General features: G+C 32.3%; 61 protein-coding genes (1 of these 61 running past the window's edge). 30 read left to right on the forward strand and 31 right to left on the reverse strand.

Going from position 1 to position 57671, the window contains the following annotated elements:
* Positions 1–246 precede the first annotated feature (246 nt).
* The 13 genes from NQQ59_RS04835 to NQQ59_RS04895 all read left to right on the forward strand — a co-directional run bounded on the left by NQQ59_RS04835 (position 247) and on the right by NQQ59_RS04895 (position 8895).
* Positions 247–960: a YebC/PmpR family DNA-binding transcriptional regulator gene (locus NQQ59_RS04835; protein ID WP_144214413.1), complete on the forward strand. Its 714-nt coding sequence runs from the start codon at positions 247–249 to the stop codon at positions 958–960.
* 76 nt (positions 961–1036) lie between these two features.
* Positions 1037–1432 (forward strand): hypothetical protein, encoded by a 396-nt coding sequence (locus tag NQQ59_RS04840; RefSeq protein WP_144214415.1) that lies wholly within the window; start codon positions 1037–1039, stop codon positions 1430–1432.
* A 330-nt stretch (positions 1433–1762) separates the two neighbouring features.
* On the forward strand, positions 1763–2260 hold the full coding sequence (locus tag NQQ59_RS04845) for a hypothetical protein (protein WP_144214417.1): 498 nt from the start codon (positions 1763–1765) through the stop codon (positions 2258–2260).
* A 17-nt stretch (positions 2261–2277) separates the two neighbouring features.
* Positions 2278–2652 (forward strand): hypothetical protein, encoded by a 375-nt coding sequence (locus NQQ59_RS04850; protein ID WP_144214419.1) that lies wholly within the window; start codon positions 2278–2280, stop codon positions 2650–2652.
* A gap of 12 nt (positions 2653–2664) precedes the next feature.
* On the forward strand, positions 2665–3051 hold the full coding sequence (locus NQQ59_RS04855) for an SUKH-3 domain-containing protein (protein WP_144214421.1): 387 nt from the start codon (positions 2665–2667) through the stop codon (positions 3049–3051).
* A gap of 62 nt (positions 3052–3113) precedes the next feature.
* On the forward strand, positions 3114–3236 hold the full coding sequence (locus NQQ59_RS04860; protein ID WP_257698148.1) for a hypothetical protein: 123 nt from the start codon (positions 3114–3116) through the stop codon (positions 3234–3236).
* Positions 3237–3357: 121 nt separating this feature from the next.
* Complete coding sequence (locus NQQ59_RS04865) at positions 3358–4104, forward strand: hypothetical protein (protein WP_144214423.1); 747 nt, start codon at positions 3358–3360, stop codon at positions 4102–4104.
* Positions 4105–4155: 51 nt separating this feature from the next.
* Entirely contained in the window at positions 4156–4521 is a 366-nt protein-coding gene (locus NQQ59_RS04870) for a hypothetical protein (RefSeq protein WP_144214425.1), read from the forward strand.
* Between the two features lie 12 nt (positions 4522–4533).
* Entirely contained in the window at positions 4534–5079 is a 546-nt protein-coding gene (locus tag NQQ59_RS04875) for a hypothetical protein (RefSeq protein ID WP_144214427.1), read from the forward strand.
* 172 nt (positions 5080–5251) lie between these two features.
* Positions 5252–6004: a hypothetical protein gene (locus NQQ59_RS04880; protein WP_144214429.1), complete on the forward strand. Its 753-nt coding sequence runs from the start codon at positions 5252–5254 to the stop codon at positions 6002–6004.
* A 134-nt stretch (positions 6005–6138) separates the two neighbouring features.
* Positions 6139–6795, forward strand: a complete 657-nt coding sequence (locus tag NQQ59_RS04885) for a hypothetical protein (RefSeq protein ID WP_257698149.1) — start codon at positions 6139–6141, stop codon at positions 6793–6795.
* Between the two features lie 67 nt (positions 6796–6862).
* Positions 6863–7648 carry an immunity 49 family protein gene (locus NQQ59_RS04890; protein ID WP_144214432.1) on the forward strand — a complete coding sequence of 262 codons (786 nt, stop codon included), beginning with the start codon at positions 6863–6865 and terminating at the stop codon, positions 7646–7648.
* Between the two features lie 224 nt (positions 7649–7872).
* Complete coding sequence (locus NQQ59_RS04895; RefSeq protein WP_144214434.1) at positions 7873–8895, forward strand: hypothetical protein; 1023 nt, start codon at positions 7873–7875, stop codon at positions 8893–8895.
* Between the two features lie 128 nt (positions 8896–9023).
* Here NQQ59_RS04895 and NQQ59_RS04900 read toward each other — a convergent pair whose 3' ends face one another.
* The 4 genes from NQQ59_RS04900 to NQQ59_RS04915 form a co-directional block, all read right to left on the reverse strand.
* On the reverse strand, positions 9024–9920 hold the full coding sequence (locus NQQ59_RS04900; RefSeq protein WP_186296567.1) for a LamG domain-containing protein: 897 nt from the start codon (positions 9918–9920) through the stop codon (positions 9024–9026).
* 349 nt (positions 9921–10269) lie between these two features.
* Positions 10270–11190: a LamG-like jellyroll fold domain-containing protein gene (locus NQQ59_RS04905; RefSeq protein WP_144214436.1), complete on the reverse strand. Its 921-nt coding sequence runs from the start codon at positions 11188–11190 to the stop codon at positions 10270–10272.
* A 327-nt stretch (positions 11191–11517) separates the two neighbouring features.
* Positions 11518–12558 carry a PLP-dependent cysteine synthase family protein gene (locus NQQ59_RS04910; RefSeq protein ID WP_091491556.1) on the reverse strand — a complete coding sequence of 347 codons (1041 nt, stop codon included), beginning with the start codon at positions 12556–12558 and terminating at the stop codon, positions 11518–11520.
* Positions 12559–12629: 71 nt separating this feature from the next.
* A complete protein-coding gene (locus tag NQQ59_RS04915; RefSeq protein ID WP_144214438.1) occupies positions 12630–14690 on the reverse strand; it encodes a S9 family peptidase in 2061 nt (686 codons plus the stop codon).
* A 144-nt stretch (positions 14691–14834) separates the two neighbouring features.
* Here NQQ59_RS04915 and NQQ59_RS04920 point away from each other — a divergent pair, with 144 nt between their 5' ends.
* Positions 14835–15155: a YbaB/EbfC family nucleoid-associated protein gene (locus tag NQQ59_RS04920; protein WP_144214440.1), complete on the forward strand. Its 321-nt coding sequence runs from the start codon at positions 14835–14837 to the stop codon at positions 15153–15155.
* A gap of 143 nt (positions 15156–15298) precedes the next feature.
* Here NQQ59_RS04920 and NQQ59_RS04925 read toward each other — a convergent pair whose 3' ends face one another.
* Positions 15299–16318, reverse strand: coding sequence for a threonine aldolase family protein (locus NQQ59_RS04925; protein WP_144214442.1), 1020 nt, complete (start codon positions 16316–16318; stop codon positions 15299–15301).
* Positions 16319–16470: 152 nt separating this feature from the next.
* Here NQQ59_RS04925 and prfB point away from each other — a divergent pair.
* Together prfB and msrB are read left to right on the forward strand one after the other, a co-directional pair.
* Positions 16471–17569, forward strand: a protein-coding gene (gene prfB, locus NQQ59_RS04930; protein ID WP_144214444.1) for a peptide chain release factor 2 whose coding sequence is annotated in 2 segments (ribosomal slippage) — positions 16471–16533 and positions 16535–17569 — 1098 coding nt in all. Because the reading frame shifts where the segments join, the coding sequence is not laid out codon by codon here.
* A 72-nt stretch (positions 17570–17641) separates the two neighbouring features.
* Complete coding sequence (gene msrB / locus NQQ59_RS04935; protein WP_144214446.1) at positions 17642–18088, forward strand: peptide-methionine (R)-S-oxide reductase MsrB; 447 nt, start codon at positions 17642–17644, stop codon at positions 18086–18088.
* A 54-nt stretch (positions 18089–18142) separates the two neighbouring features.
* Here the strand turns inward: msrB and NQQ59_RS04940 are convergent, their stop codons facing one another.
* From NQQ59_RS04940 to NQQ59_RS04955, 4 genes are all read right to left on the reverse strand, one after another.
* Entirely contained in the window at positions 18143–18349 is a 207-nt protein-coding gene (locus NQQ59_RS04940) for a hypothetical protein (RefSeq protein WP_144214448.1), read from the reverse strand.
* Positions 18350–18354: 5 nt separating this feature from the next.
* The gene (locus NQQ59_RS04945) at positions 18355–18666 is read right to left on the reverse strand and encodes a DUF3817 domain-containing protein (protein WP_307777128.1); all 312 of its coding nucleotides are present in this window, start codon (positions 18664–18666) and stop codon (positions 18355–18357) included.
* Positions 18666–19124 (reverse strand): hypothetical protein, encoded by a 459-nt coding sequence (locus NQQ59_RS04950; protein WP_144214452.1) that lies wholly within the window; start codon positions 19122–19124, stop codon positions 18666–18668. Before NQQ59_RS04950 ends, NQQ59_RS04945 begins: the two co-directional genes overlap by 1 nt.
* A gap of 69 nt (positions 19125–19193) precedes the next feature.
* Positions 19194–19784, reverse strand: a complete 591-nt coding sequence (locus NQQ59_RS04955; protein ID WP_144214454.1) for a TetR/AcrR family transcriptional regulator — start codon at positions 19782–19784, stop codon at positions 19194–19196.
* 163 nt (positions 19785–19947) lie between these two features.
* Here NQQ59_RS04955 and NQQ59_RS04960 point away from each other — a divergent pair, with 163 nt between their 5' ends.
* From NQQ59_RS04960 to NQQ59_RS04975, 4 genes are all read left to right on the forward strand, one after another.
* Positions 19948–21576 carry an acyl-CoA carboxylase subunit beta gene (locus tag NQQ59_RS04960; RefSeq protein ID WP_144214456.1) on the forward strand — a complete coding sequence of 543 codons (1629 nt, stop codon included), beginning with the start codon at positions 19948–19950 and terminating at the stop codon, positions 21574–21576.
* A gap of 122 nt (positions 21577–21698) precedes the next feature.
* Complete coding sequence (locus tag NQQ59_RS04965) at positions 21699–22121, forward strand: DoxX family protein (RefSeq protein WP_144214458.1); 423 nt, start codon at positions 21699–21701, stop codon at positions 22119–22121.
* Positions 22122–22230: 109 nt separating this feature from the next.
* Positions 22231–22578, forward strand: a complete 348-nt coding sequence (locus tag NQQ59_RS04970) for a hypothetical protein (RefSeq protein WP_144214461.1) — start codon at positions 22231–22233, stop codon at positions 22576–22578.
* A 104-nt stretch (positions 22579–22682) separates the two neighbouring features.
* Complete coding sequence (locus tag NQQ59_RS04975) at positions 22683–23159, forward strand: hypothetical protein (protein WP_144214463.1); 477 nt, start codon at positions 22683–22685, stop codon at positions 23157–23159.
* A gap of 267 nt (positions 23160–23426) precedes the next feature.
* Here the strand turns inward: NQQ59_RS04975 and NQQ59_RS04980 are convergent, their stop codons facing one another.
* The 5 genes from NQQ59_RS04980 to NQQ59_RS05000 form a co-directional block, all read right to left on the reverse strand.
* Positions 23427–24803 carry a T6SS phospholipase effector Tle1-like catalytic domain-containing protein gene (locus NQQ59_RS04980; protein WP_144214465.1) on the reverse strand — a complete coding sequence of 459 codons (1377 nt, stop codon included), beginning with the start codon at positions 24801–24803 and terminating at the stop codon, positions 23427–23429.
* A gap of 2 nt (positions 24804–24805) precedes the next feature.
* Positions 24806–25840, reverse strand: coding sequence for a DUF2931 family protein (locus tag NQQ59_RS04985; protein ID WP_186296568.1), 1035 nt, complete (start codon positions 25838–25840; stop codon positions 24806–24808).
* A 207-nt stretch (positions 25841–26047) separates the two neighbouring features.
* The gene (locus NQQ59_RS04990; protein ID WP_186296569.1) at positions 26048–27082 is read right to left on the reverse strand and encodes a DUF2931 family protein; all 1035 of its coding nucleotides are present in this window, start codon (positions 27080–27082) and stop codon (positions 26048–26050) included.
* A gap of 109 nt (positions 27083–27191) precedes the next feature.
* Positions 27192–27368 carry a hypothetical protein gene (locus NQQ59_RS04995; protein ID WP_186296570.1) on the reverse strand — a complete coding sequence of 59 codons (177 nt, stop codon included), beginning with the start codon at positions 27366–27368 and terminating at the stop codon, positions 27192–27194.
* 11 nt (positions 27369–27379) lie between these two features.
* Entirely contained in the window at positions 27380–29227 is a 1848-nt protein-coding gene (locus NQQ59_RS05000) for a phage baseplate assembly protein V (protein WP_144214471.1), read from the reverse strand.
* A gap of 225 nt (positions 29228–29452) precedes the next feature.
* On the opposite strand from NQQ59_RS05000, the gene hemN reads away from it, so the two are divergent.
* Entirely contained in the window at positions 29453–30817 is a 1365-nt protein-coding gene (hemN, locus tag NQQ59_RS05005; RefSeq protein ID WP_144214473.1) for an oxygen-independent coproporphyrinogen III oxidase, read from the forward strand.
* A gap of 25 nt (positions 30818–30842) precedes the next feature.
* Here the strand turns inward: hemN and NQQ59_RS05010 are convergent, their stop codons facing one another.
* The 8 genes from NQQ59_RS05010 to NQQ59_RS05045 form a co-directional block, all read right to left on the reverse strand.
* Positions 30843–31544: a sulfite exporter TauE/SafE family protein gene (locus NQQ59_RS05010; RefSeq protein ID WP_144214475.1), complete on the reverse strand. Its 702-nt coding sequence runs from the start codon at positions 31542–31544 to the stop codon at positions 30843–30845.
* 5 nt (positions 31545–31549) lie between these two features.
* The gene (locus tag NQQ59_RS05015) at positions 31550–31999 is read right to left on the reverse strand and encodes a FixH family protein (RefSeq protein WP_144214477.1); all 450 of its coding nucleotides are present in this window, start codon (positions 31997–31999) and stop codon (positions 31550–31552) included.
* A 12-nt stretch (positions 32000–32011) separates the two neighbouring features.
* Positions 32012–33430 (reverse strand): cytochrome c oxidase accessory protein CcoG, encoded by a 1419-nt coding sequence (gene ccoG / locus NQQ59_RS05020; RefSeq protein ID WP_144214479.1) that lies wholly within the window; start codon positions 33428–33430, stop codon positions 32012–32014.
* Positions 33431–33464: 34 nt separating this feature from the next.
* Positions 33465–34376 carry a cbb3-type cytochrome c oxidase N-terminal domain-containing protein gene (locus NQQ59_RS05025; protein ID WP_144214481.1) on the reverse strand — a complete coding sequence of 304 codons (912 nt, stop codon included), beginning with the start codon at positions 34374–34376 and terminating at the stop codon, positions 33465–33467.
* Between the two features lie 2 nt (positions 34377–34378).
* Entirely contained in the window at positions 34379–34573 is a 195-nt protein-coding gene (locus tag NQQ59_RS05030) for a CcoQ/FixQ family Cbb3-type cytochrome c oxidase assembly chaperone (RefSeq protein WP_144214483.1), read from the reverse strand.
* Between the two features lie 7 nt (positions 34574–34580).
* Complete coding sequence (gene ccoN / locus NQQ59_RS05035) at positions 34581–36764, reverse strand: cytochrome-c oxidase, cbb3-type subunit I (protein ID WP_144214485.1); 2184 nt, start codon at positions 36762–36764, stop codon at positions 34581–34583.
* Between the two features lie 2 nt (positions 36765–36766).
* Positions 36767–36958: a cbb3-type cytochrome oxidase assembly protein CcoS gene (gene ccoS, locus NQQ59_RS05040; RefSeq protein ID WP_091491194.1), complete on the reverse strand. Its 192-nt coding sequence runs from the start codon at positions 36956–36958 to the stop codon at positions 36767–36769.
* A 114-nt stretch (positions 36959–37072) separates the two neighbouring features.
* Entirely contained in the window at positions 37073–39460 is a 2388-nt protein-coding gene (locus NQQ59_RS05045; protein ID WP_144214487.1) for a heavy metal translocating P-type ATPase, read from the reverse strand.
* Positions 39461–39663: 203 nt separating this feature from the next.
* On the opposite strand from NQQ59_RS05045, the gene NQQ59_RS05050 reads away from it, so the two are divergent.
* Positions 39664–40347, forward strand: coding sequence for a Crp/Fnr family transcriptional regulator (locus tag NQQ59_RS05050; protein WP_144214489.1), 684 nt, complete (start codon positions 39664–39666; stop codon positions 40345–40347).
* Here the strand turns inward: NQQ59_RS05050 and mazG are convergent.
* The 3 genes from mazG to def all read right to left on the reverse strand — a co-directional run bounded on the left by mazG (position 40344) and on the right by def (position 42352).
* Positions 40344–41114: a nucleoside triphosphate pyrophosphohydrolase gene (gene mazG / locus NQQ59_RS05055; protein WP_144214491.1), complete on the reverse strand. Its 771-nt coding sequence runs from the start codon at positions 41112–41114 to the stop codon at positions 40344–40346. The genes NQQ59_RS05050 and mazG overlap by 4 nt on opposite strands.
* 98 nt (positions 41115–41212) lie before the next feature.
* The gene (locus NQQ59_RS05060; RefSeq protein WP_144214493.1) at positions 41213–41701 is read right to left on the reverse strand and encodes a DUF5606 family protein; all 489 of its coding nucleotides are present in this window, start codon (positions 41699–41701) and stop codon (positions 41213–41215) included.
* A gap of 60 nt (positions 41702–41761) precedes the next feature.
* A complete protein-coding gene (def, locus tag NQQ59_RS05065) occupies positions 41762–42352 on the reverse strand; it encodes a peptide deformylase (protein WP_144214495.1) in 591 nt (196 codons plus the stop codon).
* Between the two features lie 191 nt (positions 42353–42543).
* Between def and NQQ59_RS05070 the strand changes: the two genes are divergently transcribed.
* Positions 42544–44766: an FUSC family protein gene (locus NQQ59_RS05070; protein WP_144214497.1), complete on the forward strand. Its 2223-nt coding sequence runs from the start codon at positions 42544–42546 to the stop codon at positions 44764–44766.
* A 36-nt stretch (positions 44767–44802) separates the two neighbouring features.
* On the opposite strand, the gene NQQ59_RS05075 is transcribed toward NQQ59_RS05070, so the two are convergent.
* Both NQQ59_RS05075 and ruvX read right to left on the reverse strand, forming a co-directional pair.
* Complete coding sequence (locus NQQ59_RS05075) at positions 44803–46296, reverse strand: malate:quinone oxidoreductase (RefSeq protein WP_144214498.1); 1494 nt, start codon at positions 46294–46296, stop codon at positions 44803–44805.
* A gap of 126 nt (positions 46297–46422) precedes the next feature.
* On the reverse strand, positions 46423–46836 hold the full coding sequence (ruvX, locus tag NQQ59_RS05080; RefSeq protein WP_144214500.1) for a Holliday junction resolvase RuvX: 414 nt from the start codon (positions 46834–46836) through the stop codon (positions 46423–46425).
* A gap of 167 nt (positions 46837–47003) precedes the next feature.
* Between ruvX and NQQ59_RS05085 the strand changes: the two genes are divergently transcribed.
* Entirely contained in the window at positions 47004–48875 is a 1872-nt protein-coding gene (locus NQQ59_RS05085; RefSeq protein ID WP_144214502.1) for an LTA synthase family protein, read from the forward strand.
* 69 nt (positions 48876–48944) lie between these two features.
* Here NQQ59_RS05085 and NQQ59_RS05090 read toward each other — a convergent pair whose 3' ends face one another.
* Entirely contained in the window at positions 48945–49574 is a 630-nt protein-coding gene (locus tag NQQ59_RS05090) for a PAS domain-containing protein (protein ID WP_144214504.1), read from the reverse strand.
* Between the two features lie 264 nt (positions 49575–49838).
* On the opposite strand from NQQ59_RS05090, the gene NQQ59_RS05095 reads away from it, so the two are divergent.
* From NQQ59_RS05095 to NQQ59_RS05105, 3 genes are all read left to right on the forward strand, one after another.
* Positions 49839–50654, forward strand: a complete 816-nt coding sequence (locus NQQ59_RS05095; protein WP_091491210.1) for a 2,3,4,5-tetrahydropyridine-2,6-dicarboxylate N-succinyltransferase — start codon at positions 49839–49841, stop codon at positions 50652–50654.
* Between the two features lie 106 nt (positions 50655–50760).
* Positions 50761–51825, forward strand: coding sequence for a glycosyltransferase family 9 protein (locus NQQ59_RS05100; protein ID WP_144214506.1), 1065 nt, complete (start codon positions 50761–50763; stop codon positions 51823–51825).
* 10 nt (positions 51826–51835) lie between these two features.
* Positions 51836–52618: a glycosyltransferase family 2 protein gene (locus tag NQQ59_RS05105; RefSeq protein WP_144214508.1), complete on the forward strand. Its 783-nt coding sequence runs from the start codon at positions 51836–51838 to the stop codon at positions 52616–52618.
* Between the two features lie 9 nt (positions 52619–52627).
* Here the strand turns inward: NQQ59_RS05105 and NQQ59_RS05110 are convergent, their stop codons facing one another.
* Positions 52628–53398, reverse strand: a complete 771-nt coding sequence (locus tag NQQ59_RS05110; RefSeq protein ID WP_144214510.1) for a Kdo domain containing protein — start codon at positions 53396–53398, stop codon at positions 52628–52630.
* Positions 53399–53522: 124 nt separating this feature from the next.
* Here NQQ59_RS05110 and NQQ59_RS05115 point away from each other — a divergent pair, with 124 nt between their 5' ends.
* Entirely contained in the window at positions 53523–54623 is a 1101-nt protein-coding gene (locus tag NQQ59_RS05115) for a glycosyltransferase family 4 protein (RefSeq protein ID WP_144214512.1), read from the forward strand.
* Here the strand turns inward: NQQ59_RS05115 and NQQ59_RS05120 are convergent.
* Complete coding sequence (locus NQQ59_RS05120; protein WP_144214514.1) at positions 54620–55405, reverse strand: DUF5672 family protein; 786 nt, start codon at positions 55403–55405, stop codon at positions 54620–54622. The genes NQQ59_RS05115 and NQQ59_RS05120 overlap by 4 nt on opposite strands.
* Before the next feature lie 292 nt (positions 55406–55697).
* Here NQQ59_RS05120 and NQQ59_RS05125 point away from each other — a divergent pair, with 292 nt between their 5' ends.
* Positions 55698–56267, forward strand: a complete 570-nt coding sequence (locus tag NQQ59_RS05125; RefSeq protein ID WP_144214516.1) for an L-threonylcarbamoyladenylate synthase — start codon at positions 55698–55700, stop codon at positions 56265–56267.
* 81 nt (positions 56268–56348) lie between these two features.
* Here NQQ59_RS05125 and NQQ59_RS05130 read toward each other — a convergent pair whose 3' ends face one another.
* The gene (locus tag NQQ59_RS05130; RefSeq protein ID WP_144214518.1) at positions 56349–57473 is read right to left on the reverse strand and encodes a cysteine desulfurase family protein; all 1125 of its coding nucleotides are present in this window, start codon (positions 57471–57473) and stop codon (positions 56349–56351) included.
* Positions 57474–57561: 88 nt separating this feature from the next.
* Here NQQ59_RS05130 and NQQ59_RS05135 point away from each other — a divergent pair, with 88 nt between their 5' ends.
* Positions 57562–57671, forward strand: partial view of a hypothetical protein gene (locus NQQ59_RS05135; protein ID WP_144214520.1) — the start only. The gene runs 874 nt beyond the window's last position; only the first 110 of its 984 coding nucleotides appear in the window; the start codon lies at positions 57562–57564; the stop codon falls past the right edge of the window.

The raw sequence follows: 57671 nt of genomic DNA on the forward strand, positions 1-57671 counted from the left end.
AGATTTTAGATTTTAGATTTTAGATTTTAGATTTTAGATTTTAGATTTTAGATTTTAGATTTTAGATTTTAGATTTTCCAAAAATCGCTTCGCTCTTTTTGGAATTTGGGATTTAAAAAAAATTGGAATTTATCTAAGTTAGCTTTACGATCTTAGCGGTTAAATTTATCCTCAAAAAAAGAATAATTTTGTTTTTGTAAAATAAGGAATAACCGTATTTTTGCATCTCAAAACTTAAAATTAGAAATGGGAAGAGCATTCGAATTTAGAAAAGGAAGAAAAATGAAACGTTGGTCAGCAATGGCCAAAACATTTACCAGAATTGGTAAAGATATCGTAATGGCTGTTAAAGAAGGTGGACCAAACCCAGACGCTAATTCTAGATTAAGAGCTGTTATACAAAATGCGAAAGCGGCCAACATGCCAAAAGACAATGTGGAGCGCGCAATTAAAAATGCAAGTAATAAAGATACTGCCAACTATAAAGAAATTTTGTTTGAAGGATACGCTCCTCACGGAATTGCAATCTTAATCGAAACGGCTTCTGACAACAACAACAGAACGGTAGCAAACATTCGTAGTTATTTCAACAAATGTAACGGAACAATGGGAACTCAGGGTTCTGTAGAATTTATGTTTGATCATACTTGCAACTTTAGAATTGCAAACAACGGACTTGATGCTGAAGAATTAGAATTAGAATTAATTGATTTTGGTGCTGAAGAAGTTTTTGAAGATGAAGACGGAATCTTAATCTATGCTCCTTTTGGAAGCTTTGGTGCTTTACAAAAAGAATTAGAAAACAGAGGCCTTGAAATTTTATCTTCTGGTTTTGAGCGTATTCCGCAAATCACAAAAGAATTAACGGAAGCTCAAATCGCTGATGTTGAGAAATTGATCGAAAAAATCGAAGAAGATGATGATGTAATGAACGTTTATCATACTATGCAGGAATCATAGTTTTCTTCAAAATATATTTTAAAAGCTCTGGATTTTTCTGGAGCTTTTTTTTTACCCTAAACACAAATTCTTAAAAATGATAAATTCTTATTTTAGTAAATTTCAGAATGGAATATTTACTGTCCTCAAATTAGACGGCAAGCCATCTCTTTATTTTGGAGAAAACTCATGGTGGCTTTTAGACGATTGGGAAAATAATATTCTTAAAAACAATTATTTACAAGAAATAGAGCATTTAAAAATTGAATTTGAAAGTATACATAATGCATATAAAACGGAATATTCCGATTTAAAGAAAAGTAATTATCTTCCGAGTTTGTATATTGATTTTGATAATAAGGAACTTTATAGCAACTTTTTTGATCAGGCTCTAGAAAAAAGAACTATTGAGGGTTGGAAAGGAATTTTTATAGAAAATCAAAATCAGTTTTTAGAATTGATTCCTGAAAATTGCAGGTATTGGAAAATATAAAACTTATATAGCTCCAAAACTTTTCTTGTTTCAATTTATTTTAGTTTCAGTTTCAAATAAAAAATTATATTTGCTGATATAAGAAATAAACTAATTTAAAATCTTTTTATTTATGCAATCTTCCAAATTCATGAAATTTGCCGTAATAGCACTTGTAATTTTATTTATCGTTATTAGTGTTATTAGCTAAAACAAAGCCTTCTAAATTTTGGAAGGCTTTGTTTTATTGTGTATTTCTAAATGAAGAGGTTGATTTATTCCATAAAACATATTAAACAATTATAACTTCTAAATATATTCATACTTCTAAAATCGAAACAAAATCCCCAAATGAAATTAATAGAAAACTTCTACTGCATACAATCTGTAAATTTCGAGGATGATACAGAGGGAATAAATTCGATCAAAACAGAATTGATAAGACCTTCAATCAGAATATTAGATGTAGAATATTCTGAAAAAAAGACCTTTACAAAACAATTAGTAGCTAACTCATCTACAGTTTCTAATGGAGATTTTACACCAGAAGAATTATTGTTTTTATCCAAAACATACGGATTCGAAATTGAAGAGCATGCTATCCATAAAGGATATTATCTAAGCGTTTTAAAAATCCATAAACTGTATGATTGTCCTGGTTATATCACCTTAATGGAATTGGATGGAAAAGAATATTTAAGGATTGATTTTCTTCGTTGGCAATTTGATTGTCAGCCCAGAGGAGCTGGAGAAGATATGTTAGGAGAAGATGTTACTTATATTCTTGGCATTTGGGAATCTCCATTATTGACTGATGAAATTGTGGCTAAAATTAAGAGAAAAAGTTAAATCGAATTCGTTCCATAATGAGCAAAATCTCAATAATAAAAAAAATACAATTAGGAGTTCAGGCATTTCCTATTGAACATCCAGATGCTGAATTGTGTTTTAATTTTTATTGCGGAAATGGAGCGATAAAACATGAAGCAAGTATTTCACTAGAAAAATCTAATTTATTAGTTTCATTAATTGAAAGCGGTGCAATCTCAAATACTGATTTGATACAAAATACTGTCGATACATTACAAAATTTAGAAGATCCAAATAGAGCATTTACATACAGATATCAAATTTATAACGCTAAAGAATGCAATAACGATTATCTCATAATTTTTGACATTACTGAATATCGAGATTATTACAGCGGTTTTATATATGCAGTTTTACAAATAGAAAAGTAAGTATTGAAGTTTATGGACAAAAAAGAGTTATTTAGAACTACACTCATCAATGCAGGATGGTACGAAGGGAGAAGTATAAAAAGCGAAATTGAAAATACTCCTTTTTACAAAATACTTCCGCCAAAAATTCAAGATTTTTATTGCGAGTTTGGAGGTCTGACACTTCATGCTGAAAATATGCTGGAAACAATGATTATTTATATAGATCATTTTAATAACTCAAGAACTATAGAGTATTATAATTTAGAAACTTATAAAATAAATGATGAAATTGATTTCAAAAATGATGATCTTGAGTATTATTATTCAACATTGATTGGAACACAATTGTATTACGTTGCAACATTAATCGAAAATAATACAGTCCATATGGATGAAATGGTAATTTTTACATCATAGATTTCATACCGCAATTTACTTGGGTTTCAGATAACGCTTTTGAAGCTCTTGTCAAAATAGTAATGGGCTCTGGGGGTATGTACATTTTAAACGAACACACGATGAAATGGATGCCTCCTCTTGGAAAAGAGCTACCTCATCCCTTGCCTATTACTCCATTGTACAAAGATAATCCTTGGGGTTAATGGATAAATTACTTCAATGATTATTATTTAAATGAATTCAGAACCATGATCCAGTTAAAGGAAATACTTTGGTTGTATATCCCTAATTCAAACACAAAATAAGATTCTCTTTCACTAAAAAATGGAAATACTCAAAAAAATTGATGCTATAATTTCAGAAAACATTGTTCTTAAAGAATTAAAATTTTCCCATCTATCATACATGAAAGATTACAATATTGGTATCTTTTATAGAGAAACAAAAAATAAATTTGATATTATAAGTTATGGGTTTGGATATGATCATAGAGATTTCGATCCTATAACAATTTCTAAAGAAAGCTTAAGATCATGGACTAGTTTTAAAACAATAGAAAATATTTTATCTGCAATTTTTGCTAGTTCCGATAGTGATAATCATTTTAATAATGCGTACGAGTTTATCTTGTACAGAAAAGAAACTTTAACAAATAAAATGGGGCCAGTTATAAGTTCAGATAAAATTACAAAAGAATTATTGTACAAAAATGGCAAGCTATATCCTGAAAAAGTTGAAGAAGCTATAAATAATATTAATATTTCAATTAAAGAACATCATCTACCTTTTTTTAATGAATTTGTCTGTATAAAAGATTTAAATGATAAAATTATAGAGAAATATGACTGGTTAGATTGGAGCAATTTCCTTTTTAAAGATTCTTACCTCAAAGCCATTATTATTATGAAGCTAAGTGATAATGATAAACAATATAAAAGTTTTACAACTATGTATAAAGCAAGAATTTACAATTCGATTCAAGAAGGAAATACAGAGTTAATAAACTCTTACGAGAGATTCATAAAGGTAATGGAATTTTTAGATAGTGGTAAACACCTCAGTTCAACATAAGATCTAGGGCAAAACAAAAACCAGACTTCAAAATTCAACAAAACACTAAAAATGAGCGAAATAACAGCTGAAAAAATCAAGAATTTTATTTTCGATAAAGACAATGGCTTTTTAATAAAGTATCATAATAAAGAAGGTATCGATCTTGTTCTGTTAGACGAATTGTACGAGATTTTGGAAGAATTAAAAGAAGACTGGAAAAACAAAAAAGAAGTTCCAAAAGATATTTTATATTATTTGATAATGATAGTACCTGGTTTATATTGTGATTTAGAATTGTATAGAGGTGACGAAATACAACATTATACCTACGACGAAATGATTTACTATTTGAGCATTGCAATAGAAATGTGCTTAAATCCTAATCCCGATAACAATCCACACTTCAATACTCCTCTTAAAGAATTAGGAAATTAAAAAAATATACAGATGATAAAAGTAGCTGAAAAAGATTGGGAGATTTTTCATAAAAATTTTCGAATGAACAGAGAGGAATTATTACCTATATTTCCTTATCAAGCAAATTTTAAAGAGCTTAAACAATTGCTATTAGAGTCAAAAAGTAGTCCTGTCTTTAATAGAAGATTTAACGCAATATTGTGGAGATTTCCAATTTCTATGTCAGAAAGTGAGTTTATAGAATTATTACACTTTTTTTTATTAGAATATTGGCATCATGAGCATGAAGAAATTATTTCATCATTACAGAAATACTACAATAACGATAAAAATAGTATAAATTATTTAACCAAAATAATGAATGAATTACCCGATTTTTATAAGTATGATGAAGATCTTAAATATCCTTTTATTAGAAAAATCATTTATGCAATTGGAGCACAGCCTGAGCCTTATAATTTTGAAGCATTAGAAACTATTTCACAATCAGAAGATGAAGAAATAAAAGCTTTGGCGCTACATCAAATCGAAAAAAGAAAAAATCTTGGCAGATGGGAATCTGATAGTAAAAAGTGATTCTTTACTTCGATATAAAAAACTAGATTTAACAGCTAAATTAAAAATATGGATAAAGCATTTATAATTAACTAATTTGCCTGATAAAGTAAGTATTCAGAAGTATAAAAAAGATAAGTTTATTAAGATTTATAGTAATGTTGTTGGAGTTTATCAAGCAGTAGAATAAAAAATGGAAAATAGATATAAATACACAAGGTATAATGAAGAGGCTACGATTGAATACATTCGTAAATTCGTACTAGAATACAACCCGTTTTTAAAGGATTATTTATACGAAAACAGCTCTGAAAGTTTGTTTTTCTATCAAAACGACTCCAATAGTAATAATTTTCTAAGCATTGGATATGTTGTAAAATATACAGGAGAAGTTTACAGGGGCGGATTTAATTGCTATACTAGTATTAGAATAGTAGAAAATTTACTTAATAGTTTAATTGTTAAACATATAAATTCATTGGCAGATTTTTCAATAAAGTTTAGTGCGACAATTGATTTTAATAAATATACAGTATCTAATTTTGAGACAATATGGGATTCATTTAGACAATTCGATGGTTATGATTTATCTACAAACAAAGAAATGCTGGATAAATTATGCGAACATTATAAAGAAGTAATTGAGCGTTATTTTATTCCTTTTTGGGAAAAATATAGTAATATACAATATATTAACGATGAAATAATCAACAAAGTTCCCGAAGAAGATTTAAATAATTATATATCAGATATGGGGAATTTCAAAAAATTAATTATAATGAAACTATGCTCAAATCCTGAATATAATAATTATAAAGATTATCTTAAGACCGTTGTTGAAAATGCCCTTAAAGAAGATAAAAATAAATACAAGCCTTTTGCTGATTTATTTGAGGAATTGACTGAAATATTGGAAACTCAAAATAATTTTTCCAACCTACATTAAGTAGATTCCAGTATTGAAGAATAAAATTCTATAATCATAATATAACGAGCGTCACAAATACTGCAATTATGATATTATATCAATAAAATAATTCTATGCCAGAAAACAATCTAAATGAACATGTCAAACTCATATTGTCTATAATAGAGCCTTTCTTTAACGACAATCAATTTGAACATAGAAGCCAGCCAGATTCATCTTTATTTGTAAAACACATAGATAACACAGCCATTATTTGCGGTTTTAATTGGAAATCCGAAGGATATCATGAGTTCGGCTCCTATATGTGGCTACCAGACGTATCAAACAATATTTTAGACATCGGATTACCTAACATGGACTTGTCTTCATATCGAACGGGAGATTTTTTATTTTCCACTGTTAAATCACCAGGCAAAATTGATTACAACACGGAAAAGAATCCAATTCAAACTGACGAAGCATGTCATTTGTTTTGCAATAGTATTATTTCATTTTTGGAAAATATTGGATTTAACTATTATAAAGAATGCGCCTATATTCCCAATATTCTTAAAAGAATGGATAATCTACAAGAAGCTGGAAGATTGTGGTCAGATATTTTAGCAAGCAATGGACCAGAATATTTTTGGCAAGGATTGATTATTTCCAAATTATCTAATGATATTAATTTTTCAGAAAAAATGAAATACGTGGATAGTATCTATTATGATAAACAATACGGATTGGATGAATGGATACCTTACTACGAAAGACTAAAAGAAAGACTGAAAATAATTGACCCCAAATACAACAACAGATTGCTTAATTGAAATTAGCATACGAAAGAATCGTGCCGTGGTAGGGAATTAAACTTTTGAAGATTATCAAAATATCAATATGGGACTTTTAACAATAGATGAATTGGCACAAAAATCATTTCTAAAAGAAATTGATTATCCAGCAAAAATCGAAAAATACAAAACTACAGTTGACCTATATAGTGTTGCAGCAAGGTTATGGCATGACAATGAACAAATTGCAATTTACGAATTATCTAAAAACAATATTAATAATACTAAACTTCGCTTCTTTAATTGTGGATGGTTAGACGAATATATTATAAATGGAAACAATAATAGATTATTAGATTATGGATTAAGCCATGTTTGTTACACACTATTAAGTGATAATGAACCGTTAATAGAACGTTACTCAAAATTGACCTATACGAAAGAAAAAAATGCGGAATTAAGCATGAATGAAATGATTGAGCTAGGTGAATCGGCAATTTGGTGTAATACTTTACAATTATTTATGGCAAATGATCATAACGGAATTGAAAGAAATTTAAATATTATCGAAACAAAGGGTTTAAAGAAACTCTCTAAAAAAGATTCTGGTTTCACAGATGATTATGAGTTTTACAAAGCTTTATATGATGGAAATAAATCAAAAATGGAAGATATTCTAGAAAAACTGACAACTCCAAAAATTCATAAAAAAAGAAATGACAGTCCTGTTTTAAGTCAATATGTATCTCTACCTGCTTTAGGATATGCAAAATTAGCATGGAGAAAAGGCATAGAAGTAAATGTCGAAAGTAAACTATTACCTAAAGAGTTATTGCCTATCAAACCTTTAGAAAAATATAAAATCCCTTACACTTTTTTAATTAATGGATAAATTCTATTAAGATCTGACAAGATTTCTTGGTATAAAATCTATCCATAAGAGTTCCTTGGAACGTATTACGGAAAATTATTCGTACGGTATAAGGGAAGTATTAATGATCAGTCACAAATGATAGATAGTAAATTTGGATATGTAAATCCTAGTGCTGAATTTAATATGTTTTCAGGAAAAACAAATAGTAGTAATTTTTATAATTTTATTAAAATAAAATAATCATGTACAGTTTAATCAATAATATAAAAGATATCAAATCTATATCTATAAATGATATAAGAGAGTTATTTGTTTATAAAAACAATGAAATATATGATGGAACAAAACTTTTATATGTAGGAGGAAAATATTTGTTTGCAAACAATTTAAATGAAGAATATTTTAATTATGGAGATAAAGTAAAAAAATTTTTATTTAAAAATAAAGATCAATTATTTCTTGAAGATTACATTGCAAATTCTTTAAATAATGAAGGAGTGATTCTTTTTAAAAATAAAGAAATTAACGAGAATATAGTTCAAGATTATTATTACTTAAACTTCAAAACAAATGAAGAAATTTTACTTCTTAAAAAATATAACGGAAGTTTTATTCTAAATTATTCTGAGAATACAAAATCAATATTTACATCCAATAATAATCTTCTCTCTATATCTCTTTTATCTGGTGAATTGGATTGGGAATTAAATTTAGATGAAGAAATTTCAATTCTTCAGGCAAATGGTATACAAAAAATAGTTGGAATTTATAATAATGTACTTTGGGTAAGTTGTACAAAAGCTTTATGGGGAATAGATATAAATACAGGTATAAAATTGTACGCATATACTAAACCTACTGAAATAGTATATAACAGTGGTGGAACATTAGATTTTTTTAGGGGTTATGACGGTTATATTGATGAAGAAAACAAAAAGATAATAGGTTTTGAGCATGAGACTTTTTATGAGTTAGATTTAACTGATTTAAGTTTAAAATATTGGATATTAACTTCAGAGTGTAACAAAATTGCAGCCTATGCACCTCATATTGGAAAGAAACTGTATACCGAAACATATGTATACTTTATTGATAACATCAACGGTAAAATAATAATTTTTAATAGAATAACTAAAAATTTTGATTGGATATATACTTTCCCCTCCGAATCTTGCACAGGAATTTTAAATGATATTCAAATATCTAAAAACAAACTATATGTTTTAGATACTGGCGGGACCTTACATATTTTCAAAAAAAATTAAAAGAATAAACCAATCTATACAAGATCCCCCATAACACTACTATTACTTCTATTTATAGTAATCAATGCATTAAGCTAAAAACAAAAAACCTTCTGAAATTCAGAAGGTTTTTTACAATTTTAAAGTTGTTACTTTTTCTCAGCAGTATTGATTACCTTAATCAAATAAGTTCCTTCTGGTAAATCGGTTAAGTTAGAAGCATCTGTTCCTATCAGTTTTTTACCTTGAGAGAAAACCTCAATGCTTTTTCCTGTTTTATTAATATCATTTGAAGCAGCAACTATTGGAGCCACAGTTTTTACAGGTGGAGCCACAGTTTTCTTTACCGTATTTGTAACTGGAGCAGATTGCGCTGAAGCAACTACAGTCGGTTTCGAACTATTATAAGCCTCTTTTACCTGTTCATCTGTCATTGCAACACTGTACAATCTTAGATCATCAATATCAGCATTGATACTTGTTGAGGTGTTTAATTTTCCGATATTCAAAATGTAACCTTTTGCCGAGCGTTGAATTCCTTCGACAGTTTTTAAGAGCTCTCCATTACGATAAATTTTAGAAACATTTCCATCATAGGTAACACTATAAAAATACCAAGTTTCTTTCACAAGAGGTACAGAAACGACGATATTATTTGCATCTCCCCAACCTACTAAACTCAAGTCAGAACTACCAGAAACAGCTGGTTGCTGTATTAATCCGAAATACTGACCGTTTACAGCCGTTCCATAACCTAAAATATAATTGGCTGCCGTTACAGCATTAAACTTTACCCAAACAGAAAAAGTTTTTGGTTTATTATCTTGTGGAAGATCTCCTACTACAGCCTGATATGCTTTATTAGTCAACCTCAAAGCGCTTTTTGGTGCTCCCATCCTGTCATTCACAAAAACCGGAGTTCCTAAAAAAGAAAGGGTATTATCTGCACTGTTTAAGTTTCCATTAAAAGTAAATTCCTGAACAGGATTTTGTGCATTGGTATTTAAAAAACTTACAAACATTAAAGCGAGTAATATTTTTTTCATAATTGTATATTTATCAGAATGTTCTCTTGGATTTAAAAACAAATTTTACTGGAATCAAACTTCATCAAACAATTCTTCCAACTTTAATTTTGATTTACTTTTTTTATAAATTTTGTTAAAAATATAATTTTAATTCAGCACTAACAAGCAATTCCTACATACAAATAAAAGATTCTCACAAAATCAAAAACAAGGATATTACTTTCTTTCTGGCTAAATTCCTAAAACAAAATATACTTATAGTACAAAAAGCCTTCTGATACTCTCAAAAGGCTTTTTTTACTATTTCAAAAAATTCTATTGCTTACGCAACTTAAAAACTAATATTAAAAAAACTAAGTAAAAGCCATTATTTTGAAGTAATCTTTTGAGCTGGTGAACTTGTTACTTTTAATAAATAAGTTCCCTCTGGCAAATCATTAATATTCATTGCATTACTTCCTACTATTTTTTGTCCCTGAGAATACACTTCAATATTTTTAACAGAACCACTAACATCGCTAGAAGTGATGATTGTTCCGCTGCTAGCTTTAGCCGCTGTTTTTCCTTTTGGAGTGATACTTGTTTTAGACGTTTTTAATTCCATAACTGGTGCTGCCGCCACAGAAACAACTGGTTTTCCGCTTTCGTACAATTCATTAACCTGTTCTGGAGTTAAAGCAACATTATAGATTTTTAAGTCATCTATATCTGCATTAATACCAATTGTAGTATTAATTTCTCCTAATCTAAAAATAGTTCCATTTGTGGCTCTTGTCATTCCTTCAAGATATTTCAACAACTTTCCGTCGCGGTATATTCTTGAAGTTGTTCCCTCATAAGTAATTGTATAATTGTACCAAACATATTTTTCAAGAGGAGTAGATACAATTACATCGTTAGAAGCCCCCCAAGCCGCTAAACTCAAATCTGAATTAGAAGAAGATGTTCCTTGCTGCAATAAACCGCAATATTGAGCATTATACGCATTACCATAACCCCAAATATAATTGGCTTTAGATATATCATTGAATTTCACCCAAATACTAACCGTTCTGGCACTCTTACCTTGTGGCAGATTTTCGATAACAGCTTCTAAAGCTTTATTATTTAATCGCTGGGCTCCTCTAACATCTCCTGCCCTGTCGGCAACGAAATTATCAACTCCCATAAATGAAGTCGTATTGGCGGTATTATTTAAAGTACCATTAAAGTTAAATTCCTGAATCGGTGTTTGTGCAGTAACATTCAAATAACTTACAAACAAAACTGTGAGTAGTAATTTTTTCATAATAATAGATTTTAGGGATTAAACAACTAAGGTTATTTTAACACTGCTAAACTAGATTATTATGAATGCGAAGGGAAATATTTCCGACAACTTACAGAAATACTCGTTAAAATAAACTTTTTCTCTCATTTTAATCGTTAAAAGCACATTTCAACACTTTCAACACTATTACTAAAATACTACACAAATTTTAATCAACTTAATAATTTCTCACGTATAAATACGTGTTTTTAACAAAATACTCAATAACTTTATTTTGAATAAAGCGCATAAAAAAACTCCATTCGTAAATACGAATGGAGTTTGATATTTAAAAAAGTAACTTAATTACTTTACGAATTCAATTTTCTGAGCTTCTTCTTCGTTAACACTATCAAAGAAACCTTGTTCATTCATCCAGTCATCGCTAAATACTTTACTCATGTAACGAGATCCGTGATCTGGGAAAATTGCAATAATATTGCTGTCTTTTGTAAATTCTCCTTCTTCAGCATATTGTTTAATAGCCTGCATTACTGCTCCCGAAGTATATCCAACAAATAAACCTTCTTTACGAGTGATTTCTCTTGCAGAATGAGCACTTTCTTCGTCGGTTACTTTCATGAATTTATCAATAATATCAAAATCTGTAGCCGATGGAATCAAGTTTTTACCTAAACCTTCTATACGATAAGGGTAAATTTCTTTACTGTCGAATTCTTTTGTTTCGTGGTATTTTTTCAATACAGATCCAAAAGCATCCACTCCTAAGATTCTAATATTTGGATTTTTTTCTTTTAAGAATTTTGCAGTTCCTGAGATAGTTCCTCCTGTTCCGCTGCAAGCAACTAAGTGCGTAATTTGTCCTTTTGTTTGTTCCCAAATTTCTGGACCTGTAGTGTTGTAGTGAGCATCAATATTCAATTGGTTAAAATATTGATTGATGTAAACTGATCCTTTTGTTTCTTCGTGTAAACGTTTTGCTACATTATAGTATGATCTTTCATCATCTGCAGAAACGTGTGCCGGACAGACATATACTTTGGCTCCTAAACTTCGCAGCATGTCAATTTTATCTTTAGATGATTTTGAACTTACTGCTAAAATACAATTGTAACCTTTAATAATGCTTACCATTGCTAAACTAAAACCTGTATTACCAGATGTTGTCTCGATAATGGTATCTCCTGGTGATAGAATTCCCCTTTTTTCGGCTTCTTCAATAATATATAGTGCTATTCTATCTTTTGAGGAATGACCTGGGTTGAAAGCTTCTACCTTTGCGTAGAAATTCCCTTCTAACTCTTCGGTGATTTTATTTAGTTTAATAAGCGGGGTGTTACCTATTAACTCTAAAACATTATTATAAGCGGTTATTTCTTCTTTCATAAAAAAATAGTTAATCAAAGGCCTTTTTAAATTAACCTTGATAGGTTGCAAATTTAACAAAAAAAATCTAATTAGCTTTTAATTTTTTCTAAATCTAATAAAAAACTAAATTCTTTTGCTAAGTCTTTTAAAGCCTCAAAACGTCCCGAAGCCCCGCCATGCCCTGCATCCATGTTGGTATCTAAAAACAAAAGTTTATTATTTGTTTTTAAATCTCTCAATTTCGCAACCCATTTAGCTGGCTCCCAATACTGTACCTGCGAATCATGCAATCCAGTAGAAACATACATATTAGGATATTCCTGCGCTTTTACGTTATCATAAGGTGAGTACGACAACATATAATCGTAATATTTTTTATTGTTTGGGTTTCCCCACTCATCATACTCTCCTGTTGTAAGCGGAATACTGTCATCCAGCATCGTGGTAATTACGTCTACAAAAGGCACCTGAGCAATGACTCCGTTATACAATTCAGGAGCTTCATTTACAATAACTCCCATTAATAATCCACCAGCAGATCCTCCTTCTGCATATAAATGTTCAGGAGAAGTATACTTTTGGTCTATTACAAATTTAGAGCAATCAATGAAATCTGTAAAGGTATTTTTCTTTTTTAACAGTTTCCCGTCCTCATACCATTGTCTTCCTAAATCCTCTCCTCCTCTAATATGCGCGATTGCATAAACAAATCCGCGATCAAGAAGCGATAATCTTGTTGAAGAAAAGTACGTATCCATCGTGATTCCGTAAGAACCGTAAGCATATAACAATAATGGATTTTTACCATTTTTCTCCAATCCTTTTCTATAAACCATCGAAATTGGCACTTTCACACCATCTCTTGCTTCTGCCCAAATACGTTCTTCTACGTAATTATTTTTATCAAATTTCCCACCTAAAACCTGTTGTTCTTTTAAGATTTCTTTGGTTTTAGTCTTCATATTAAAATCAATCACAGAAGACGGTGTTGCCAATGATTGATAGCTGTAACGTAAAATATCAGTATCAAAATCGACATTAGTAGTTGTATAAGCATTGTACGTTTCGCTGCCAAAAGGAAGATAATAATCAGGCTCATCACCCCAAGGCATGATTCTGATATGATTCAGTCCGTTTGAACGCTCTTCTACAACTAAATAATTCTTAAATATTTCAATATCTTCCAACAAAACATCTTCTCTGTGTGGAATAAGATCAACCCAGTTTTTCTTTCCTGTTTTGTCTTCAGGCGTTTTCATTAATTTAAAATTCGTTGCTTTATCTTTATTGGTCAAAATATAAAACGAATCTTCATAATGAGAAATACTATATTCTAATCCGCGTACACGTGGTTGAAAAACTGCAAATTCTCCATCAGGATTATTTGAATTCAAAATTCTGTATTCTGTTGTCAAAGTACTTCCTGAACCAATTACGATGTACTTTCTCGATTTTTCTTTACTGATGGAAACATTAAAAGTATCATCTGTTTCATCAAAAACCAAAACATCTTTTTCAGATGCGGTATTTAATTTATGCTTAAAAACTTTATCTGCCCTTAAGGTAACTTGATCCTGTCTCACATAAAAAATAGTATTATTATCATTTGCCCAAACTGAAGCTCCTGTAACATTTTCTATTTTATCTGCTAAGATTTCACCTGTTTCTAAGTTTTTTACTTGAATGGTATAAATCCTTCTACCTACAATATCTACTCCAAAACTGGCAAATTTATTATCTGGACTAATGCTTAAACCTCCTAATTTGAAGTAAGCATGTCCTTTTGCCATTTCATTACAATTAAAAAGAATTTCTTCTTCTGCAGAAAGACTTCCTTTTTTTCGAGCAAAAATTGGATAATCCTGCCCTGTTTCGAAACGTGTAATGTAAAAATATCCGTTATAGAAATAAGGAACCGAAGAATCATCTTCTTTAATTCTTCCTTTCATTTCTTCAAACAAATTATCTTTTAAATTTTGAGTATGAGAAGTCATACTTTCATAGTAAGCGTTTTCCTGATTTAGGTAATCGATCACTTCTGAATTTTCGCGGTCATTCAGCCAAAAGTAGTTGTCAATCCTCGTTTCTTTATGTTTTTTTAATGTTTTTGGAATTATGTTAGCCTTTGGGGCCGATATATCATTTTGCATTTATTAAGCATTAATTTTTAAATATGAAGACGCAAAAATAGCACAAACCCAACAGAACAGAATTAATTTTTTCTTAAAATATTCTATTGAATTCACATAGCAATATAGTAATTTTGTCTGAAATAATTTAAAAAATCAAGAAAAATGGATTTAATGGGAATGATGGGTAAACTTAAAGAAACCCAACAAAAAATTGAAGATACAAAAAAGCGTTTAGATACTGTTTTGATTGATGAACAAAGCGCTGACGGATTATTAAAAATCACCATTACTGCAAGCAGAAAAATAAAAACAATTTCTATAGACGATTCTTTATTAGAAGACAAAGAACAATTAGAAGATTACTTAATTGTGACTTTAAATAAAGCAATTGAAAAAGCTACAAATGTTAATGAAAGAGAATTAGATGCTGTAGCCAGAATGGATATGCCTTCTATTCCTGGAATGGATAATCTTTTTAAATAAGGAACAAAGGTTCAGAGGAACAAAGGGACAAAGGGACAAAGGGACAAAGGGACAAAGGGACAAAGGCTTACTACATAATGGTAACCCTTTGTCCTTTTTTTAATCCTTTGTCCCTTTGTTCCTCTGCCCCTTTGAACCTCTGTCTAAAACTTCGAAAGTGTCTCTAGCACATAAGTATGCATCACTTCTTTGTAATCTAAATGTGTTACAATACGAAGTTTATTATGTCCTAAAGAACTTATTAGGATATTTTTTTGTTTTAATTTTTCGATTAATAATTGGTCGCTGTAACCTTCTGCCAGCGAAAAAATCAAAATATTAGTTTCTACAGGTTCTATAGATGCAATCCAAGGTTTTGTACTTAGGATTTTTGCAATTTCTTTTGCTCTGCGATGATCTTCTGCCAATCTTTCTATATTATGTGCTAAAGCATACAATCCAGCTGCCGCTAAATATCCAACTTGACGCATTCCTCCGCCCAATATCTTCCTGATTCTCAACGCCCTGTGAATATCAGCTTTACTTCCAAGCAATACAGAACCAATAGGAGCGCCTAATCCTTTAGACAAACAAACTGAAATAGTATCGAAAATAGCTCCAAATTCTCTAGGATTCTGTCTTTTAGCTACTAATGCATTCCATATTCTAGCGCCGTCCAAGTGAAACTTCAAATTATGAGCATCACAAACTTTTTTTATTTCTCTTAAATCTTCTAATTCATAACAAGCGCCACCACCTTTATTGGTTGTATTTTCCACACAAACCAAACTTGTTAGCGGACTATGGTAAAATTCTGGATCATTTATAGCCGCTTTTACTTGCGCAGCCGTTATCATTCCGCGGTTTCCATCTACTAAACAGCAAGAAACACCACTGTTAAAAGAAACTCCTCCTCCTTCATAATGATAAACGTGTGCATATTTATCAGCAATTAATTGTTCACCAGGCTGCGTATGCAGTTTAATTGCAGTCTGGTTTGCCATAGTTCCAGACGGAAAAAAAAGCCCAGCTTCCATACCAAAAAACTCTGCTGTTCTGTTTTCTAATTCAATCACCGTTGGGTCCTGTTTGTATACATCGTCGCCGACATGGGCGTTAAACATATACTGCAGCATTTCATAAGTAGGCTTTGTTATGGTATCGCTGATTAAATTTATTTCCATATTCTAAAAACTATATCTTATTTTTGTATGCAAAATTACGTATTACAAATAGTTATTCTGAGCAAGTTTTAGTAAAATTTAACTCGCTAGTTTCTATAGACCAAATTAACGTAATAATTCTAAAAAACATATAAAAACCTATTAATTAATTTATGACAACAGCCGAACAAGTAAAAGGTATTGTGGAGCGCCTTGGTGCGTTGAGGAGGTATCTTTGACGTTGATGCCAAGCTAATCGAAATTGCCAACGAAGAAGAAAAAACATTTGCTCCTGACTTTTGGAACAACCCAAAAGAAGCAGAAAACATTGTAAAAAATCTTCGAAACAAGAAAAAATGGATTGAAGATTATGACAAAGCCGTTTCTCTAACAGATGAATTACAGCTGGCGTATGATTTTTACAAAGAAGGAGAACTTTCAGTTGATGAATTAGATGAACAATACGATGCTGCACAATCGCACATCGAAAACATCGAATTCAAAAACATGCTTTCTGATGAAGGCGACAGTTTGAGTGCCGTAGTACAAATCACTGCTGGTGCCGGCGGAACTGAAAGTTGCGACTGGGCAGGAATGCTAATGCGTATGTACATGATGTGGGGAGAAAGTTATGGTTATAAAATCAAAGAACTTAACTTTCAAGAAGGTGACGTTGCTGGAATTAAAACCGTAACTTTAGAATTCGAAGGAGATTATTCTTTTGGATATTTAAAAGGAGAAAACGGAGTTCACCGTTTAGTTCGTATTTCGCCTTTTGACAGTAACGCTAAACGTCATACTTCATTCGTATCCGTTTACGTTTATCCGTTAGTTGATGATAGTATCGAAATCGACATTAATCCTGCCGACATCGAAATCACAACTTCTCGCTCGAGTGGTGCGGGTGGACAGAACGTAAATAAAGTGGAGACGAAAGTTCAGTTAGTGCACAAACCAACTGGAATTCAGATTCAATGTTCTGAAACTCGTTCTCAGCAAGACAACAGACAGCGTGCTATGCAAATGCTTCGTTCTCAATTGTATGAAATCGAATTGAAGAAACAGCAAGCGCAACGTGCCGACATCGAAGCTGGAAAAATGAAAATCGAATGGGGTTCGCAAATTCGTAATTACGTAATGCAACCTTATAAATTAGTAAAAGATGTTCGCACAGGTTACGAAACCAGCGATGTAGATGGCGTAATGAACGGAAATATCGATCCTTTCCTTAAAGCCTATCTGATGATGATGGGACAGAAAGAGGAAGAATAGTATTCAGTCGCAGTTTACAGTCGCAGTCACAGTAACCTGAAACTTGAAACCTGAAACAAAAAACAAACAATTATGATAAAATGGGCAGATGTAATTCATTTTACAAATAAGGGAAATCCAACTCCAGATAAAAGAGTGGAAAAAACGGATGAAGAATGGAAACAAATTCTAACTCCAGAAGAATTTCAGGTAACACGTTTAAAAGGAACCGAAAGATCTTTTAGCTCAGAAATGTGCAGTTTATTTGAGCCAGGAATTTACGAATGTAAATGCTGCGGCACTTTATTATTTGATGCAAGCGAAAAATTTGAATCTGGAACAGGATGGCCATCTTTTACACAACCTGTAAAAGAAAATGCGGTTGGATATCATGCTGACAGATCTCACGGAATGATTCGTGTTGAGGTAACATGTAATGTTTGCGACTCTCATTTGGGACATATTTTCCCTGACGGTCCTCCACCAAGTGGTTTACGTTACTGCATTAACGCACTTTCTTTGACTAAAGTAAAAGAATAGTTTTCAAATTGTACTATAAAAAAACCAGAAGTTAGTTCTTCTGGTTTTTTGTTTTTATAAAGCTTCACATTCGAAACCAATTACCTTCATTAGAAAAGTTACTTTTTCGATAATATCATCTTTACATTCAAATCGCAAAATATTATCACAATCTTCGAGATCAAAATTCCATTTCGAATTCGGAAATAACTTATTAAGCTTAGGAGCAATTTTCTTTATTTTAGAAATACTGTCAACATTCGTTTTAAATACAAAAACCATAATTATCAGGTATTGATTTTACTTAAGATTTTAGAATCGATATAAAAAGTTCCAAAAGGAACTATACATGCCAGAAGTACTTTCCAAGTAGTCTCTTTAAATTTCCAATTCTGCTCTACTCCTACACTCAAAGTATTAAAAATAAAAAGTAGAAATAAAGCACCATGAATAGTTCCAACGGGTCTTGTTAAAAATGGCATTTCAAAAATGTATTTTAGAGGCATCGCAATAAAAAACAAAATCAAAAGTGATGTTCCTTCTAAAAATCCAATAATTCGTAAACGCCCAGTGTTAGTTTGAAGTAAATTTTTCATCATTATCTTAAATAAGGTCGGTTAGCAAATGGTGAGAATGGCCATGGAATAGCAATAAAAATGATAATTAAAGCAATTGAAAACCAAACTAACATGGTTTTAAATTTTTGTTTATCAGAAAGTCTTCTTTTGGCTAAAGCAGAACCAATTGTAATAAAAACAACCGCAATAAGCATTAAAACAACATGAATAAGTCCGAAGAAAAGGGTATCCATATTCTGAATTCCATCTTTAAAATTTCTCCAGAAATATTTCACGATTGGACTTTGCACATAAACCAATATTCCAAAAAGGAGCTGAATATGTGCAATAGTTGCTGTCCAATGTCGGACGAGATTATCTTTCTTCGTAAAAGAAAGTTGAGAAGAATACCCTTTGTAAGCAATGTAAATCGAATAGATTAAGCTTACCAATACGAGCCATCGCATAAAAGAATGGCCAATTAAAATAGATTGATGCATTGTTTTTTGATTTAGACAATGCAAATGTATTTAAAAAACATACTAATTAGTATGTTTTTGATGATAATTTTATTTCAAATCATTCAAATACCTCTTAAACTCCTGTAGATAAACACCATAAGCCGTTTTATCATTTTGAAGTTTTCCAAAATTTCTTATTCCCCAATAGCCTGATAAAATAAAAAGTGCGACTTGCTCTGCCACAACATCTTTTCGAATTAAACCTTTTTCCTGTCCTTTTTCAATAGCATTTACAATCGTTTCTTTCCATTGCTTTACCAATTCTGCCAAAGCTTCACTAAATTTAGTATTCCATGGGGCCATTTCTTGTGTTAGATTTCCAACTGGACAGCCATATTTTACATCTAAAAAAGGATCTTCAAGCAATAGATACGAAATCATATTATAAAAATCATCAATCGGATTTTGAGAATTCTCTGTTGGTTTTATAAAATCATTCAACATCGTAGGCTTCAAAATCTCTTCAATAATGGCAATTCCCATATCATCTTTAGTTTTAAAATGGTAATAAAATGCCCCTTTTGTTACTTTGGTTGTAGCAATAATTTCATCAATACTTGTGGTTTGATATCCTTTTGTATAAATCAACTCAAATGCTTTTTGAAGAATTGTAAGTCGTGTATTGGCTGCTTTTGACATAAAAAATACTAATTAGTATGAAGAACAAATTAAAGAAAATAATTTCAATTAAAACTTTTAGAAACTAATCTCAAGAGACTAATCATAATATAAAACTACTTTCTTTTATTTCAATTGATTTTGTAAATTAGCCAACACTATTTTATAAAATCAATACTATATCATGGATTTAAACTTCAATAAAAACGAAGATCACAATAAATTACTTCTTTCAGAACTAAAACAAAAATTTGCCAAAGTTAAATTAGGCGGAGGCGAAAAAAGAATCGAAAAACTACATGCCGAAGGTAAAATGACAGCTCGTGAAAGAATTGCTTATTTATTGGATGAAAATTCAAAAAGTATTGAAATTGGTGGTTTTGCTGGTGAGGGAATGTATCCAGAACACGGTGGATGTCCTTCGGGAGGTGTTGTGGTGAAAATTGGCTACATCAAAGGAAAACAATGTATTGTTGTCGCTAATGATGCTACCGTAAAAGCCGGAGCTTGGTTCCCGATTACAGGAAAGAAAAACCTTCGTGCGCAAGAAATTGCGATGGAAAATAGACTTCCGATTATTTATCTTGTAGACAGCGCGGGAGTTTATCTACCAATGCAGGATGAAATTTTCCCAGATAAAGAACATTTCGGACGTATTTTTAGAAACAACGCTCAAATGAGCAGTATGGGAATTACTCAAATTGCTGCCGTTATGGGAAGCTGTGTTGCTGGCGGCGCTTATCTTCCAATTATGAGCGACGAAGCTTTAATCGTTGATAAAACAGGAAGTATTTTCCTTGCTGGAAGTTATTTAGTTAAAGCCGCAATTGGAGAAACTATCGACAATGAAACGTTAGGTGGCGCGACAACACATTGCGAAATTTCAGGCGTTACCGATTATAAAGCAAAAGATGATAAAGATGCTTTAGACAAAATCAAAAATATTGTAGATAAAATTGGTGATTTTGATAAAGCAGGCTACAGCCGAATCAAATCTGAAAAACCAGCTTTAGAACCTAATGACATTTACGGAATTCTTCCAAAAGCCAGAAGCGAACAATATGATATGATGGAAATCATCAAACGTTTGGTCGATAATTCAGAATTTGAAGCTTATAAAGATGGTTACGGACAATCTTTAATTACTGGTTATGCCAGAATGGATGGCTGGGCTGTCGGAATTGTTGCCAATCAAAGAAAAGTAGTAAAAACCAAAAAAGGCGAAATGCAGTTTGGTGGTGTTATTTATTCTGACAGCGCCGATAAAGCCACTCGTTTTATTGCTAATTGTAATCAGAAAAAAATTCCGTTAGTATTTTTGCAAGATGTTACAGGATTTATGGTCGGTTCAAAATCGGAACATGGTGGCATTATTAAAGACGGAGCTAAAATGGTAAATGCTTTGAGTAATTCGGTTGTTCCTAAATTTACGGTTATTGTCGGAAATTCTTATGGCGCAGGAAATTATGCCATGTGTGGAAAAGCGTATGACCCTAGATTAATATTTGCTTGGCCAAGCGCAGAACTTGCCGTAATGGGCGGAACTCAAGCTGCAAAAGTATTGGCACAAATTGAAGCTTCTTCACTTAAAGCGAAAGGAGAAAAAGTAGATGAAGCCAAAGAAACAGAATTATTCAATAAAATAAAAGCACGTTATGATGAGCAGACTTCTCCTTATTATGCTGCAGCCAGAATTTGGACAGATGCCATCATTGATCCTTTAGACACTAGAACATGGATCTCAATGGGAATCGAAGCTGCCAACCACGCTCCTATTCAAAAACCATTTAATTTGGGTGTCATTCAGGTATAACGATTTAGGAATTCTCAACAATACGTTAAATAAAAAGCAAAAAACTTATTTTCAAGGTGTTAAAAATAAATATCTGATCAAAAATTAGTAACTTAGTATATAATTTTTAATCACACAACATCATGGAAAATGTAAAAAGTTTGAATAAATGGGCGAATTCGCACACTTATTTACCAGTGGATTTAGTACGTATTGTTTTGGGTGGATTTTTATTTATGAAAGGCGTCTCGTTTGTCACCAATATTCAATACCTGCATGATTTGATTTCCCCAATTGATAAGTTTGGAGGAGGTATGTTTATGCTGCATTACATTGCTCCTGCTCATATGATTGGTGGTATAATGATTATTTTCGGATTATTGACCCGATGGGCAGTTGCAGCTCAGTTACCTATTCTTTTTGGTGCAGTTCTCGTGAATTTTATGGGAAAAATGCACTCAGAGAGTTTACTTTTAGCCGTAATTGTTCTACTAGTCTGTATCTTCTTCTTATTTTATGGAAGCGGCAAACATTCTGCCGATTATTACTTCAAAATGCAACAATAAACCTTATAAATCCTCAGCTTTTTTTTATAAAAAACTGAGGATTGTTTTTGTTTGTTAATTAATTCTATAAAATTTCATTAATTGTGTTTTATGACTTAAATTCGCCGACATGAATTGGATTCGTAAAACCGTTATTTTTATTGCACTTTTGATTGCAGGTTTGTTTGCTTATCAGGCGGACCAAGCTTCTGTGCATATAACTGAAACGCAAAAAACGGATACTAATTTCTGTAAAGAAACAGGAGATTCTCTAGCTTTTATTCAGCCACAGGGAAACTATCAATTTGCAGCAAACATCAAAACGAATCCTATTGGAATAATAAGATGTTTTGATACGCTTTTACCACTTATTCCACAGCATCAGACCGTTACAACTTCTACAGGATATACTAAACTATTTACAACTCAAAGTAAAAAGGTTTTAGTCATACTCTACGCATTCCATTTTTTCTGGTAAATAAAATTTGATTTCCGATCGAAGATTTATTCTTCTACTCAATTAAAGCCGTTTTCTAACCGAAAACTGGTTTACATCATTTTATTTATTTCATTAAAAACATCATGGAAACTACTACCACAATTATGGGAATTGTGATTTTAATTATTGTCGCAATTCCAGTATATTTTTCTGCACGTTCTTCAAAAGCGAGTAAGACAAGAATTTTAAATATTAAGAAAAGATTCAATCCAAATCATCCGGAAGAGTTTGATTTGACAGAATCTATCAACAATAAGACTTTAACAATTGATCAGAAAAACAATAAGTTCATTTTGATGAATTTCAATCCAAATCAACAAGAATCAATATATGTGGATTTAAATACAATTGCTTCCTGCAAATTAATCCCAACAACAGATGCTGCTTCTGATACTATTATCAAAATTGATTTTGAATTTCAGGAAAAAGGAACATCAAAAAATATAACAATTCCATTCTATGATTTTGATGATGACCGCATTAAACAAATAAGCGTTTATCAAGATCATCAGTTTGCAAAAAAATGGCTTAAAATCATCCAAGATTCTATTTCACGTTAATTATTTAATTCATTTAAAGAGACTCATTTTTTGGGTCTCTTTTTTTTACGAGTTATATGATATTTTCTTTTGAGTACAACAAGCTAGACAAGAAATAAAACAAAACGGATTCCATATTCTATTCTTTCATATTGCATAGCTAATTTTTTATCAACTTATTTTATTTTAAGTATTTTGTATTTTAAAACCTATTTCCCTAATAAGTTGAAATAAAATCGGCTTTCAATAGCTTTGATTAATTCTCACATGCTGGACTTGATCAGGAATTTATAATATTCTTCGCTTCCTGTCTTTCGTTGGTTCCATTCCAATAGAACCATTATCAGCCGACCAATGCAGGTATTTGTTACGAAGTTCTCTTAAATCTTTTTGCTCTTGTAGCTCTTGTTGGTAGGCATTATATCCGTTATCTCCAGCCTTAACTCCTTTATACTTTGCATGAATGTCACCATACCATTTAAAATCGTAAGGTTTTCCATCGCCAAAAACATATTTGCGCAAACGCTTTTTTACCCGCATAAGCAATGCATCCTTAGAAATATTATATTTTTTTATTTCTAACTTTTCTATGTTAAAAGGTACTTTTTGTGTTGCTATGGCCGATTCTGCCATAAAATGCAATGGAATATAGCTGTAAGTATTTTTTAATTCCCTTATGCCTTTAAGTTCGTGCTTAGGACCGAAGAAAGAAATTTTTAACTGATCATCAAGATACCAAGATTCCGCAATTAGCTTTTCTGAAAGTTTATGAAGCACTTCTTTAAAATCTTTCTCAATAATCCCAACCGTTTCAATGCCATTGTTGTAACTACCTCCTATGTCTGAGTGTACGCCTGGAAACACTTTCTCTTTTCCTACCATAGTTTTGGTAAGCGAAAAATTATTACGGTGTTCATCTTTTGCAATAAAATGCATTACAGTATTTGCTTTAGACAAATTATTCAATGGCAACTCAGTTTTGTCATTATCAAAATTAGGTTTTGCACTTGCCAATGCTGAGTAAGATGAAACTGTATCAAAAAGCCCTAAAAAACGAACTTTTATCAGACTAACTTTTATGTTATTTTTTGCTAGATAATATCCCAAATATCCTGCTTTGTTTTTTTGATTGACAGACAGCGGGTATGCTTTTTTACTGATTTCATCTAGAAAAACTCTTGCAGCTGCTGCGCCACGACTAAAACCAAAAGTATCCAAATAGAGTACAGGTACTTCTTTATTCTTGCTTTCTTTTTTGACTGTTATAGCCAGCTTTTCACAACCTTCTTTTACTTTCCCTAAAATACCTGTATCTCCAGTACCAAAACCAGCACCTAATAGTTCATCACTTTTCTCTTTTACTGTACCGATTCCATCAACGTATACCGCTAAATTATCTGGATACGCATCATGAAGTCTTGCTACATTAGACCAAGCATTATAATAACTACTACTTTCATGATCTCTACCATATTTTCTATAAGCCTCCGCTGAAATTTCTTCTTCAGGCGTCAACTTTTCACCCCTTGCCCTCTTGTCATAATATTCCTTGGCCTTGGTGTTGTTTTTATTATTGTTAGTTCCATCAAAAAAAACTCCGATGGTTAAATCTTGTGTTTCATCTTCTTTTTCAGGTGATGTATAATCTCCAAATGCAATACTCATAATCAATTTAATTTACCTGTTCTCGTTACTTTTTCTTTTATCGGATATTGTTTACCTGCTTGTTCAATATACAAATCAGTAACTCGTTCTGACTTATTTTCAATATCAGGATCAATTTTTACGATCATTTCAGTAGGCTTGTTTTTATCAATATGCTCCTTAAACAATTTCCTGATTTCGTTTTTATCAAAATCCATAGGGAATTCATCATATCCGCTTATTTCAAGATACTTTGCCCAATAGTTTTTATCTTGGGTAAAAGCAATCCTGGATACAAACTCTTGTTCTTTTTTGCCGTTTATAACCGACCAGAAAATTTGAAATGCACAAGGGATTGCCCTATGCTTTTGGTCAATTGGTCTGTCGAAAGGGTCCTCAAATTCTCCGTTGGACATCTTAATGTATAATCTGCTGATTTTACTTCCTTCCGGCAATATGACTTTTGGCTTCCATAAGTATTTTTCCCTGTAGGTTTCATAAGCTTCTGCTGGCGGATAACCATTTTGTTTTATATATTCTCTTAAATCTTTAGAAATTGTACCATCATACGTTAGCATATCCTTGGCATAATTTTTTTCAAACATATACTTTTCCTCTTCGGTAATCAGTTTGGGATCTAAAGTCGTCTCATGAGCTTGAAACCTTGCAACTTCAATCTGTTTGTCTGTTCCTGCAACCCAAACCACCACCATTCCTTTTGGACCAAGTCCAATGTTTATACAGTCATATGGTTCTATTTCAGCATCCGATCCTCTTTTAGAATAATAGCCTTCATCAAAAAGCTGCTGTATTTTTTCGACAGGGAGTTTCCATTCTCCCGTATAAAATTTATCGTCTACATAAGACAACCATGTCATATCCAGCCTTTCGGGCACTGGAGCTTTGATATTCGAGTCACTTATACTGCGTCCCCATCCAGCATTACTAAAACCTCCCATCTGACTAAAAAAATAACCACCTGCTGCTCCCGTGTAAACTTCAACTGGATATTCTTTTGGGGCTGAAATATGTGCAGACCATTCGTATTCTTTTTTCATATATGAATTCGCTATTATTATTACTACAGTCATCACTGTTATTATGATGAAACCTAATAAAATGTTATATTTTTTGATACTATTTTTTCTCACCCCTAATTGTTGTTTCTATTATTAATGACTTCATAAAAAAAACTCCTATGATTAAATCATCTGTTTTTGTTACTTTCTTAGGCGGCGTATAATCTCCAAATACTATACTCATAATCAATTTAATTTACCTGAATCTTGACAGACTTGATTCAAATTGTACTTTTGTCCTCCTTGCTCTACATAAAAATCAGTTACCCAACTATTATCTGTTTTCTTAGTCGGATCTATTTTTATAATCATTTCTGTAGGTTTGTTTTTATCAATATGCTCTTTAAACAATTTCCTGATTTCGTTTTTATCAAAATCCATAGAAAATTCATCATATCCGTTTATTTCAAGATACTTTGCCCAATAGTTTTGATCTTGGGTAAAAGCAATCCTGGATACAAACTCTTGTTCTTTTTTGCCGTTTATAACCGACCAGAAAATTTGAAATGCGCAAGGGATTGCCCTATGCTTTTGGTCAATTGGTCTGTCGAAAGGGTCTTCAAATTCTCCGTTGGACATCTTAATGTATAATCTGCTGATTTTACTTCCTTTCGGCAATATGACTTTTGGCTTCCATAAGTATTTTTCCCTATAGCCTTCATAAGCTTCTGCCGGCGGATAACCATTTTGGCTTATGTATTCTCTTAATTCTTGGGATATAACATGATTATTTTCCAGCCTATGCGTACTATAACCCTTCCTGAACATATACTTTTCATCTTCCGTAATCAGTTTAGGATCTAAAGTAGTCTCATGAGCCTGAAATCTTGCGACTTCAACCTGTTTGTCTGTTCCTGCACCCCAAACCACTACCATTCCTTTGGGACCGAGTCCAATGTTTATACAGTTATAAGGTTCTGTTTCAGCATCCGATCCTCTTTTAGAATAATAGCCTTCATCAAAAAGCTGCTGTATTTTTTCGACAGGGAGTTTCCATTCTCCCGTATAAAATTTATCGTCTACATAGGAAAGCCATGTCATATCCAACCTTTCAGGCACTGGAGCTTTGATATCCGAGTCACTTATACTGCGTCCCCATCCAGCATTACTAAAACCTCCCATCTGACTAAAAAAATAACCTCCTACTGCTCCCGTATAAACTTCAACTGGATATTCTTTTGGGGCTGAAATATGTGCAGACCATTCGTATTCTTTTTTCATATATGAATTCGCTATTATTATTACTACAGTCATCACTGTTATTATGATGAAACCTAATAAAATGTTATATTTTTTGATACTATTTTTTCTCACCCCTAATTGTTGTTTATTATTGTTTTTCTTTGCCGTGAGCTATTATTTTTTTCCCAGAAATTAAGTTCAAATCTCCTTTTGTAGCTTCAAAATTCAATTTACTGGCATTCTTTTCAAGTCTACCTCTAACAATCAATTGATAATTTTCTATCACTTTTATTTCAATGTTTTTTGCTCGTTTTGTAATTCCCATAATTTTAAAAATTAAAAAAGATTAGAATTTTCGCTAGTATTAATACGAACCTGTTTACCGCTTTGCAGAGTCATATTTTCTTTATTACTATAGAGACTTGCTTCTGAAGCCACTTCATTTGAAGTATCTGAAATACGACTAAAATCTTTATCAGCCAATTCGGTTCTATTATCTGAGCGCTCCATAATATTTCCCTCTGCATTTATAAAAATGTCATTTCCTACTTCTTGAGTCATATTATTATCCGCAATCATATCAATATCTATCCCTGCTTTTATCGTAATACTTTCGCTCGCCTCAAAAACAATATTTTTAGCGCGTATAGTTACCGTTTCAGGAGAAGTAACATTAATGTTTTTTCCTTCTTCATCAAGCTGAATTTCATTCCCGCTAGGATCAGAAAGCCAGATACCTACTTTTTCAATAAACTTAAATAACATTCCAAATCGAAGTTTCCATCCTTTTATACTGTTGTCCTTTGTAAAAAAATCCGATTTTTCCTTTCTACTCGTCATGGTTCCTATTACAATAGGCAGTTCGGCATTATTGCCCTGAAAATCTACAAAAACAGTATCGCCTATTTCTGGGATAATATGGGAGCCTCTGGCATCGCCTCCATACTGCTGCATTAAGGGAATATAAGGAGTGGTTTCGCCTTTGGCTTCCTGCCAGGGCATCTGCACCTGCACGGCACTGAGTCCGCCAGGATCTGCGTTTGCCTTTACAACAGCAGTCTGGCTCTGGCAGTAGGGCACTAAATCGGGATCTGTTTCTGATGAAAATACAGAATTGTTAAAATTTATGGCTGTAAACTCATTTTCGTAGCCTCCGCCATCATCGCAAATATGCCTGATTCGGGTTACCCTATAAGAGCTTTCCAGCTGCAGATCGACACCGCTTACCGTTACCTTGTTTCCTATAGTAATGCCCGGAACATCGCTGGAAGCGGTAACTTCCATCAGACGGCTTAGCACTGCCCGCATTTTATTTTTTGTGTATTCTTCTGAAACTGTCCTCAAGTGGCCGCCCACAGGGTTCTGGTTGAGCTGCATTACGGTTTCTTTATTAAAGACCTTATTGCCTTTATTTAAGAAATTCTGCTGGAATCCATCGGTTTCTTTTCGGTAGCTTAAGGTCTCGTCTTTTCGGTATTCCCCTTCCCGATTGTCATTTTCTATGGTCTTGAACATGGCGGGAATCAATTTCATGGTGTAGTTAAAATCCTGCATGTTTACCCCATACACCAATTTAGGCTGTCTGCCAACTCCGCCCGGAGTGCCAAAAACTGTAGTGCGTCCGTTATAATAAAACCACTGTCCGTTTCTTTTGGCCAGACGGTTCAAAAAGCTGAAACAGCTTTCGTTATACTGCACCGTATAAGGTAGGCTATCTCTGTAGAATGGCCTCACATCCATATCAATGTCAAAACCTTCTTTTACTTTGTTTACAATATCTGCAAGAGGCATATCGATAAAGGAATTGCACTCGGGACCATTTTCTAAAACTATGGTCGAACTATGGCCTTTTATGACAATGGTTTCTTCCATGTCTTTAATGCGGGATTTCTGCAGCTCGACTTCGGTTACAACACCATAAAACTGCATGGTGTAATCGTTGAGGTCGGCTCCGGCCATAAGGTCTTCAAGTCCGTCTATAGGTTTTATTTCAATGCTTATCTTTTCGCCATAGAGCTGCTGCGAAAAAGGCATAACGCTTCTTAATTCTTCTACCAATAAATCTTGCCTTACCTGAAATGAAAAGCTATGATGATCGTGAATGGTCTGGATTATCTCCAATCCGCTGAAATTTGAAATTCGGATTCCGCCAACTTTAATGGTGGTAACTGTCTGTAATGCCATATTTATAAAGTTTTTTTACTATTACATAGTTGTAAATATATCATTGTAAAAGCCTCAGAATGGTCCATAAAAATCATTTTTACACCATAATAAGGTATTTTAGAACAGAAACAAACAAGAAAAAATGCTCAAATTTGAGCCTCCTTTTTTTGTCTTTTACATGATATTTGTCATTTTATCTCGGTCATTGAAGTTTTAATTTTGATGAAAACTAAATTCGTCGTTATGAAAATTTCTTTGACTCAGAAGTACAATGTCCCAGGTCCTAGATATACTAGCTATCCGACAGTTCCGTATTGGAATGAAGCTGATTTCACATCAGAAAAATGGATCACAACTTTACAAAAATCATTCACAGAAAGTAATTCAAAGAACGGAATCAGTTTATATATTCATCTTCCATTCTGCGAAAGCATGTGTACTTTCTGCGGATGCAATAAACGTATTACCAAAAATCATTCTGTAGAAGAAAAATACATTGACGCTGTTCTTAAAGAGTGGAAAATGTATTGTGATTTACTTCCTGAAAAACTGGTAATCAAAGAAATTCATTTAGGCGGGGGAACTCCAACTTTCTTTTCAAAAGAAAATCTGGAGCATCTTATCAATGGGATTTTCAAAAATGCTGTAAAAGCAGAAAACCATGAATTTAGTTTTGAAGGACACCCTAATAATACTACTTACGAGCAACTTAAAAAATTATATGAACTAGGTTTTCGTCGTGTAAGTTTTGGTGTTCAGGATTATTCGGCTACAGTTCAAAAAGCAATAAACAGAATTCAGCCTTTTCATAATGTTGCCAAAGTGACTTTTTGGGCAAAAGAAATTGGTTATACTTCTATTGGTCATGATATTATTTTTGGCCTTCCTTTTCAAACCATCGAAGACGTCATTGATACAGTCGAAAAAACAAACTCATTAAAACCAGATCGTTTAGCTTTTTATAGTTATGCACATGTTCCCTGGATAAAAGGAAACGGACAAAGAGGTTTTAATGATGAAAATCTTCCAAAAGATGCTGAAAAAAGAAAATTATACGAAACAGGTAAAAAAATGCTGATTCAGAATGGTTACCATGAAATTGGTATGGATCATTTTGCCTTAGCAGACGACAGTTTGTACAAAGCTGCTCATAACGGTAAACTGCACAGAAACTTTATGGGTTACAGTGCTTCTAAAACACAGGTTATGATTGGTTTGGGAGTTTCTTCCATTAGTGACAGCTGGTATAGTTTTGCTCAAAATACTAAAAATCTGGAAGAATATTATGAGATTTTAGAATCTAATGAGCTTCCTGTTGTTAAAGGTCATATTTTGAATGATGAAGACTTAATCATCAGAAAACACATTTTAAATTTAACCTGCGAGTTGGAAACTTCATGGACTGCAGAATCTTTAAATTTTGCTGAACTTCCTGAAGTTTTAATTGCTTTAAATGAAATCGAAAATGATCATTTGATTGTGATTGAAAATAACAAAATCAAGATTACAGAAGAAGGAAGACCTTTTGTACGCAACATTTGTATGGCTTTCGATTTACATCTAAAAAGAAAGTCACCGGAAACAAATCTGTTTTCGATGACTGTATAAAATCTTTTAAAATATATTTTATTTTTTAATGGCAGTTTGGAGTTTGTTGCACAAATAAACTCATATTGGAAGGAGAAATATAAGGAATTCCTAATCCTAATCCGCGAAGGATAAATAAAACTCCAATTATTACCGCTACATAAGGGATTGCCTTTTGAATTTTATTTCGAAATGGCAATTTCAATAGCGTATTGACATACACTACAACTGTCATTAACGGAATAGTTCCAATTCCGAATAAAAGCATATACAAAACGCCATAACCAGCACTTTGCATCGCAATTGCTCCAAATAAAGCAACATAAACCATTCCGCAAGGAAGAAAACCATTTAAAAGACCAATTGTAAAAAGAGATTTGTAACTCTTGTTTTTAAACTGGCTTCCAAGGTTTGATTTTATTTTTGAAATGATTTTGTAAACAGGTTTAGAAAAATTGTACTGAGCAAATTTCTTTTCCGGAATCAAAACCACAATAATCATGATTATACCAATAATTATTGACATTTTTTGCTGTAATCCAGCCAGAAAAAAACCTCTTCCTAATAAACCAAAAATCAATCCGATCGTACCATAAGCAGTCAATCGACCGAAATGATAGGTCATAATCTGCGTTACCCTTTTGGCTTCATTTTGCCTGTTTACTGGAAGCATCATGGCAATGGGTCCGCACATTCCAACGCAATGCAGACTACTAATTAAACCTAAAAAGAAAGCTGAGAATAACATGGTGTTTAGTTTACGTAAATAACTTCTTTAGTGAGGTATTTTTTGCCTTCATATTGCCATTCCATATTCACATCCCAACGTCCTTTTACTAATTTTTTCTGCGGAATAATAATTTCTGAATTGGTTAAAGCAATCTGAGTATTGAAATCAAATTTCTTGTTTGAAGGTCTGTACAATTGAATATTTCCTTTTACTTTATCACTTTCAAATCCTGCAGGAAAAATTACTGCTACACCATTTTCCGTATACTTGATTGAAGGTTTATGCTGTAAATCGTGAGCATTCTGAATTCGAGCCATTTCTTCCTGAAAGTGCGTATCGTGTTTGTAATATTCTTCTACAACCAAATCATTATCGTATTTAGAGTTTGATTGCACTTCAAAAACAAAGTATAAAATAAATGTCATAAACAATCCAAATGCAATGACTATTCCTGTTCCCCAATTAATTTTCATGATAATTATATTTTAATTAAAACTTCGTGGTCCTAAGAAATTTGTAGTTGTTGTTTCCAGGAGTTCAGAACCGTTATAAACTCCGATTTTTACTTTTGTTTTATCACTTTCCAATAAAACTTCATCTATTTCGATAAATAGTGTTCCTTGAGAAATTCCTTCTTTTACAACTTTAAAATGTCTTTTTCCAACATTTTTAATTTCTCCTTTTTGATCGATCAATTCGAAATGAATATCGTTGTAATCTTTCATCGTTTTGTTTACAATTTTATAGGTGTAAACATTACTGATTTTTTCTCCGTTATGCTGAAACAACTGACCAGGTAAACGCAAAATAACAGCCTGAAGATCAGTTCTCAAAAACAGCATTCCAACAAAAATACTCAATAAAATAAAGAGAACAGCCGAATATCCTTTCATTCTTGCCGTGAACTTAAAAGGTTCTTTTTTCGCAATTTCATCTTCAGAAGCATAACGAATCAAACCTTTTGGCAAACCTACCGATTCCATGATATGATCACATTCGTCGATACAAGCTGTACAATTTGTACATTCTAATTGCGTTCCGTTTCTAATATCAATTCCCATTGGACAGACGTGTACACATTGAAGACAATCTATACAATCTCCTTTTCCAGTTAAAGCACGATCTTCTTTTTTATTGAATTTAGCACGTCCTTCTTCTTTTTCACCACGAACAAAATCGTACGCAACATTGATTGATTTGTTATCTAAAAGAACACCTTGTAATCTTCCGTAAGGGCAGGCAATAATACAAACTTGTTCACGAAACCATACAAAAACAAAGTAGAAAACACCTGTAAAAATAAGTAGTGCAATAAAATTACTAGCTTGTGCAATTGGACCTTGTTCAATCATTAAGAACAAAGAATCACTTCCAACCAAATAAGCCAGAAAAACATTGGCAATAAGAAAAGAAATTAAAAAGAAAATAGTCCATTTGGTTAGTCTTTTTCTAATTTTTTCAGCATTCCATTCTTGTCTTGCTAAACGAGATTGCGCTCCGCGGTCTCCATCAATCCAATATTCAATTCGACGGAAAACCATTTCAAGAAAAATAGTCTGCGGACAAATCCAGCCGCAAAATATTCGTCCAAAAACAACTGTAAACAAGAGTATAAATACAACTCCAATAAGCATTGAAATTACAAAGAGATAAAAATCCTGTGGCCAAAAAGGGAATCCAAAAATATTAAATCGACGTTCTAAAATATTGAACATCATAAATTGGTTTCCATTTATTTTGATAAACGGATTTATAAATAAGATTGCCAATAAAACATAACTGACAATTTTGCGGTAATCGTAAAATTTACCAGACGGTTTTTTGGGAAAAATAAATTTCCGTTTACCACCTTCATCTATCGTTCCAATGGTATCTCTAAAAGCTTCGTCTGGTAAATTTGACATGGTATTCTATTTTATTTTTTTAACTTTTGTGGTATTATTTTGCTGGGGCAGCATCAGTTGCAGGAGCACTTTCATCTACCCAAACTTCACCTTCTGCTTCTTTTGGATCTTTTGGATTACTTCCTTGTAAAGACAGAATATAACTAGCAACTTTTTGTATTTCTTTTGGTTTTAGGGTTCCTTTCCAAGCAATCATCCCTTTACCATCTCTACCTCCATTTGTAATGGTATGGAATATCTCTTTAATTCCTCCTCCTAAAATCCATTTATTATCAGTAAGGTTTGGTCCAATCTGTCCTCCCGCATCGGCACGGTGACAAGCTGCACAATTGGTTGTAAAGATTGTTTTACCTTCATCTAAACTTGGTGCATCTGTTAGTAAAACAACTGTTTTTTCATCCATTAAATCTGGTGCTGTTTTCATGTATTCTGCAACATCAATTTTTGCCTGAGCCAATTCTTTTTTCAACTCCATTTCTTGATCATCTGCGCCTAAAACATCGTAACGAACTACATAGATAACTCCGAAAATGATACAGATGTAGAATAAATACACCCACCATGGTGGTAAATTATTATCCAACTCTTTGATTCCGTCATAATCATGATCCATCAACAACTCACCTTCTTTTTCAATTGGCGCAGTTTGAGTCAATTTATGCATTAGGTTTTTAAACCAGGTACTTTCTTTGAAGCTTAAACTTTCTTCAAGTGCTTTTTGCGCTTTTTCTTCTGGTGATAATAATTCATGCATTACACGATTAACAGCACTAAGCGTAATTTCAATTGCAATAAGTATAAAAAGAAAGACAAACAAGAAAAGCGATATCATTGGATATTTTATGAAAGCCGGCTTATCGCCTGAGTCTACAAAATATTCCATCAAAGCGAATACAGTAAAAAATATCACTGGTACCCTAACATATACTGGGAAAAACTTTTTCATTTTTATTTGTCTTTTGAAGTTATAATAAGTCCTTCATCTAAAGGTATACTACTCATTTCCTGAATTTTTTCTTTTCTGTAAGAGAACACCCAAAAGCCTAATCCTACAAAGAATAAAAAGAAAATCAAGAGGGAAAGAATCGGGTAAATTTCTATACCCGATATGGTTTCCATATTGTGTTTTATTTGTTCAAACATAATGCTGTTATTTAGTTTCTTTTACTTTAATATCAGTACCAAGTCTTTGAATATAAGCAATCAGCGCCACGATTTCTCTTTCATTCATCGGAATGAATTTCTCTCCTTTTGCTGCAGCTTTTTTACGACTGTCTTCATAACTTTTCACAAAGTCAGGATCACTTTCTAAACTTTTTTCGATCTTAACCGCTTGTTCTCTTAAAGTTCTTTGTGCATTAGCAACATCTTCTGGAGAATATGGCACACCTAATGAAATCATTGCCTGCATTTTTTTCTGTGTCAATGAAATATCCATCGGTTTGTTATCGAACAACCATTTGTAACCTGGCATAATTGATCCCGCAGATGTACTTTGTGGATTCCACATGTGGTTAAAATGCCAGTTATCATTATACTTACCTCCAACTCTTAACAAATCAGGTCCTGTACGTTTTGATCCCCACAAGAATGGATGATCGTAAACAAACTCCCCTGCTTTCGCCTGAACTCCGTAACGTTCAACCTCACTTCTAAATGGACGAACTGATTGAGAGTGACAACCAACACATCCTTCTCTAATGTATAAATCACGTCCTTCTAATTCTAATGGCGTATATGGTTTTACGCTTGAAATTGTTGGAATATTTGATTTTACCATAATTGTTGGTACAATCTGAATAATACCTCCAATTAAGATTGCGATTGTAGCCAAAATGGTTAACTGAATTGGTTTTCTTTCTAACCAAGAGTGGAATTTTTCTCCTCTTACTCTTCCACTGCTTATTCTTTGTAAAGCAGGTGCTTGAGCCAATTCATCTTCTACTGGTGCACCAGCTCTAACTGTCATTATAATATTATACACTAATGTCAGCATCCCAATTAAATACAGAGATCCACCGATGGCTCTCATCCAGTACATTGGCATAATAGCTGTTACTGTTTCTAGGAAGTTACCATAAGTTAACGTTCCGTCTGGGTTAAATTGTTTCCACATAGAAGCTTGTTGAAAACCAGCTACATATAAAGGAATTGTATATACGATAATACCTAAAGTTCCAATCCAGAAATGGAAGTTTGCCAATTTCTTAGAGAATAATTCTGATTTTGTCATTCTTGGAATTAACCAATAAATAATACCAAATGACATGAAACCATTCCAAGCTAAAGCTCCAACGTGCACGTGTGCTACGATCCAGTCCGTATAGTGCGCGATAGCATTTACATTTTTAAGAGATAGCATTGGCCCTTCAAAAGTTGCCATACCATAACCTGTAATTGCCACTACGAAGAATTTTAAAACTGGTTCTTCACGAACTTTATCCCAAGCTCCTCTTAATGTTAGAAGACCGTTGATCATACCTCCCCAAGATGGAGCAATTAACATTACCGAAAACGCAACTCCTAAATTCTGAGCCCAGTTTGGTAAAGCAGAATACAATAAGTGGTGTGGTCCTGCCCAGATATAGATAAAAATTAATGACCAGAAGTGAATAATAGATAATCTATAAGAGTAAACAGGTCTGTTTGCAATTTTAGGAACGAAATAGTACATTAATCCTAAGAACGGAGTTGTCAAGAAAAATGCCACTGCATTGTGTCCGTACCACCATTGTACCAACGCATCCTGAACACCTGCGTAAACAGAATAACTTTTTAAAGCTGAAACCGGAATTTCAATATTGTTAAAGATATGTAGTACCGCTACTGTAACAAATGTTGCAAGATAAAACCAGATTGCAACATACAAGTGACGCTCTCTACGACGCAGCATGGTTCCAATCATATTGATTCCCATAACTACCCAAATCAAGGCGATTGCAATGTCAATTGGCCACTCTAGTTCTGCATATTCTTTAGAAGAAGTATAACCTAACGGAAGTGTAATCGCTGCTGCAACAATAATTAACTGCCATCCCCAGAAATGAAGATTACTTAAAAAATCACTAAACATTCTGGCTTTTAGCAATCTTTGCAGCGAGTAGTACATACCGGCAAAAAAGGCATTACCTACAAAGGCAAAAATAACTGCATTGGTGTGTAATGGTCTTAAACGGCCGTAACTAAGCCACGAGATCCCATCTGTCATGTTGGGAAAAAGGTACATTACCGCAAGGGTAAGCCCCACTAACATACCCACAACTCCAAAGAGTATTGTGGCGTAAATGAATTTTTTTACAATTTTGTTGTCGTAATAAAACTGTTCCATTTCCATAATTATACTTGTTTTTCTTCGATTGGTGAATTATTATTTTGGGAAATAATTTTGGTCTCATCGTCAAAAAGAATTCTGACTGAAGGTGTATAATCGTCGTCGTACTGGCCAGATTTGACAGCAATAATGAAAGCAATAAAGAAACAAATTGCTACGAAAATACTTACTGAAATTAAAAGATAAATAACACTCATACCGTAAATTTATGTTAACAAAATTACTAGGTGATTGGCGTTTAAAATATGATAATTATCATGCTCAGAGAAGAATAATAAAAATAAAAAAAATATCTTTTGAATTATTTAAAATTAATCTAAATTACTCTTACTGAAATAGTTAGACATAATCGTTACAAAACTTACTATCGTAATTGTACTCAATGGCATAATGATCGCAGCAACCAACGGAAGGAGGTTTCCTGTAACAGCAAATGCTAGTCCAACAACGTTGTAGAGCAACGATAAAGTAAAACTCATCTTGATAATAGAAATTGCCTTATGAGAAAGCTTTAAAAAGTAATTCAAGCGTGAAAATTCAGAAGCATCTAAAATAGCATCACAAGCTGGAGAAAAGACATTAACATTCTCAGAAATCGAAATCCCGACATTGCTTTGTGCTAATGCTCCAGCATCGTTTAAACCATCTCCAACCATCATCACATTTTTACCTCTTTCCTGAAGTTTCTTAATATACTCAAGCTTTTGTTCAGGTTTTTGATTGAATATTAATTCTGTATTTTCAGGTAAAATAGCTTCTAAATTTGTCCTTTCTCCATCATTATCCCCAGAGAGCACTTTGATTTCGTACTCTTTACTCAGTGTCAAAAAAAGATTCTCTAAGCCTTCCCTATATTGATTCTGAAAAGTATATTTTCCAAAGTAAACCCCATCTATTTTAATATGTAAAGCAGTTTTTTCAATTTCAGAACCATCTGCGACTATATTATCTACAAATTGTCCAGAACCAATTCTAATTTCTTCACCTTCAATAACTGCTAAAATCCCTTTTCCCGTAATTTCCTGAAAATCTTCAACATTAAGGCGTTTGGTTTCTGGAAGAAAATCATAGAGCATTCTACTTAAAGGATGGTTTGATCCTCTCAAAACATTTTTAACCAATATGATATCAAAATCAGAAAGAGCATTTCCTTCATACTGTATATTCGATTTTTTATTCGTTGTAATTGTTCCTGTTTTATCAAAAACAATCGTATCTACTTTTGCGAGCTGTTCTATTACAATAGCGTTTTTTAAGTAAAATTTCTTTTTCCCTAGAATTCTCAAAATATTACCAAAAGTAAATGGAGCTGTAAGTGCCAAAGCACAAGGACAAGCTACAATTAAAACTGCTGTAAAAACATTAAAAGCAATATTGGCATCTATAGAAATCCAATAACCAAAACCAGCAAATGCAATTAGCATTAATATGGGGGTAAAATAACGGCTTATTGCATCTGTTATGGTTTTGTGTTTTTGATCTACTTTTTTCTGAAAAATTTCGTTGCTCCACAATTGCGTTAGATAACTTTGAGAAACAGAATGTAAAACTTCCATTTCAATAACTTTTCCTATTTGTTTTCCTCCAGCAAACACTTTATCACCAGATTTTTTAGTGATAGGAACTGCTTCACCCGTTACAAAACTATAATCGATTTCGGCACTCTCGCTGATTAAAATTCCATCAACTGGAATAAGTTCTTGGTTTCTAATCAATAAACGATCGCCTTTTACAACATCGTAAATAGCAACATTATCTTCTGAAGTATCTTTATTGATTTTGGTAACTGCAATTGGAAAATACGATTTAAAATCTCTTTCGAAACTTAAAAAACTATAGGTTTTAATTTGAAACATCTTACCAAGGAGCATAAAGAATACTAAACTTGCCAAACTATCAAAAAAACCAGGTCCGTGATCCATTAGCATATCATACGAACTACGAATAAACATTACAATAATTCCTAAAGCAATTGGAATATCGATATTTAACATTCTCGTTCTAATGCTATGATAAGCAGAAACATAATATCCGCTTGCTGAATATAAGAAACTTGGCAATGCCAAAAGGAAAATCAACAATCTGAAAAAGGGTTTGTAACTGTCCAGCCAGAATTCTTTCATTTCAAAATATTCCGGAAATGAAAGCAACATTATATTTCCAAAACAAAAAAAGGCAACACCAAGTTTGTATGTAAGACTTCTGTCTACTTTTGTTTTTCCTGTTTCATAATTTTCTAAGCTGATGTACGGTTCATAACCAATAGAACTTAGCAAATAAACAATTTCTTTTAAAGAAACAGTATCCGAATTAAAAGTTATTCGAACTTTCTTTTCATGAAAATTAACTTGTGAAATGCTGATTCCTGGTTGAAGACGATTTAAATTCTCCAAAATCCAAATACATGAACTGCAGTGAATGTGCGGAATACTTAAAGAAACGATTGCTGTATTTCCTTCCTGAAATTCTAAAACTTTAGAAAGTATCGCTTCGTTCTCTAAAAAATCATATTTTCCTTTGATGTCTTGCGGAGTGGCACCGGGCGACTTTTCAAAATCATAATAAGAGGTTAAGTCGTTAACGCTGAAAATTTCGTAAACCGTTTTACAGCCTGTACAACAAAACTTCTTATCATCAAACTCAATTTCTTCATTTTGTTCAATAGATAAACCACAATGAAAACAACTTTGCTCCCTCATAAACTTGTTTTTATTTGTCGCAAATTTCCAATTAAAGCACAATTATTAAGATGATAATTGTCATGTTCTATTGAAATTGAGTTCTAAATTTAATAAAATTTAAACTGTCAAATTAATGTAAATTCTTATTTATAATAATTTTACCATCTAATAATGCCGAAAAGTCTTAAATATGCTTAATTTTGCACCAAACAACTATTGTCATGAATAAATGTGATCAATGCATTGTACGCCAGCTAAGCTCATTAAAAGCCCTTAACAAAGAAGAAGTTATAAAATTAGCCAGCAGCAAAACCACTTACAAAATTAAAAAAGGTGAAGCCATTTTTGAAGAAGGCGAAGTAACCAATGGTGTTTTTTGTGTAAAAGATGGTGTTGGTAAACTTTCAAAATTGAGTGCAAACGGAAAAGACCAGATCGTAAAACTGGTAAAATCTGGAGAACTTCTCGGACAACGTTCTATGATTAGCAACGAGCCTGCAAACTTAACAGCAAAGGCTATTGCAGACATGGAAGTTTGTTTTATTCCTAAAACAGAAATCATTAATTTCTTTAACACCAACAATCAGTTTTCATTAAACATGATGCAGTCTGTTTGCGAAGATTTGAAAGAGTCTGAAAATGAAAAGATTGCTTTGGTTCAGAAAACGGTTAAACAAAGACTAGCAGAAACTCTACTTCAATTGCATGAAGCTTTTGGAGAAGATACCGACAAAACGCTTAAAGTTCAACTAACCAGAGAAGAACTTGCCGGAATTATTGGTACTGCAACAGAAAGCTGTATCCGTTTATTATCTGATTTTAATAAATTAGGATTAATCGAATTAGTTGGTAAAAAAATTATGCTTAAAGACGTTCGAGCTTTAAAGAAATTAGCCGATAACTAGAGTTTTTTAGCCTCGTTCCAGAAAACATCCATTTCTGTAAGTGTCATATCCATTAACGGTTTACCCAATTCGTTTGCTTTACTTTCAAGGTATTGAAAGCGTTTAATGAATTTTTTATTGGTTCTTTCTAAAGCATCTTCTGGATTTACATTTAAAAATCTCGCGTAGTTAATCATAGAAAACAAAACATCTCCGAATTCATCTTCGATTTTGTCCTGATTTCCAGATTGTACTTCGTCTTGTAATTCTTGTAATTCTTCTTGTACTTTATCCCAAACTTGATGAGGTTCTTCCCAGTCAAAACCTACGCCTTTTACTTTATCCTGAATTCTGCTTGCTTTAACTAATGCAGGAAGACTTCTCGGAACGCCTTCTAAAACAGACTTTTTACCTTCTTTCAGTTTTAGTTTTTCCCAGTTTTGTTTGACTTCCTCTTCGTTTTCCACTTTTACATCTCCATAAATATGAGGATGACGGTGAATTAGTTTTTCACAGATTTCATTACAAACATCGGCAATATCAAAATCGTTAGTCTCGCTTCCTATTTTAGCATAAAAAACGATATGCAAAAGCAAATCTCCCACTTCTTTTTTAACTTCATTTAAATCGTTATCCAGAATAGCATCACCCAATTCATACGTTTCTTCGATTGTTAAATGTCTCAAGGTCTGTAGGGTTTGTTTTTTATCCCACGGACATTGTTCACGAAGTTCATCCATGATATTTAATAATCTTTCAAATGCTTTTAACTGGTTTTCTCTATTCATTTTAAAGTTCTTTAAATTTAAACTCGATCCTGTAAAATTAAAAAATCCTGTCAAGAAAACATCTTAACAGGATATTATATATTTAAAAAGAAATGTTTTTATTCTTCTTCTTTTTTAGCTTTTGCTTTTTTTGCAGCTGGAGCTTTTTTAGGTTTTTCAGCAACAACTGGAGCTTCTTCTTTTGGTTCTTCAACAGCAGGAGCTAAATCAGTAACTAAACCTTTTGCTTGAAGTGTGTTGTACCAGTTTAATACTTTTTTAATATCAGATGGATAAACTCTTTCTTCATCATAATCTGGAAGAATTTGTTTGAAATAAGCTGCTAAAGTAGCATTGTCTTCTTTATGAGAAATAGCCTGACCTTTGTTTTCTTTAACGGCAATTTGCTGCATTACTTCAGTTAATGGTTTTTCACCTTCATAAGTGTAAATCGAAATTTCAGACAATAAACTTACATTGCTTTTTAGATTTACAGTAATCTTCTTCCCATCAATTAATGATTCTGCCACAAAACCTGTACGAGTTTGTACTTTTAATTCGTATAAACCTGGTTTTCCTGAAATGGCTAAAATTTTCGTTAAATTCATTTTTATTAAAATTAGTATTAAGAATTTGCTTTATTTTTTGTTTCTAAATCATTAGAAATTTTATCTTCCCTTTTTTGCTGCAAAAAACTTCATTCTATACTCCTGAAACGTTTTTCCTTCAGTAATATTTTTCAGTTTCTTTTGGATCAATCGTTTTTTAAGAGACGAAATTTTATCTGTAAATAAAATTCCCTCAATATGATCGTACTCGTGCTGAATAACTCTCGCTATCAATCCGTCGAATACTTCTGTTTTCATTACAAAATCCTCTTCACAATACTCGATTGTAACCGTTGGTTTTCTGTAAACATCTTCACGCACATCTGGAATACTCAAACATCCTTCATTAAAACCCCACTCTTCTCCTTCTTCTTTTACAATCTTAGCATTAATGAAAGTCTTTTTAAAACCTTTCAAATCTTTTTGTTCATCTGAAGGCAAGTCTTCATCATCACTAAAAGGTGTTGTATCAATAACAAACAAACGAATTGGTAGTCCAACCTGCGGTGCGGCAAGTCCAACTCCGTACGCATTATACATAGTCTCGTACATATTTGCGATCGTTTCTTTTAGGTTTGGATATTCTGGCGTAACGTCCTGCCCTACTTTTCTTAAAACAGGATCACCGTATCCTACAATTGGTAAAATCATTTGTTTTTATTTTTGTTTTTATGTGCTGCAAAAACAGAATTAAAGTTCTGATATTTCAGCTGGCAAAAATAGTAAAAAATAGTCAATGAATAATTCGAATACTATTTTATTTCCCCGATGCCAAAAATCTCAGCTATAATTATGCCAAAATCACTGCTACAATTCTTATCTTTGATTGTAAACTTTACTTTATGATTGACAAAATTTCAAAATTTACCAACAGCACCTCTTTTTTCAACGCCTCAAAAGTAACTATTGCCGCTGTTGTTCCTGTTTTGGTTTTAAATTTTTTAGGTCATTTTGAAATTGGATTCACTATTGCTTTAGGTGCTTTTTATACTTATCCGAGTGATATTCCGAGTTCTCTTAGTCATAAGATTAAAGGATTAATCGCGGCTTCTTTTATCGTTTCGGGAGTAAATCTTTTAGTAAATCTTGTTTATCCCTATCCTTTTCTTTTTTATATCTTTTTAGGTTTTCTGTTGTTTTTATGTTCCATGATTTCGGTTTACGGACAAAGAGCAACTTTAATTTCTTTTTCGGCTTTATTATCTATTTCTCTTTCTTTTGGACATTTACACGAAGGATGGGAAGCTTTTCAATATTCAGGTTTTATTTTTGTTGGAGGAATTCTCTACTTAATCGTATCTCTGATCTTTCATTTTGTACAACCTTATAAATATGTAGAATTACAAATTACTGAAGGCATTAAACTTACTGCCAAGTATTTAAAACTAAGAGGAGATTTATGGAGTCCCGAAGCCAATAGAAAAGCCATTATTGAAAAACAACTTGCCATTCAGGTTGATCTGAATCTGATACACGAAGATTTAAGAAAATCATTAATCGGAAATCAGAACTCCTCAGGAATTACAAGCCAGAACCGAAAAATGCTTTTGGTTTTTATCACTTTGGTTGAAATTCAGGAATTAGCACTTTATACTTCTTTTGACCATAGTAAACTTCACGAAAAATTTGCCAAACATCCAAATGTTTTACGAACCTATCAAAATGTGGCTTACAAACTAGCTTCAACTCTTAAGAAACTTTCAAAAAATGTACGTCATATCAGCGTTTATGTAGACAAACAGGATTTAAAAAACGAATTGGACGCTCTGGAATTTGCTATTTTTGATTATGAAAAAACATTAGGAAAAGAAGAAGCTGCCGAAGGCGTCCTGATGTTGACCAATATGCTGAAATATGCTAAAAATCAGGTTGGAAAAATAAAAACCATTCAGCGTGCACTTTCTTTGGCAATGCAATCCTATAAATTAAAGGACAAAGACAAAGAACTGGAGAAGTTCTTAACGCCGCAATATTATCCGTTGCGAACTTTAATCGAGAATCTAAGTTATTCTTCATCCATTTTCAGGCATTCGATACGATTAACCATTACGATTTTGATTGGATTTTTCCTTGGTCAGATTCTACCTTTTCAAAACGTCTATTGGATTCTGTTAACCATCGTTGTAATCATGCGACCTGGTTATGGTTTAACAAAAGAGCGCTCTTACAACAGAATGTTCGGAACTGTCTTAGGAGGAATTCTTGCTTTCGGAATCGTATCTATTATTCAAAACCACGTAGCTCTCAGTATTTTTTCTATAATCTGTATGCTAGTAGGAATTTCGTTTACACAAATCAATTACAAAATCAGCGCAACTTTTGTTACGATGTATGTTGTTTTTATTTACGGAATTCTAACTCCCGATATCAATGAAGTGATTCAGTACAGAATATTAGATTCACTTGCTGGAGCAGTTTTAGCGTTTATTGCCAATCAATTCTTGTGGCCGGCTTGGGAATTTATCAATACACCCATTCATATTGAAAATTCAATTCGTGCCAACAGAACATATTTAAAAGAAATTGCTGATTTTTATAATCAAAAAGGAGAAGTTCCGACTTCTTATAGATTAGCCAGAAAAAATGCTTTTGTAGAAATTGGTAATTTGATGACTTCTTTCCAGCGCATGATGCAGGAACCAAAATCGAAGCAAAAAACAATGCCATTGGTTAATAAATTAGTCGTATTAAATCATTCTTTATTATCGGCTTTAGCGTCACTTTCAACTTATATACAGTCGCATCAGACTACGTCTGCATCAGAATCTTTTAATTATATCATTAAAACGATTTTAGCCAATTTAGACCATTCTATTGCCGTTTTAAGAAATGAAACCATTCTCACAGATACTTTTTTTGAAAAAGAAGATGTAACCCTGCAATTTGAAGAATTAAAACGAAAAAACTTTTCCAGACTTGCTGCAGACGATGATTTAGACAAAGAGACACGTCAGGCAAAAATGCAGGAAGCGTCAATGGTTATCGAGCAATTAATTTGGATGAGTAACCTTGCCGAAAAAATACTTAAAAACACAACCGACCTAAAAGCAACAAATCCAGATTAATTCATCTGGATTTGTTTTTTTATATTGACAAGAAGTTTATTTAATCTTTAAAACTTCCGCTGTATGTTTTCTAAGCTCTGCTAAAAGCTCTGGTTTATCATTTAAAGTTTGACCATAAGAAGGAATCATTGTTTTTAATTTTGCTTCCCATTCTGGCGTTTTAATTTGATTTGCAAAACATCTACCAATCAAATCAACCATAATTCCAACAGCTGTAGAAGCTCCTGGAGAAGCACCTAATAAAACAGCCAAAGTTCCATCATGAGTATTGATCACTTCTGTTCCAAATTCTAAAACTCCACCCTCTTTTTCATCTTTTTTAATAACCTGAACACGTTGCCCCGCTTTTTCTAATTTCCAGTCTTTAGAACGTGCACTTGGCAAATATTCACGTAAAGCTTTCATTCTGTCTTTTGGAGACTGACGAACCTGCTCAATTAAATATTTTGTCAAAGGAATATTGTGGTATCCAGCAGCTAACATCGGAATTAAGTTATTAGCCTTAATTGACATTGGCAAATCAAGGTAAGAACCGTTTTTTAAGAAACGAGTTGAAAACCCTGCAAATGGACCAAAAAGAAGTGCTTTTTCTCCATCAATTACACGAGTATCTATATGAGGAACAGACATTGGAGGAGCTCCAACACTTGCTTTTCCGTAAACTTTTGCTGCGTGTTTTGCAATAATTTCAGGGTTTGTACATTTTAACCATTGTCCACTTACTGGAAAACCTCCGTAACCATTTCCTTCTGGTACGTTTGCTTTTTCTAATAAAGGTAAAGAACCTCCACCAGCACCAATAAATACAAATTTAGTATAGGCTTTACGTTTTTGTCCAGTAGACAAATCTGTAATTTTTATTCTCCAAGATTTATCTTCACGTTGTCTTAGTTTTTTAACTTCATGGTTAAAATACAAATTAACGCCATCTAATTTCTCTAAGTAATTGAACATACTTCTGGTTAAAGCACCAAAATTTACATCGGTACCAATTTCCATATGTGTTGCTGCCAGTTTTTCGTCAGCATTACGACCTTCCATCACTAATGGCATCCATTTTTGCAACTGATCAAAATCAGTACTGAAAGTCATTTCTGCAAAGATTGGATTGCTTTGAAGAATTTCAAATCTCTTTTTTAAATAATCAACGTTTTTATCACCCCACACAAAACTCATATGAGGAACGCTTTTAATAAAATTATCTGGAGAAGGAACTTTATTTTCCTGCACTAAGTAAGACCAAAACTGTCGAGAAATCTCAAATGATTCTGCAATACTTATTGCTTTTTTAGGATCTATACTGCCGTCTGCCTTTTCTGGAGTATAATTTAATTCACAAAAAGCAGAGTGTCCAGTTCCGGCATTGTTCCAAGCATCGGAGCTTTCTGCTGCGGCAACATCTAATCTTTCGTAAATTTCAATTTTTATATCTGGTTGTAATTCTTTCAAAATTACTCCAAGAGTGGCACTCATTATTCCAGCGCCAATGAGTACTACATCACTATTTGAACGTATGGTTTCGTCAGGCATAACAGTATTTTTATTTAAAGTGCAAAGGTACTTTTTTAATTGCAAAAAAAAACTAATTTTTACAGGATAAAAGTTAGGATTTTCTAAAAACCATTAAATTATAAACAAAAAATACGTCGAACAGTGTTATTTTTTTGAAGAAAGATAATCTTGAAGCATAATTGTAGCCGAAATTTCGTCTATCAAACCTTTATTCTGACGCTGCTTTTTATTTAACCCACTGTCGATCATGGTTTGGAATGCCATTTTTGAAGTAAAACGCTCATCAACTCTGATCACTTTCATTTCCGGAAAAACATTCGAAAAATGGGTTGCAAAACCATTAATTACAGAAGCACTTTCTGAAGGCTGCCCGTTCATCTGTTTTGGTTCACCAATTAAAACTGCTTCTACCTTTTCTTTGACAAAATAATCTTTTAAAAAATCAATTAAAGTATGTGTTGGAATTGTAGTTAAACCTGAAGCAATAATCTGCATTTCGTCTGTAACTGCTATTCCTGTACGTTTTTGTCCGTAATCTATAGAGAGAATTCTTGGCATAATTTAATTTTTAACAAAAGTAAAAATTTTAATGCTTCTATTGGATTTTAATACAAAACAAATGTCTTTTACTGGTATAAAAAAAACTTTTATCTCCATTTAAAGATATATCCAAAAAATATTTTTGCGCAGAAAATTCACCCGAATTCAATCTATCAGTCGCATAAGTGAGTAATTACAAAAAGAACTTAATTTTATTTCTAAAAAGATTCATTTTAATTATTGCAGTCTATCAAATCTGCAGAATCCTGTTTTATTTTGTCAATAGTGAATCATTTAGCAATTTAAGCACAACAGTATTTGCAGGTGGTTTGCTTTTTGACATTGCTGCGGTTTCCTATATTAATATCCCTTTTTTAATTGCACATCTTATTCCTGGTAATTTCAAATACAATATTAGGCATCAGAAGATTGTACTTTTGCTATTTTATATTGTGAATCTTACTTTTATCGCAACCAACTTCATTGACATTATTTATTATCGTTTTACTGGTCGAAGAAGCACTTTTTCAATGATTACAGCAAACGGAATGGAGCATGACGCTATAAGACTCATTCCTTCTTTTTTAACAGAATTCTGGTATATCGCATTTCTCTTTTTAGTAACAGGTTTTATTTTATGGAAGCTACTTCCAAAAGTAAACCGCACAATAAAAATCAAAAGATTATCCCAAAAAGATTACCTACAAAAGATTGTTCTTATTGTTATTTCAATTTTTGTAATTCTTTTAATGATTCGTGGAGGAATACAAAAGAAGCCCATTAAAATTGTCGACGGAATGAAATATGGGAACTTAAACACCTCGGCTTTGGTACTCAATACACCTTTTACCATTCTAAAAACTGCCTTTAAGAAAAAAGAACTAGAAAAAGTCAATTATTATAATGAAACAGAATTAAACTCAATCTTTAATCCTGTCTTATCACTAAATCCTAAAGCACATTGCAACAAAAAAAATGTGGTCATCATTATTTTAGAGAGTTTTGGCAACGAAAACATTCAATGTGGTCAAACTCCTTTTTTGGATTCATTAATTACCAAATCGCATTATTTTAAAAATGCCTTTGCCAATGGAAAAGTCTCTATTGATGCAGTTCCATCAACAATATCTAGTATTCCCAGCTTAATGAATAACTCATTTATCACTTCAGGATATGCACTAAATAAAACAAAAAGTCTTCCGCAGATACTAAAAGAAGAAGGTTACAATACTTCCTTTTTTCATGGTGCTTTTAACGGAAGCCAAAATTTTGACCAATACTGTAGAGTTGCCGGTTTTGATGAATATTACGGAAAAGATGAATATTTCGGAACTCCAGCATTTGATGAGAAATGGGGCGTTTTTGATGAAGAGTTTTTACATTTTTTTGCTTCTAAGTTAACCGCATTCAAACAACCATTCTTTAGTACTTTATTTACTATATCTTCTCATAACCCTTATATAATCCCTGAAAAGTATAAAGGAAAATTCCCAAAAGGAAACACGGAAATTCAGGAAAGTATAGCTTACACTGATTATTCTCTACGCAAGTTTTTCAAAACAATACAAAAAGAAAATTGGTATAAAAACACTCTTTTTGTCATAACGGCAGACCACACTTCTTCAAGCGGAACCAGAGATATAGACAAAACAAATATTGGAAAATTTAGAATTCCAATACTTTTTTTAGATCCTTCAAATCAAGAATTCAATGTTACTGACGAAAAAAACTTCCAGCAAATTGATATCATGCCAAGCATTTTGGATTACTTAAATGTAAAAGCCAACATTGTTAGTTTTGGAAAAAGCTACACTTCAAAAGAAAACTTCGTAGTTTATTACCTTCAAGGAACATATCATTGCATTATAGACGATTACTATCTTGCTTATAGTAACAACCAAACCATTGGACTTTATAATTGGAAAAAAGATCTCCATTTAAAAACTAACTTAATGGATATTGATAAGCCGAAAACAAAAGAACTAGAACGTTTCCTGAAAGCCTACATTCAGTCCTTTAACAATAGAGTAATAGACAATCAATTAGTCGTAAATTAAAAAAATCCGCCCCGAAAAAATTCAAGACGGATTCTATCCAAATATTCAAACCTAAAAAATAACTCAAATTTATCTTCCGAACAATCGACCAAAAAAGCCTCTGTGCTCTTCCTCTTCTCCATCCTCTTCTTCAACATAATTAGCAAATTTAGATTGTGCTTTTTCATGTTCGAAAATCAACTCCTTAATATATTCAACGTAACTTCTCTTCTTTTCTTCCAAAAATCCGATTAAGTACTTTTCACTAAATTCAACTCCGCTTGCCGCTTCGATTTGCAAAAGCTTTTTGTACAAAGGTTCAATATGCATTGCAATTACTTCTTGAGGAACAGATTGTCTTCTTGCGAAATAATTCACAATGACATCATTTTCGTCACGTGCAATTTCAAAATCGGTAATTACCCAATAGTATCTTCCAGATTTTGCCAGATTTTTGACAACAGCATGAAAGTTTTTTCCCTGTTTTAAATTTTCCCAAAGCACTTTAAAAATAACTTTTGGCATATCAGGGTGACGTATAATATTATGCGGCTGCCCCATTAATTCGTAATCTTCATAACCACAAACATCAACAAAAACCTCGTTGGCATATTCGATAATGCCAAATGCATTTGTTTTACTCATAATAACCTGCGTTTTATCCCAAGTTACCTCTTTGTCAATGATGACTCTGTTCTGAAGTTGATTTTCTTGATTCATATTTTACTGCTTATATGATTAATGTATTGAATGGAATGTTTTTCAATGATGCGAAATTAGAGAGAAGAAAAAATAGAAAATCTGACTTTTGTCATATTTTGACATAAAAAAAACTTATAGAGATAATTAAAGCAAAAATTAGCTTATTCATGATTTTTGCTATTTTACAAATAAGAAACAAAAAGTTAAACCTGTAACATTTTCAAGTCGTTTTGCTTTTTTGCATTTCTTCAAATACCTTATCTTTGCCAAAAATTTAAACATATGAATTCTTTACAGACTATAATTGAACAAGCTTGGGAAAACAGAGCTTTACTACAAGAAACTACAACAACAGATGCCATTAGAGAAGTAATCGAATTGGTAGACGCAGGAAAACTACGTGTTGCTGAACCAGTTGGTGACAAATGGCAAGTAAACGAATGGGTTAAGAAAGCGGTTGTAATGTATTTCCCAATTCAAAAAATGGAAACATGGGAATCTGGTATTTTCGAATATCACGATAAAATGTTACTTAAAAGAGATTATGCTGCAAAAGGAATTCGTGTGGTACCAAATGCTGTTGCTCGTTACGGTGCTTATATCTCAAGCGGTGTTATCTTAATGCCAAGTTATGTAAATATTGGTGCTTATGTTGACGAAGGAACTATGGTTGACACATGGGCAACTGTTGGAAGCTGTGCACAAATTGGTAAAAATGTTCACTTAAGTGGTGGTGTTGGTATTGGTGGTGTTCTTGAGCCATTACAAGCTGCTCCTGTTATTATTGAAGATGGTGCTTTCATCGGATCTCGTTGTATCGTTGTTGAAGGTGTTCACGTTGGTAAAGAAGCCGTTCTTGGAGCAAACGTATGTTTAACAGCATCTACTAAAATTATTGACGTTACAGGTGATGAACCAGTTGAAATGAAAGGTTTCGTTCCTGCTCGTTCAGTAGTTATTCCTGGAAGCTATACTAAAAAATTCGCTGCCGGAGAATATCAGGTTCCTTGTGCATTAATCATTGGTACTCGTAAACCATCTACAGACTTAAAAACTTCATTAAACAATGCGCTTCGCGAATACGACGTTGCTGTATAAGGTTTAAAAGCTAAATATTAAAAATCCAAATTCCAATTGATTATGATATTGGAATTTGGATTTTTTTTGCTTCAATTTGTAGTCCGTTAACACAACACTATTTTAGATGAAGATACTTGTCATTCAACAAAAAATGATCGGAGATGTTCTAGTCAGCAGTATTATTTGCAATAATCTTAGAACTGCTTATCCAGACGCACAAATTGATTATCTGGTTTATGCTTCAACAACACCAGTTTTGGAAGTAAATTCAAGTATAGATAATATCATTTTGTTTGAAGAAAAACATAGAAAAAGCAAAAAAGAACTTCTAAAATTAGGACTGCAACTTCGAAAAGAAAATTACGACTTACTAATTGATGCTTATTCAAAATTAGAAAGCTGGATTTTGGTTTTATTAAGTAATGCCAAAAGAAAAATTTCATACAAAAAACCAGGAAGAACCTTTTTATATACTGATAATGTTCCGTTTGAACCTTTTCCTAAAACTAATTTAGGATTAGCAATTGAAAGAAGACTTTCGTTACTAGAACCACTGCATCTTAAAACAGCAATTGATCCTATTCCTAAATTGTTTGTTTCTGAAAAAGAAAATCAAGATGCTATAGCTTTATTTGAAAAACATCAAGTTAGAAAAGACCGAAAAACAATCATGATCAGCCTTTTGGGAAGCGAAAAACTTAAAACCTACCCTTTAGAATTTATGTCAAAAGTGGTTGATTATGTTGCAGACAATGCTGATGTAAATATCCTTTTTAATTATTTCCCAAAACAATTAGAAGAAGCCAAAACGGTTTTTAATGCTTGTAAACCATCTACTCAAAATAAAATTTACTTTGATTTATTAGGAGGTGATTTAAGGTCGTTTATTGGTTTAGTAAATCAATGCGATGCTATTATCGGGAATGATGGTGGTGCAATAAATATGGCAAAAGCATTAGAAAAACCTTCTTTTATCATTTTTTCTCCATGGATTGAAAAGAAAATCTGGGCTACATTTGAAGACGGAATTCATCATCTTTCTGTACACCTAAAAGATTATCGTCCGGCTTTGTTTGAAAACAAAACAGAAAAAATGCTAAAAAAAGAATCTCTGGATTTGTATGAAAAATTCCTACCTGAGTTTTTTGAAGATAAAATCAAATCATTCTTAGATCAAAACGGTTTTTAATTAAGTCTCAATGGTTTCTTCAGAAAAACAGCTTTTAACGGCCTTGATCATTACGCACAATGAAGAGCAAAACATTCGTTCTGTTTTGGAAAATCTTTCATTTGCAGACGAAATTATCGTTGTAGATTCTTTTAGTTCTGACCAGACATTTGAGATTGCCTCTTCTTTTGAAAATGTTAGAGCTGTACAGCACGTTTTTGAAAACTTTGCCACACAGCGCAATTTTGCCTTAAGCTTGGCTTCAAATCCTTGGATTCTTTTTATAGACGCCGACGAACGATTGACTTCTGAACTTGAAAAAGAAATCGAGCTCGTAATCAATCAAAACAATAATATTGCTGCTTATTTCATGTACCGCACTTTTATGTTTAACACTAAAAGATTGCGTTTTAGCGGCTGGCAAACTGATAAGATTATTCGATTATTCAAAAAAGAAAATGCTTTTTACAATCATGAAAAAATCGTTCATGAAAAACTGATTATAGACGGAGAAACCGGAAAACTACGAAACAAGTTGATTCATTTTTCTTATTCTTCTTTTGCTGACTATAAACAAAAAATGATTTTTTACGGAAAATTAAAAGCGCAGGAAGAATTGGCCAAAAACACAAATCCGAATTTCTTTCATTTTTATATTCGTCCGGTTTATCAATTTATAAATCAATATTTAATTCGTTTTGGATTTCTTGATGGTAGAGCCGGTTTGATAATTTGTTATCTAAATGCTTTGAGTGTTGCAGTTCGTTTTCAGGAACTAAAAAAAATCAAAACACTGCAACAACAAACCTGTTAAACCTGATTTTTAAGATTTTTTCCAGAATTTTAGTTTTTTCTTCAGCCTTTTCTTTTTTGCAAAACTTTCCTGAAAATCTACTGTTGCCTGCCACATTTTTTCAAAAATTTCAGCTTCACTTTTACCCTTGTAGTATTTCGAATATTCGTTACTCATTACAGCAACCATTTCTTTTTTAGGCGTTAAACGACTGAAATTGTTCATTCTTTGCTCAAAATTCATGTCATCATGAAAATTCATTCGATTTAAATCAACCAAAAAGAATGCATATTGATCATTATCCATTTTCTTTATCAGCGTATTTCCCGGTGAATGATCTAAAAATTCAATACCTTTTTCATGAAGATCAAAGCAAAACTTACTAAACTGTCTCAGAATGTTATCATGATCTGGATAGCCTGGAATTTCGACTAATTCTCTATATGTTAATTCCGTTACTAAATGCTCGCTTACATAGTAACTATCTCTTAAACCAATAAAATTGAAATTTTCAAGGAATGCAATTGGTTCTGGTGTTCCAATGCCTTTTTCAAGTAAAATTGTAGCGTACTCAAAAGAACGTCTTGCTTTTGACTTTCTAAAATATTTGTAAGCAACCTTGTTTACGATATTCGGAATCTTGAATGATTTGATGTTAATGGTTTTTCCATTCAAATCAAACAATTTAATTTTATTACGATCTCCATTTCCAAAAAGTTCACCTGAAGAATTAAAATCACTTATAATTTGCGCTATATAATTCTGGTCCTGTTTAAATTTTTCGCTGATTTTTAATGGCATAATAAATATCTGTGGTTTTTTAAAGTTCAAAAATAACTAAATGCTTCGATACAATAATAAAAACATTGATTTAATTATATATATAGTATTTTTCTTATATTTTTGTAAAAGTTAAATTTTAGAAATGAAAATATTAAACGTTACATCAATAACTGAATTAAGAGGTGGCGATGCTCAAATGTACACCGTTTACAAACTCCTTAGTAAGGAAGCTGATATTAAACAATACATCTTATGTCCAGAAGATTCGATTCTTGCTTCAATTTGTAAAAATGATAATGCAAATTTTTTTACTTATAAAAAAAATCGATTAAAACTATTCAATTTAGCGCAATCAATTATCAAAATTTGCAAAACCGAATCCATAAAAATCCTTCATATTCACGACTCATCTGCCTTAAATGCTGCTTTGATTGCCTTAAAGTTTTTAGATAAATCAATCTCTTTAATATTAAGTAGAAAAAGAAATAATAAAATCAAGGATAAATTTCTAAATAGATACAAATATTCGCATCCACGAATTCAAAAAATTATTTGTGTATCAAAAGCTGTAGAAGCTATTTTTGATAAAATAATTGCAGATCAAACCAGATTAGAAACCATTTACGATGCCATAGATGTTGAAAAATTTGCGCAAAAAAAGAGTCAAAATCTTTTACACAAGGAATTTAATTTTTCCGACGATACAAAAATAATTGGTAATATTTCTGGTCTTACCAATCAAAAAGACATCTATACTTTTATTGACAGTGCTAAAAAAATCAAAGCTAAAAACAAGAAATCCTACCCAATAAAATTCATTGTAATTGGTGATGGGCCATTAAAGAAAGATTTGATTAATTATACCATCACAAATGGGTTAGAAAATGATCTTTTTTTTACTGGTTTTAGAAACACAATCGATTTACTACCTGAATTTGATGTGTTTTTATCCACTTCAATCACAGAAGGGCTCCCTTTGACTATCTATGAAGCTTTTGCTTCAAAAATCCCTGTTGTATCAACCAAAGCAGGCGGAATACCTGAAGTTATTACAGATTGGGAAACAGGATTTCTGGCATCTTTTAAAGATTCCGAAACCTTATCTGAAAGGGTAATAACAATCTTAGAAGATTCTGCCCTACAAGAAAATCTAAAAGCAAACTCCTTTAAATTAGTTAAAGAAAATCACGACCTCGATATCATGAAAAGAAATTATTATACTTTTTACAAAAGCATATCTTAATACTGATCAATTATAGGTTTCCAAAAATGGATTACTTTCGGTTTATTAATTGCATGACAACCAAACGGAAGCTCGTTGTTTGTTAATTTCATCGCCAGATTAGGTTTTCTGTCCATTGCAAAATAAACTGCTTCTTTATAATCGGGAATTTTAAAATTAGGATCAAAATCAATTGCTTTCAGAGACCAGAAAACATCTTCTATAGCGTATATTTTCTTTTCTTTTGCATTTAAAGTTTCTGTAATAAAGTCTTGCTGATTTTTTGTAATAGCATAATGCGAAGCAACTTTACGCAATGAAAAACCACCGTTTCCAACTTTAAAGAATGTTTGCTCACGTTCATTTTTCTTTTTAGATCGAAACAATCTCGCTACTTTATTAAAAATATTCATTCCAAAAGAATCGGTAGAGGTAGCGATCCAAGGCGCTCCGATGTAATCGTATCCTTTTTGACACCATTTTAATAGATCATCTCTAAAAACAAAGGCATCCAACTGATAAATTAAAATATACTCAGAATCTAAAAAGCTTTCATAAAAAACGGGTGACAATAACAATTCATTATAACCATTTATGGTGGCAAAATAATGTTTAGCGAAACTTTTGAAAGTTAGATTTTCAAATTGGTCTGAAAGATAAGAACAGTTTAAACCTTCCGGATGTACAATTACAATTTCATAATCTTTTAAGATTTTGCAACATTGCAAAAATGATTTTTCTTCAAGTTCTCCAAAATATTCCTTGTAAACAGGAATGATTACTTTCGCTATTTTTTTATTCATGTGGCATTTTAAAAATTAATTCTGTTTTCCGAAATACAATTGACATAAAAAAATGATTGTCAATTACAGTTCATTTTTCCTGATATTCTAACTTTAACCGCAAAAATAATCTTATAAATTACAAAACCTTGTTTATTGTAAATTAAATTTACATTTTTTAGTAATTAAACTTTTTTCCTTGAAAACTCATTAAAACAGACTCAAATAATTCTAAGCAAAGAAATGAATAATTAAAAAACATTAAATCTTTCGGAGTTTGATTATTATCTTTGTCGAAATTAAAGTTTTTTTCATGGAAAATATCAATCAGGAGGTTATCAACGCTTACGAAGTCATTAAAGAAGGAGGTATCATTCTTTATCCTACCGACACGGTTTGGGGAATTGGTTGTGATGCTACAAATGCAGAAGCTGTTGCTAAAATCTATAAATTAAAACAACGTGCAGAAACTCAAAGTATGATTGTTTTGATGAATGGTGAAAAAATGATGTATAATGTTTTTAAAAACATTCCTGAAGTTGCTTGGCAAATTTGGGATTTATCAGACAAGCCAACAACTTTAATTTTAGATGATCCTAGAAACGTTGCACCAAATATTATTGCAGCAGACAAATCTCTGGGAGTTCGATTAGTAAAAGAGCCTTTTTGTTACAAATTAATGGAAAGAATGAAAAAACCTTTAGTTTCAACTTCGGCTAATATTTCTGGACAGCCTACTCCGATTGCCTTTAAAGACATTAGTCCAGAAATCGTAAATGGTGTTGATTATGTTGTTAAATTGAATCAAGACAAGATTAACGGAAAATCTTCTACGATTATTAAATTGACTAATGATTCACAAGTAAAAGTGATTCGTAAATAATTTTAGATTTCAGAGTTTAGATTTTAGATTAAATTTAAACTCTGAAAACTTAGCATCTTAACTTCTCAGAATCTTAGCAACTTAAATTGTTTTCAAACTCTCAATAAGCCAATCGATATCTTCTTTGGTATTATAATGGCTAAACGAAATTCTAAGATTAGGAAGTTTTAAATCGGCTTCAGAAAGCATTTCGTTCAAAACATGTGAAGGCTTAATACTTCCCGATTGACAAGCACTTCCTCTTGAAACTGCAATTCCTTTCATATCTAAACTAAACAACAACATGGATGTTTTATCTGATGAAAAAGGTAAAATAATATTAATTATATTATAGAAATCTTCTTTCTTTCCGTTAATTCTAAAATCAGGAAAATGAATTTCTAACTGTTCAATAAGATAATTTTTTACGTTAGAAATATAAGCTCTTTCCTCATTCAGATTTTCATAAGAAATAGTCAAAGCTTTAGCCATTCCCGCAATTTGATGAACTGCTTCGGTTCCTGCACGAAGTCCTTTTTCTTGTTCTCCACCAAAAAGCAATGGTTGTATTCCTGAATTTTTTCTAACAAAAGCAAAACCAATTCCTTTTGGTCCGTGAAATTTATGCGCACTCGCCAGAATAAAGTCAACAGGAGTCTTTTGTAGATCAATTTCTGTTTTTCCGATAGACTGAACCGTATCTGAATGAAACAAGGCGTTATATTGCTTGCAAATAAGTCCAACACGATCCAGATCTAAAATTGTTCCGGTTTCGTTATTTACATGCATCAAACTTACTAATGTCTTTTTTTCTTCAGCCAATAAATTTGATAAATGTGTCAAATCAAGACTTCCGTCCGAATTCACATTTACATAATCAACTTGGATTTTATATTCTTCTTGAAGTGCCCAAACTGTATGCAAAACTGCATGATGTTCAATTTTAGAAGTAATAATTCGTTCTACTTTCAAATCTTCCACTGCAGATCGCAGAATCCAGTTATCGGCTTCTGTACCTCCCGATGTAAAAATAATCTCCTGAGCAGTACAATTTAAGTGTTTGGCAATACTCTTTCTTGAAAGTTCTATTATCGTTTTACTATTCCGTCCAAAACTATGTGTTGACGACGGATTACCAAAATCCTCCAGCATTACTTTAGTCATTTCCTGAATTACTTCAGGACGCATTGCTGTTGTTGAGGCATTATCTAGATATACTTTTTTCATTACTGCAAAGTTAACAAATATCAATTGTCAAATGTTCAATATCATTTGCCATTTTTTTCACTATTTTTGACCCAAATAAATTTTTACAATGAAAAAATACGCTTTTATTATATTATTTATCCTGTTTCTGAATGGATGTGATGACGGAGATTTAACCGTAGACACAATAGACTTTGAAAGTGTTACAACCTCTCAGGC

This window comes from Flavobacterium panacis, from assembly GCF_024649945.1.
Taxonomy (GTDB): Bacteria; Bacteroidota; Bacteroidia; order Flavobacteriales; family Flavobacteriaceae; genus Flavobacterium; species Flavobacterium panacis.

Coding starts and splice junctions, on each gene's coding strand:
- NQQ59_RS04835 (WP_144214413.1), top strand. CDS start 247: ATGGGAAGAGCATTCGAATTTAGAAAAGGAAGAAAAATGAAACGTTGG.
- NQQ59_RS04840 (WP_144214415.1), top strand. CDS start 1,037: ATGATAAATTCTTATTTTAGTAAATTTCAGAATGGAATATTTACTGTC.
- NQQ59_RS04845 (WP_144214417.1), top strand. CDS start 1,763: ATGAAATTAATAGAAAACTTCTACTGCATACAATCTGTAAATTTCGAG.
- NQQ59_RS04850 (WP_144214419.1), top strand. CDS start 2,278: ATGAGCAAAATCTCAATAATAAAAAAAATACAATTAGGAGTTCAGGCA.
- NQQ59_RS04855 (WP_144214421.1), top strand. CDS start 2,665: ATGGACAAAAAAGAGTTATTTAGAACTACACTCATCAATGCAGGATGG.
- NQQ59_RS04860 (WP_257698148.1), top strand. CDS start 3,114: ATGGGCTCTGGGGGTATGTACATTTTAAACGAACACACGATGAAATGG.
- NQQ59_RS04865 (WP_144214423.1), top strand. CDS start 3,358: ATGGAAATACTCAAAAAAATTGATGCTATAATTTCAGAAAACATTGTT.
- NQQ59_RS04870 (WP_144214425.1), top strand. CDS start 4,156: ATGAGCGAAATAACAGCTGAAAAAATCAAGAATTTTATTTTCGATAAA.
- NQQ59_RS04875 (WP_144214427.1), top strand. CDS start 4,534: ATGATAAAAGTAGCTGAAAAAGATTGGGAGATTTTTCATAAAAATTTT.
- NQQ59_RS04880 (WP_144214429.1), top strand. CDS start 5,252: ATGGAAAATAGATATAAATACACAAGGTATAATGAAGAGGCTACGATT.
- NQQ59_RS04890 (WP_144214432.1), top strand. CDS start 6,863: ATGGGACTTTTAACAATAGATGAATTGGCACAAAAATCATTTCTAAAA.
- NQQ59_RS04895 (WP_144214434.1), top strand. CDS start 7,873: ATGTACAGTTTAATCAATAATATAAAAGATATCAAATCTATATCTATA.
- NQQ59_RS04900 (WP_186296567.1), bottom strand. CDS start 9,920: ATGAAAAAAATATTACTCGCTTTAATGTTTGTAAGTTTTTTAAATACC.
- NQQ59_RS04905 (WP_144214436.1), bottom strand. CDS start 11,190: ATGAAAAAATTACTACTCACAGTTTTGTTTGTAAGTTATTTGAATGTT.
- NQQ59_RS04910 (WP_091491556.1), bottom strand. CDS start 12,558: ATGAAAGAAGAAATAACCGCTTATAATAATGTTTTAGAGTTAATAGGT.
- NQQ59_RS04915 (WP_144214438.1), bottom strand. CDS start 14,690: ATGCAAAATGATATATCGGCCCCAAAGGCTAACATAATTCCAAAAACA.
- NQQ59_RS04920 (WP_144214440.1), top strand. CDS start 14,835: ATGGATTTAATGGGAATGATGGGTAAACTTAAAGAAACCCAACAAAAA.
- NQQ59_RS04925 (WP_144214442.1), bottom strand. CDS start 16,318: ATGGAAATAAATTTAATCAGCGATACCATAACAAAGCCTACTTATGAA.
- msrB (WP_144214446.1), top strand. CDS start 17,642: ATGATAAAATGGGCAGATGTAATTCATTTTACAAATAAGGGAAATCCA.
- NQQ59_RS04940 (WP_144214448.1), bottom strand. CDS start 18,349: ATGGTTTTTGTATTTAAAACGAATGTTGACAGTATTTCTAAAATAAAG.
- NQQ59_RS04945 (WP_307777128.1), bottom strand. CDS start 18,666: ATGATGAAAAATTTACTTCAAACTAACACTGGGCGTTTACGAATTATT.
- NQQ59_RS04950 (WP_144214452.1), bottom strand. CDS start 19,124: ATGCATCAATCTATTTTAATTGGCCATTCTTTTATGCGATGGCTCGTA.
- NQQ59_RS04955 (WP_144214454.1), bottom strand. CDS start 19,784: ATGTCAAAAGCAGCCAATACACGACTTACAATTCTTCAAAAAGCATTT.
- NQQ59_RS04960 (WP_144214456.1), top strand. CDS start 19,948: ATGGATTTAAACTTCAATAAAAACGAAGATCACAATAAATTACTTCTT.
- NQQ59_RS04965 (WP_144214458.1), top strand. CDS start 21,699: ATGGAAAATGTAAAAAGTTTGAATAAATGGGCGAATTCGCACACTTAT.
- NQQ59_RS04970 (WP_144214461.1), top strand. CDS start 22,231: ATGAATTGGATTCGTAAAACCGTTATTTTTATTGCACTTTTGATTGCA.
- NQQ59_RS04975 (WP_144214463.1), top strand. CDS start 22,683: ATGGAAACTACTACCACAATTATGGGAATTGTGATTTTAATTATTGTC.
- NQQ59_RS04980 (WP_144214465.1), bottom strand. CDS start 24,803: ATGAGTATTGCATTTGGAGATTATACATCACCTGAAAAAGAAGATGAA.
- NQQ59_RS04985 (WP_186296568.1), bottom strand. CDS start 25,840: ATGAAAAAAGAATACGAATGGTCTGCACATATTTCAGCCCCAAAAGAA.
- NQQ59_RS04990 (WP_186296569.1), bottom strand. CDS start 27,082: ATGAAAAAAGAATACGAATGGTCTGCACATATTTCAGCCCCAAAAGAA.
- NQQ59_RS04995 (WP_186296570.1), bottom strand. CDS start 27,368: ATGGGAATTACAAAACGAGCAAAAAACATTGAAATAAAAGTGATAGAA.
- NQQ59_RS05000 (WP_144214471.1), bottom strand. CDS start 29,227: ATGGCATTACAGACAGTTACCACCATTAAAGTTGGCGGAATCCGAATT.
- hemN (WP_144214473.1), top strand. CDS start 29,453: ATGAAAATTTCTTTGACTCAGAAGTACAATGTCCCAGGTCCTAGATAT.
- NQQ59_RS05010 (WP_144214475.1), bottom strand. CDS start 31,544: ATGTTATTCTCAGCTTTCTTTTTAGGTTTAATTAGTAGTCTGCATTGC.
- NQQ59_RS05015 (WP_144214477.1), bottom strand. CDS start 31,999: ATGAAAATTAATTGGGGAACAGGAATAGTCATTGCATTTGGATTGTTT.
- ccoG (WP_144214479.1), bottom strand. CDS start 33,430: ATGTCAAATTTACCAGACGAAGCTTTTAGAGATACCATTGGAACGATA.
- NQQ59_RS05025 (WP_144214481.1), bottom strand. CDS start 34,376: ATGAAAAAGTTTTTCCCAGTATATGTTAGGGTACCAGTGATATTTTTT.
- NQQ59_RS05030 (WP_144214483.1), bottom strand. CDS start 34,573: ATGTTTGAACAAATAAAACACAATATGGAAACCATATCGGGTATAGAA.
- ccoN (WP_144214485.1), bottom strand. CDS start 36,764: ATGGAAATGGAACAGTTTTATTACGACAACAAAATTGTAAAAAAATTC.
- ccoS (WP_091491194.1), bottom strand. CDS start 36,958: ATGAGTGTTATTTATCTTTTAATTTCAGTAAGTATTTTCGTAGCAATT.
- NQQ59_RS05045 (WP_144214487.1), bottom strand. CDS start 39,460: ATGAGGGAGCAAAGTTGTTTTCATTGTGGTTTATCTATTGAACAAAAT.
- NQQ59_RS05050 (WP_144214489.1), top strand. CDS start 39,664: ATGAATAAATGTGATCAATGCATTGTACGCCAGCTAAGCTCATTAAAA.
- mazG (WP_144214491.1), bottom strand. CDS start 41,114: ATGAATAGAGAAAACCAGTTAAAAGCATTTGAAAGATTATTAAATATC.
- NQQ59_RS05060 (WP_144214493.1), bottom strand. CDS start 41,701: ATGAATTTAACGAAAATTTTAGCCATTTCAGGAAAACCAGGTTTATAC.
- def (WP_144214495.1), bottom strand. CDS start 42,352: ATGATTTTACCAATTGTAGGATACGGTGATCCTGTTTTAAGAAAAGTA.
- NQQ59_RS05070 (WP_144214497.1), top strand. CDS start 42,544: ATGATTGACAAAATTTCAAAATTTACCAACAGCACCTCTTTTTTCAAC.
- NQQ59_RS05075 (WP_144214498.1), bottom strand. CDS start 46,296: ATGCCTGACGAAACCATACGTTCAAATAGTGATGTAGTACTCATTGGC.
- ruvX (WP_144214500.1), bottom strand. CDS start 46,836: ATGCCAAGAATTCTCTCTATAGATTACGGACAAAAACGTACAGGAATA.
- NQQ59_RS05090 (WP_144214504.1), bottom strand. CDS start 49,574: ATGAATCAAGAAAATCAACTTCAGAACAGAGTCATCATTGACAAAGAG.
- NQQ59_RS05095 (WP_091491210.1), top strand. CDS start 49,839: ATGAATTCTTTACAGACTATAATTGAACAAGCTTGGGAAAACAGAGCT.
- NQQ59_RS05100 (WP_144214506.1), top strand. CDS start 50,761: ATGAAGATACTTGTCATTCAACAAAAAATGATCGGAGATGTTCTAGTC.
- NQQ59_RS05105 (WP_144214508.1), top strand. CDS start 51,836: ATGGTTTCTTCAGAAAAACAGCTTTTAACGGCCTTGATCATTACGCAC.
- NQQ59_RS05110 (WP_144214510.1), bottom strand. CDS start 53,398: ATGCCATTAAAAATCAGCGAAAAATTTAAACAGGACCAGAATTATATA.
- NQQ59_RS05115 (WP_144214512.1), top strand. CDS start 53,523: ATGAAAATATTAAACGTTACATCAATAACTGAATTAAGAGGTGGCGAT.
- NQQ59_RS05120 (WP_144214514.1), bottom strand. CDS start 55,405: ATGAATAAAAAAATAGCGAAAGTAATCATTCCTGTTTACAAGGAATAT.
- NQQ59_RS05125 (WP_144214516.1), top strand. CDS start 55,698: ATGGAAAATATCAATCAGGAGGTTATCAACGCTTACGAAGTCATTAAA.
- NQQ59_RS05130 (WP_144214518.1), bottom strand. CDS start 57,473: ATGAAAAAAGTATATCTAGATAATGCCTCAACAACAGCAATGCGTCCT.